Here is a 56,187-nt window from a genome sequence, read left to right as displayed (position 1 = left end):
GGTGCCTGCCACCGCTCTGCCGTCACCGGCGAGTGCCTGGTCAAGCACGAGTGCGGCGTCCTCGAAGGAATGGTCTGGATCGACGGTCACGGTGGGAGCCTAACGGGCGGCGGCAACCGTACCGGAGCGTTCGCCGCCCATCGGGCGTATTGGCCCCTCCCCCAATCGAGTGAACAACGCTAAGGTGCCCGTTGGACCATCGCCATGGAGGCACCCTCATGCGTTTCTCGCGAGCTGTCATCGCCGCTGCCTGCGTATCGCTGTTCAGCCTGTCTGCCTGCAGCTCAGGGCCAGACGACTCCCAGAATTCCGCGTATCAGGGGGCCTACCTCTACGGCACCGACGGCAACATGGCGAACGAGTTCGGCGCGATCTTCAAGGAGCAGCCGGGCCTGCTCAGCGGCATGAAGGGCACGATGCCGCTGACCGAGCTCGACGAGTCGTTCCTGCAGCGGCTGCGGTCGGTCAAGCCGGGCCTGAAGGACCTGCTGTTCGCCGGTGAGGCGTACGACGCGGTCGTGATCAGCGCGCTGGCCGCACAGCAGGCCGGCAGCACCGAGCCCGCCAAGATCGCCAAGTACATCAACGCGGTCACCGTGGGGGGCACCATCTGCCGCACCGTCAAGCAGTGCCTCACCCTCGCCGAGGCCGGCAGGCCGATCTCCTACCGTGGCGTCACCGTGCGGTACGGCTTCGCGGAGGCCGGCGAGCCCGCGACCACCAGCTACGGCACCGTGCACTTCGACTCCGCCAACCAGCTCGACGGCGGCAAGACGGAGTACCTGGGCACCGGCAACGAGCGCGACGTGACCGGCCAGAAGCCGCCGACCCCGGTCAAGGGCGGCACGACCACCAAGCCGCTGACGTTCGGCGGCCTGCTGCCCAAGACCGGCGCGCTGGCGTACACCACGCCGCCGATGGAGGCGGGCGCCCTGCTCGCGGTCGCGGAGGTCAACGCTGCGGGCGGCGTCCTCGGCAAGCCGGTGAAGTGGATCGACGGCGACGACGGCACCTCGCCGGTGAAGGCCAAGGCAACCATCGAGAGCCACCACGCGGCCGGGGTCCAGGTGCTGATCGGCCCGGGCGCGTCCGGTGTCGCGCTGGCCTCGCTGCCTGACTCGATCAGGTACGGCATGGTCATGTTCTCGCCCTGCAACACCTCGCCCGACCTGACCGGCTTCGAGGACAAGGGCCTGTACTTCCGCACCGCCCCGTCGGACGTGCTGCAGGCGCGGGCGCTGGCCGACGTGATGCTGCGCGACGGCCTGCAGAAGATCGCAATCGTCACGCACAGTGACAACTACGGCAAGAAACTCGCCGAGGGTGTCACCAAGGAGCTGGTCAAGGCGGGTATCAGCGAGGTCAGCGTGCAGACCTACGTCTATCAGATCACCGACGGCGGCGAGGTCAAGGACGAGGCCGAGCTGACCCGGATCGCGAGTCAGGTCGTCCCGACGCGGCCGGACGGCGTGCTGGTCATCGGCTACTCCGAGTCCGCCGGGGCGATCAAGGCGCTCGCTGCGGCGGGCGCGAACATCCGGCACTAACGTGTTGCGGTACGACCCCCGATAAGGAGAAGTCATGAGCGAGACCGTGGAGACCCGCGGCGACGACCGCCGCGACCTGATCAAGGGCGACACCGACAACGACGGCCGTACCGATGTGTGGGTGTCCGACACCGACGGTGACGGCAAGGCCGACCTGTTCCAGTTCGACACCGACCACGACGGCAAGGTCGACATCACCCTGGTCGACCTCGACCAGGACGGCACCCCCGAGATCACGGTCGACGGCGACGGCGGCCACGCCCCCAGCTGACCCCCTGCACAACTCTTGAAGAGTCGCGCCCTCCGGAGCTCCCGGAGGGCGCGACTTTTTAAGAGTTGCGGGAAAGGGGGGTGGGTGGGTCAGGCGGCGTTCATGTGGCGGAGGGCTTGCCAGATGAGGAGGAAGAGGGCTACGGCGAAGAGGGCGCCGAGGACCACTACGCGGGGGATGGCGGGGCGCATGGGGGAGACGAGTGCTTCGGGGTGGCCGAGGGCGACCAGGCGCTGGCGCTGGGCGAGCACCTCGTCGCGGCAGTGCACCAGGAGCATGTCGCCGGGGGTGATGTGGTCGACCCGGCTCAGCTCCACCGCGAACCTGGCCTGGGCGGTCTGCAGTCCGCGTACCGCGCGCTCGCCGGCCCGGCCACAGCGGGCTTTGCCGTAGCGGCGGGCGTCGGCCCGCAGGTGGCCGTGGCCCATGATCTGCAGCTCGCCGGGGGTGGCGATCTGCGGATCGTGCAGCCGGGCCAGTTGCGCGACGTAGTAGTGCGCCTCGCGGTGCCGGGCCACCCACAGCAGGGCCAGCACCATCGCCAGCGCGGGCAGGCCCTTGCCGAGCATGCCGAGCAGCACCCCGGCCGCCCCGGAGCCGAGGCCGTCGGCGAACAGGGGCGAGTTCCACACGAAGTGGGTGAGCCAGGCCAGCCCGAGCCCGAGGCCCAGACCGCCGAGCCGCCACCACATCGGCTTGTCGGTGCGCACCACGAACCAGGCGATGCCCGCCCCGGCGAGCGCGGTGAACAGGGTGTGGCTCCACAGCCCGGCGAGGAAGCCGCGCAGGAAGAACGTGGCCACGACCGGGCCGATGCCGTCGCCCTGGCCGCGCAGCGCGACCGCGTTGACGGCGAAGATGATGTCCTCGACCACCTGGTAGCCGAGCCCGATGAGCGCGCCGTAGACCATGCCGTCGAGCACGCTGTTGAGCTGCTTGCGGGCGACCAGCACGATCATCACGACGCCGAGCGCCTTGAGCAGCTCCTCGATGGTCGGTCCGGCGATGGCCGAGCCCCAGGTCGCGGCGAAGGCCGGGGAGATGAGTTTGGCGATCAGGTCGTGCGCGGCCTGGGTGCCGGGGATGGCGGCGGTGGTGGCCACCGCGCCGCCCCAGGCGAACGCGGTCGCCATGAGCAGCGGCGGCTCGCGTTCGAGGAAGTCCATGGAGGCGATGAACAGCCAGAACGGCACGGCGTACAGGGCGAACAGGAGCACTGCCGATGTCGTGGCGACGGGGAACCGGGCCAGGTCGGTGCGCAGGATCTCCAGCAGGCGCACGATCCCGGCCAGCATGATCAGGCCGAGCAGCCAGAACGCGGGCAGCTGCAGCGACTTGAGCGCACGCGCCGCGCGGGGCGTCGGGCGTACGGAGAACCGCCAGCGCCGCCCACCGGAGCGGCCCGCGACCGTCATCGCACACCGCCGTACCGGATGGAGCTGATCGAGTCGTCGATGCCGGCGAGTTCGCGCTGCAGTTCGAGCTGCGCGCCGCTGACGGTGACCTCGATCGACCGGCCGTCGGCCAGGAACACGGCGTAGCGGCCGCACCGCCCCGGCGCGGTGTACCCGCCGGACAGCCCGGCCAGCCCGCTGGCCGTGTCGACGGCTCCCTCGTCGCCGGTGACCTGGTAGCCCTGGGTCGCCTTGATCTTCGTACGGAGCCGGTCGGCGGCCTCGGCGATCGGCCCGGCGAACGGCTGCACCACGATCGCGTAGCGCACGTCGCCGACCAGGAACAGCACGGCGGCCCGATCCTGGCCCGGGCGGGTCTTGCTGGCGTCGACCCGGGCTCCGGGCGGCGGCTGGACGCTGACCCCCGCGCCCACGTCGTAGTGCTGCCCGGCCAGGGAGCGGTCGGTCGGCACGGCCCGGTTGACGGCAGGCAGCCCGAACACGACGAGCAGCAGGGCAGCGAGCACCGCTGCCCCTCCCAGCAGGTTCCGCACCAGCCGATGGGCGACCATGGTCCGACCGTAGCCGGGCATAGAACTTGAATGCTGCTATATCGACCAACCCCGCGATGGCGGCTGGGGCGCTTTGACGGTGCGCGGCGACGCCCTCAGGATGGGTGGATGACCGGACGAGTGATCAACCGGCGGGAACAGCACAAACGGCATACGCGGGTGGCCCTGGAGGACGCGGCGCTGGCACTCTTCGTACGGCAGGGCTACGAGCAGACGACCGCTGAGGACATCGCCGCCGAGGCCGGGGTCTCGGTGCGCACCTTCTTCCGGTACTACTCGTCCAAGCAGCACGTGCTGTTCGGCGACGTCGCCCACGAGCGGGTCGACCGGCTGCGCAGCGCGCTGGCCGCCCGCCCGGCCGAGGAGCCGCCGCTGGAGTCCGTCCGCGTCGTGCTGGACGAGACCGACGTCACCGACGAGGGCGAACTCGCGCAGATCCGCTCCCGGCTGAGCCTGCTCAGCGCGCAGCCGTCGCTGCTCAGCACCTATCTCGTGATCAGTGAGGAACTGCACGCGCTGGTGAGCGGGTTCGTCGCGGCGCGTTGCGGGCTGCCCGCGGCGCACCCCTACCCGCTGCTGGTGGCCGGGGCGGCCCGCGCGGCCTGGGACAGCGCGCTCTGGTCGTGGGCGGGCGGACACAGCCCCGATCTGGCCGGCGTACGCCGCTCGGCATTCGCGCAGCTCACTGTGGGTATTCGCCCACCGGGGTGAAAGGGGCAAACTGCCCCGTTGGTCATCACATTCGGGTAACAGCCGCCACAGTCTGCGAACCAGCACCTGGTCGTCTCAACTCATACAGAAGTTGAAGTGCAAACGATCAGGGAGGCGTCATGCTGGCACGTCGGCGGGCCTATAGCGCCAAAGGCCTGTTGACTGCCGCCGCAGCGGCAGCACTGATCTCGACGACGCTACTGGTGGGGCTGGCAAGCTACAGCGGGGCGGTGATCGAGGCGGGCGCCCGCGCGGCCGTCGCCGCGGCCCCTCCGGACGAGCGCGCCGTGCAGGTACGCCTGCCTTCCCGTACCGGTGGCAGTGGCTGGTCCTCCAGCGGCGCCGAGGTCGACAAGTCATTCTCGGCGGCGTCCTGGGGGGAGACGGACACGAAGCTGCGGCAGGCGTTCGCCACCCGCTTCGGCGACACCGACCTCACGGTGTCCTCCGCCGGGTACGCCAGTGGACTCCGGTTCACCGGTGACACCGGCAGCGCGACGCCCGACAGCTACGGCGTGGTGTACGCCCGCGTCATGTTCCTGGACGAGCTCGCCGAGCACTCCCGGCTGGTCTCCGGTGACTGGCCGGTGGCCGGGTCGCGGCAGGTCGTCGTCGGCGAGGCCGCCGCGCAGGCGCTGGGCCTGACGACGGGCTCCGAGATCCCGCTCGCCAACGGCATCACCAAGAAGAACGAGCGGGTCACCGTCAGCGGCGTCTTCGCCATGAAGGACGAGGACGACCCGTACTGGCTGCTGGTGCCCGAGATGGCCAACGGCGTCGAAACCGGGCGCAGCACGTACGGCCCCCTGGTGCTGCCGCGCGAGGACTTCTTTGCCGGCTGGTCCTACCTCGGCAACAGCGGCTGGGTGGTGACACCCGACCTGTCCCGGGCCGAGGTCTCCCAGCTCACGGCCGCTCGCGCGGCAGTGAGCTCGCTCAACGAGGTGCCCAAGGAACTGGGCTTCGGCGAGGGCGGCCAGGCAGGGACGCACCTGGAGCGGCTGGTCGACCGGATCCAGCAGGCCAGCCTCGTCGGCCGGTCCGACCTGCTCACCCCGCTGCTGCTCATCTCCATCCTCGGCGGGTACGCGCTGCTGCTGCTCGCCGCGCTGCTGACCGAGGGCCGCCGGGCGGAGACCGCGCTGCTGCGCGCCCGTGGCGCGTCCCGCGGCCAGCTCACCGGGCTGGCCGCCCGCGAGGCGCTGCTGATCGCCGCGCCCGGCGCCGTGCTCGCCCCGCTGCTGATCGTCCCGCTGCTCGGCCTGGTCAAGCGGTTGCCCGCGCTGAGCTCGGTCAGCCTGAACCTGGAAGCCGGGATCACCCCGACGACCATCATCGTCGCGGCGGCCGCCGGGCTCGGCTGCGTACTGGCGATGCTGCTGCCCGCCATGCGCGGCGGCGGCACCTACGTGGCGGACCTCGCGGCCCGGTCCCGGCCGAGCCGCGTCGCCGCGGCCCAGCGCACGGGCCTGGACCTGGCCCTGATCGGCTTCGCGGTGCTGGCCTGGTTCCAGCTCCAGCAGTACGACTCGCCGCTGTCCGGCGTCGCCGGGCAGCTCGGCATCGACCCGATGCTGGCGGCGGCCGGGCCGCTCGGCGTGCTCGCCGGCGCGGTGCTCGCGCTGCGCCTGCTGCCGCCGCTGACCCGGCTGCTGGAGCGGCTGGTGGACCGCCGCCCGTGGTTCGCCGCGCAACTCGGCGTCTGGCAGGCCGGACGCCGCCCGCACGCCGGGCCGGTGCTGCTGCTGGCCCTGGCCGTCGCGGTCAGCACGCTGGCGTGGACGCTCGCCGCGACCGCCCGGCAGTCGCAGATCGACCAGGCCGACCACACCGCCGGCGCGGATCTGCGCCTGGTCGAGTCGGCCTGGTCGGTGCCCCCGCTGCGGATGGACCAGGTCGGGGAACTGCCCGGTGTCACCTCGGCCGTGCCGGCGTGGCGCGTCCGGATGGAGACCGGCGAGAAGGCCACGCCCACCACGGCACTGGCCATCGACATGGCAGCCGCCGGCGACGTGCTGCGGCTGCGCTCCGACCTGGGTGACGTGCGGGCCCTGCTGGCCGCCGGGGCCCCGGAGAGCAGCCGCCAGCCGGGCATGGACCTGCCGGCCGGGGCGACGGCACTGCGCGGCTCCGTACGCATCACCAGCCCGTTCGGCGAGTTCATGGAGAGGCCGCGCGAGGCGACGTTCGCCCTGCTCACCGACGTGCACGGTGCGGTGCACCGGCTGTCGCTGGCCGGAGGCACCGGCACCGACCCCTACGCGTTCGAGATCCCGCTGCCCCGCACCGCGGGGATGCGGCTGACCGGTTTCGCCGTGGACGGGCCCGAAATGCCGACCGGCCTACCGATCGTGTGGCAGCTCAAGGGCCTCGCCACGGTCGGCGCGGGCGGCTCGGCCGCGCCGCTGAACCTCGACGCCGGGGGCACCGCCTGGGCGCTGCCCGCGCTGGCGGCCGACGGGACCATGTCCGTCAAGGGCAACACGGCCCGGGTGCAGATGCTGGTCGTCGACAGCTACCGGCACCTGCGCTACTCGTTCACCGCGCGCCCCGACAGCGACCGGGTCGTCGTACCGGTGCTGGCCACCGCGGAGGCCTTGGCCGCGCTGCACACCACGGTCGGCGCGAAGCTGACCATCCCGCTGTGGAGCTCCGCCACCGACGTGCACGTCATCGGGCAGATCGGCGCGCTGCCCGGCGACATGGAGCAGGCGGCGCTGCTGGTGGACATGCCCGCCCTGAGTAAGCACCTCCAGCAGACCGGCTGGCGGCCACCCAACGTCGCCGAATGGTGGGTGCAGACCGACCCGGCCATGCACGCGCAGGCCGCCGCCGGGGCGGCCCCGCTGGAGGGGCTGCAGGTGATCGACCGCAAGGCGCTGGCCGTGCACGCGGCCGACGACCCGTTCGGCGCCGGCGCCCGGATCGCCCTGTTCATCGCCGCGCTCGGCGCGATCCTCCTGGCGCTGGTCGGCGTCGCCGTCGACGTGCGGGCGACCGCCCGCCGGCGGGTCGCGGAACTCGCTGTGCTCAACACGCTCGGCGCGACGCCGAACCTGCTGGCCCGCGCCCTCATGTTCGAACAGGCATTCCTGGCCGGGCTCGGTGTGACGGTCGGCCTGGCGGTCGGCATGCTGGTTGCCCGGACGACCGGCCCGCTGGTGATTCTGACCCCGAGCGCGAGCCGTCCGGTGCCGCCCGCGCTCACCACGACGGACTGGTGGCCCGTACTGGGCACCGCTGCCGCCCTGCTCGCCCTCACCTTGGTGATGGCCGGGCTGGTGGCCACCACCATGCGGCAGCGGCTGGCCGCGGCCCAGCTGCGGATCGGAGCTGACCGGTGAAGGGTTGGATCGCCCGGGTACGGACCACGGCCGGGCCGCTGGCGCTGCTCGGCACGCTGGCACTGCTGGCCGGAATCCTGGTGGTCGGCGCACCCCGGGTCGCCAACCGGCTGACCGACGAGGGCCTGCGCAACGACATCTCCCAGCTGGCCTACACCGCGCGGGACCTGACCTACCGCGGGCCCCGGGACAAGGGCGCCAACTGGCGCCCGGCCGACCGGCTGAAGGCGCAGCAGAAGGTGTTCTACCCGACGCTGAACGAGCGGGTCGAGGCGTCCTGGTGGGCGGCGACCAGCTCGCAGGACGAGTCCTGGGTGACCGGCACCGGGCTGCCCGCCAAGACGACGGACGTGAAGTTCCGCGTCCGGACCGGCAGTGGGCTGCGGGAGCAGGCCGACCTGATCGAGGGCCGCTGGCCGGAGACCCAGCAGCTGGGCAAGGGACCGCTGGAGGTCGTGCTCACCGAGTGGAACGCCGACAAGCTGAGCCAGCACGTCGGCAGCACCTTCAAGTTCCAGGACGAGCTGCCGATGGAGGTCGTCGGCATCATCCGGCCGCACGACGAGAACAGCACCTTCTGGGAGCCGATGCCGCTGGCGCTGCGGGCGTACCTGCCCAACGACGACGGCGACCCGTGGCGCGCGATCGTCTTCACCGACGATCCGGGGCTGGAGCGGCTGCCCGAAATGGCGGGCATCATCTACGAGTTCCGGTACCGGGTCGACATGGACCGGCTAGACATGGGCGTGCTGCCCGGCATGGTCGAGGCGGTCTCCGTCGCCCGGCGGCAGGGGCTGGAAAGCAGCCTGCTGACCAGCCTGGACTCGCAACTGGCGGAGTTCGAGAAGCGCGCCCGCGCCGGTGCGGCGCTGCTGGCCGTCGTCCAGGTCGGCACGCTGCTCACGCTCGCCGGACTGGTGCTGCTCGCGGCCCGGGTCGCGGTGTCGCGGCGGCGTGCGGAGTTCGCCCTGCTGCGGGCGCGCGGCGGAGCCATCGCCACCATCGGCGGATACACCCTGCTGGAATCGCTGCTGGTGGTGCCGGGCGCGGTGATCGGCGCGCTGCTGGGCGCGGCGCTGCCCGGCCGCCCCTCGGTCACCTGGCCGGTGCAGGTGGCGTTCACCCTGCTGGCGGTTCTCGCCGTGCCGGTGATGACGATGCGCGCCGCGCGTGACCCGTCCTTCTCCGGCGAGCGTTCCGACGTGGCCGTCGCCCGGGTGGGCCTCAAGCGGCGCACCGCGGAGCTGAGCCTGCTGGTGCTGGCCGGGCTGGGCGTGTGGCTGCTGCGCCAGCGGGGGCTGAGCGCCGGCGAGGGCGTGGACGTTTACCTGGCCGCGGTGCCGGCGCTGCTGGCGGCCGGTGCGGCGGTGGTCATGGTGCGGCTGGTGCCGCCGGTGGTGGGCCGGTTCAGCAGGCTGGCCGCCCGCGGGCGCGGCGCGGTGGGCTTCCTGGGCCTGTCCCGGTCGGGACGCACCGCCGGCGCGGTCATCGGGCCGGTCGCGGTGCTGGTCGTGGCGGTCAGTACGGCCGTGTTCAGCGTGGCCGTCGCGAGCACCATCGCCGAGGGCCGTGACCGGGCCACCGACCTGCGGATGGCCGCGGACATGAAGGTGGACGGCTACTACTTCGACAAGACCACCGAGGCCGAGCTGGCCGCGGTACCAGGCGTGCGGGCCGTCACCCAGTACATGGTCGACGGGGCGAGCGACCTGGTCGTCGACCAGAAGCGGCTCGGCACGGTGTACTCGCTGGTGCTCGACGGTCAGGCGTACGCGCGGGTGGTGGCCGCCTCGGGCGTCGACTTCACCCCGCCCGCGGTGTTCACCGACGCGGCACCCGGTTTCCCGGTGCCCGCGCTGGTCTCGCCCGGCGTGGCCAAGCAGCTCGGCACCGACCACGGCACCGTCTCGCTGCGCGGCCGCAACTACGATTTCCGGGTCGCGGCGGTGGTCGACGGGTTCCCGCCGATCGCCAACGGCGCGTCGAACTTCATCATCGTGCCGTGGCAGGCCGTGCCCGTGGAGGCGCAGCAGGCGCTCAACCCGAGCGGTTTCCTGATCGCCGGTGACCCCGACCCGGAGAAGGTGCGCGAGGTCGGTGCCGCCGGGCAGGAACGCTGGGCCAACGAGGGCTTCCGGCCGCGGGCGTACGAGGAGGTCACCCAGGTCACGACCTGGGAGCAGGCGCGGGCGAAGCTGGACGACTCGTCCATCAACGCGGTGGTGACCTTCGCGTACGGCATCGGGGCGGGTGCCGGGGTGGTGCTGGCCCTGCTGGCGATCGGGTTCGCGGTGGTCTCCGGCGCGCGGGGCCGGGGCACGGTGCTGTCGCGCCTGCGCACCATGGGCCTGTCCCGGGGTCAGGGCCGCCGCCTGCTGCTGGTGGAGCTGATGCCGGTGGTGACGGTGGCGGTGCTGACCGGCGCGGTCATCGGTATGGCCGTGCCGCACCTGATCGCGCCCGCACTGGGCCTGTCGACGTTCACCGACGGCCTGTCGGTGGGTGTCACGTTCGACCCGCTGGTCGTCGGCGCCTCGCTGGCGCTGGTGCTGGTCGGGATGTTGACCGCGCTTGCGGTGGAGACGCTGTTCAACCGCCGGTTGCGCCTCGGTGAGGTGCTGCGGCTTGGTTCCGATGCGGGAGAGAGCTGATGTCGACTAGTGAGATGACGAGCGCGCCGGATCTGGCCACGCTGCAGGCACGGGCCGCGCAGCGGGCCGCCGACCGGGCGGGCGGCGCGGACCGGCTGCGTGGACACCTGGTGTGTGACGGGCTGGTGCGGATCTACAAGACCGAGGGTGTCGAGGTGGTCGCGCTCCAGGGCCTGGACCTGGTGGTGGACCGCGGTGAGCTGCTGGCGATCGTGGGTGCGTCGGGGTCGGGCAAGTCGACGCTGCTCAACATCCTGTCCGGGCTCGACGTGCCGACGGCGGGTATCGCCCGCGTGGGCGAGTACGACCTGCTCACCATGAAGGCAGGGCGGCGGCTGTCGTACCGGCGGCACATGGTCGGTTTCGTCTGGCAGCAGACCGGCCGCAACCTGCTGCCGTACCTGACCGCGCTGGAGAACGTGATCACGCCGATGCGGCTGGCCGGCACCCGGTCCGGCCGGGCGGCCCGGCAGCGGGCGTACGAGCTGCTGGAGATGGTCGGCGTCGGCTACTGCGCGGACCGGCGGCCGGATCAGATGTCCGGCGGCGAGCAGCAGCGCGTCGCGGTGGCGCTGGCCGTGGCCAACGACCCCGAGGTGCTGTTCGCCGACGAGCCGACCGGTGAGCTGGACGAGTCGACGGCGGCGGACGTGTTCAAGGCGCTGCAGACCATCAACGCCGAGCTGGGTGTGACGGTGGTGGTGGTGACCCACGACCCGAACGTCTCCACGCAGGTGCGGCGTACCGTGGCGATCCGCGACGGGCGGCTGGCCTCGGAGGTGCGCCGCAGTGCGCGGGTCACCGCCGACGGTGGCACGGAGCTGGTCAGCGAGGAGTACGCGGTGCTGGACCGGGCGGGCCGGATGCAGCTGCCGCAGTCGTTCGTGCAGGAACTGGAACTCAAGGACCGGGTGAAGCTGAACCTGGAGTCCGACCATGTGGAGGTGCGCCGTGGCTGACGAGCTGGTCAGGGTGGAGAACATTTGCCGCGACTTCGGCCGAGGCGGCAAGGTCGTGCACGCGGTGCGCGACGTGTCGTTCACCGCCGGGCGCGGCGAGCTGGTCGCGGTGCGCGGGCGTTCCGGGGCGGGCAAGACGACCCTGCTCAACATCATCGGCGGGCTGGACCGGCCGACGTCGGGCAAGGTCTTCATCGCCGGTCAGGAGGTCACCTCCGCGGCCGAGCCGCAGCTTGTGACGCTGCGCCGGGACGTGATCGGGTTCGTGTTCCAGTCGTTCGGCCTCGTGCCGATCCTGTCCGCGGCCGAGAACGTGGGCGTGCCGCTGCGGCTGGCCAAGGTGCCGCCCGCCGAGCGGGAGCAGCGCGTGTCGGTACTGCTGGAGCTGGTCGGGGTCGGCGCGCACGCCAACCAGCGGCCGTACGAGCTGTCCGGTGGCCAGCAGCAGCGCGTCGCGGTGGCCCGCGCACTGGCCAACGATCCGCAGCTGCTCATCGCCGACGAACCCACCGGCCAGCTCGACTCCGAGACCGGCCGCCAGATCATGGACCTGCTCCGCGCCCTGGTCCACGCCCGGGGCATGACCGCCCTGGTCGCCACCCACGACGCCGCGCTGATGGAGATGGCCGACCGGGTCGTCACCCTCCGCGACGGCGCACTGGTCCCCTGATCCGGCAATAGTCAAGGCTCCGTCCCGCTGCGGGGGCAGCGAAGGCGGAGCCTTGACTATTGGGGGGTATGCAGGAAGGCGTCAGCCCTCCGTTGTTGCAGCTCAGTCGCCCTGACGCTGGTGCGGGATCTGACCCTGGAGCAGAGCGCGCACCTCCGACTCACGGTAGCGACGGTGGCCGCCCAGCGTGCGAATCGCACTGAGCTTGCCCGCCTTGGCCCACCGGGTCACCGTCTTCGGGTCGACGCGGAACATCGATGCGACCTCTGCCGGGGTGAGCAGGGGTTCTGGTTCGTGCGTACGCGACGCCATGCGGTCTCCTCCACAAGTACCTATAGACGTAGGCCGGGGTCCCGCCGGCCAACGCGCTACCCATAGTCCGGCTAGTCCCCGATGTCCGACATGGGCCGAACGGGTGAAGGTCCGTGGATGGACGGATGATGAATGAACGACATGTCTGCTTTTAGCGGATGAAGACAGTAATTTCATAGCTTTCGATCACTACACGTGACCTGAAAACTACTCAGTGTCAGTTGCTGCGTTCCATCAGCTGGATCGCCCGCCACCGCTGCACCAGCTGCTCGTACGCCGCCGTGGCCGCGTCGCCGTCCTCGCGCTCCAGCCCGGCCAGACCCGTCGCGACCAGCTCGACGGAGTCGTCGTCACGCAGCGCGTCCTCGGACAGCAGCCCGGTCAGGCCGCCGTAGTCCAGCTCGACGACCGAGCCCGGGTGGAACGACTCCAGCCAGCGGGCGGTCTCCCGCAGCGAGTCGGTGATGGGCACGTCGCCCAGGGTCCGGCGCAGCACGCGCAGCCCCTTGTGGGCCCGCTGGCGGGCCTTGCCGATCTCGGTGCGGTAGCGCAGCACCCGGCGGGTCGGCTCCAGCACCAGGTCGCGCTCCGCCGGCGAGACCAGCACGAACCAGCGCAACGGCACGCCCCAGGTGGCGACCTGCTCGTGCATGCGGTCCTCGGCCCGGGTCTGCTCGACCACGGTCTGTGCCAGGTCCACCAGCACCGGCGGCACGAACGCGTCGGCCAGCACCTGCGGCACCCCGTCACGCGCCTGCAGCGCCGCCTCGGCCACCCGCACCCGCAGGTTCCACGGGCAGACCAGGGTCACGTCGGTCTGGCCGGTCAGCCCCTGCATGACATACGCCTCATCGGGCAGGTCCGGCAGCCGCGACCAGCCCGCGCCGAGCGCCTCGAGCACCGTCGCGCGCTGGCGGCCGGGCCCGTCGGACACCCCGACGGCCCGCCCCTCGTCGACGTATCGACGCCAGAATCGTTCACGTTCCGGCGCGAACGCGGTGAGCGGCTCGTAGACCCTCAGGTACGCGGCGAACTGTGACGGCACCTCGCGATCCTCCCACGATTAGGCTGTCAGCGGGAGCGTCGCTACCGCGGCGTGGCCCGACCCCTCGGCGGATGGCGGGGAGTCGGCCGGCGAGCTGTCACTCGCCGGCGGCGCGCCGTGGTCCGCGAGACCGAGCAGGATGACCTCACAAGGGCCATCGACGTCACCTTGGAGCCAGCAGTGGGCGTATTCACCGACGGCAGTCACGAACAGGTCGTGTTCTGCCAGGACCGGGCCAGCGGCCTGAAAGCGATCATCGGCATCTACTCGACCGCGCTGGGGCCCGCCCTGGGCGGCACGCGCTTCTACCCGTACGCGTCGGAGGAGGAGGCCCTGCACGACGTGCTGGACCTGTCCCGCGGCATGGCGTACAAGAACGCCCTCGCCGGGCTCGACCTGGGCGGCGGCAAGGCCGTCATCTGGGGCGACCCGGACCAGATCAAGTCCGAGCAGCTGCTGCGCGCGTACGGCCGCTTCGTGCAGTCCCTCGGCGGGCGCTACTACACCGCCTGCGACGTCGGCACGTACGTGCAGGACATGGACGTGGTGGCCCGGGAGACGCAGTTCGTCACCGGCCGCAGCGTGGAGTACGGCGGCGCCGGCGACTCCTCCATCCTGACCGCCTGGGGCGTCTTCCAGGGCATGCGCGCCGCGGCCGAGCACCGCTGGGGCACCCCGTCGCTCAAGGGCAGGCGGGTCGGCGTGGCGGGCCTGGGCAAGGTCGGCAAGTACCTGGTCGCGCACCTGGTCGAGGACGGCGCGGAGGTCGTGGCCACCGATGTCAGCCCGAAGGCCCTGGAGTGGGCGCAGGCGACGTACCCGCAGGTGAGCCTGGTGGCCGACGCCACCGCGCTGATCACCAGCGACATCGACGTCTACGCGCCCTGCGCGCTGGGCGGCGCGCTCAACGACGACACCGTGCCCGCGCTGCGGGCCCAGATCGTCGCGGGCGCGGCCAACAACCAGCTCGCCCACACCGGCATCGAGAAGCTGCTGCTCGACCGCGGCATCCTGTACGCACCCGACTACCTGGTCAACTCGGGCGGTGTGATCCAGGTCGCGGACGAGATCGACGGCTTCAACTTCGACCGGGCCAAGCTGCGCGCCACCAAGATCTACGACACGACCAAGCGGATTCTGCAGCTCGCGGACACCGAGGGCATCTCGCCGGCCACCGCCGCCGACCGCCTCGCCGAGCAGCGCATGGCCGAGGTCGGCCGCCTGCGCACCATCCGGATCTAGCGCCACGCCCGGATCTAGATCATTCAAGTTGCCTGGCAATCGTGCGTATCTTGAGCAGTCATTCGCCCGATTGCCAGGCAACTTCCGCGATCAAGGACGCGTTCCGGCGCTGGTCGCGCGGCTGGGGCGTTATTACTGGGGCGCGAATTAGTCCTTACCAGTAATAAAACGGACAGGTTCCGATGTGCTGCCAGACACCCGGTAACCCGAGATGCCGAAGTGGCCTCCTCCCATGTACCGTATGACCCACGAGAGATGTCTGACGTCATCGGGGCCCGCCTTCGGGTAGCCCCGTCATTCATGTGCGAGGGGGTCGGCCATGGGGCGCGGCCGAGCTAAGGCCAAGCAGACTAAGGTGGCCCGGGAGTTGAAGTACCACTCCCCGAACACCGACCTCGCCGCCTTGCAGCGCGAGCTTGCCGGTAGCGAGCTCAGCAGCGGCAGCGGCAGTGCTGTTGTCGAGGAACAGCCGGACGACGACGAGCCGGACCCGTACGACCCGTACGGGAACTATGCCGTCGACGACGACGATGACGACGACGGTAAGGACTGGACTCCCCGCCGCTGACTTCCTGAACGACGGCCGCCTCAGCGTGGCCGGTTGTTCCAGTTGAAGAACGTCGGGATGTTCTCGAAGTGGTTCCAGGCGCAGACAGCACTGCTGTCTGCGCCTGGCACTTCGCTTCGGGCCAGTCGGGCGAGCCGGGCCTCCTCCAGCAGGGGAGCCAGTTCGCCACGCGCGTCGCGGATCCGGTCAGCCACTCGTTCCAGCGAGTCGGACATGGTCGAGCACTCCCTCCAGTAGGTTGATCTTGCTGTTGCGGCAGTGCTCGGTCTCCGTGCCGTCGAACCTTCCGTGCTCGAAGTACCTGTTGGCGGCGTGCCCGCCACCGCAGAAGCCGAAGTACGGGCAGGTGTCGCGGCAGGCCTCGACCCCGCTGAGGAACTCCGGCACCCAGCTGGTGCGCCCCGGCTCGGCCAGCAGCCGCGACAGCGGCGTGCGCAACACGTTGCCGCTGCTGAAGTCGCCGTGCACCGGATCGTGGAACCCGGCCAGCTCCGGCGAGAGCAGCACCACCGCGCCGTCGTGCCCGACGGTCGGAATCGGGTCCAGCTCCCGCGGCAGCAGGTCGCCGGACGTGCCGTCGAGCACCGCGCCGACATAGCGCAGACTCCACTCCAGCTCGCGGACGTGGATCCGCGGATCGGCCCGCCACGCCGCGACCAGCTCGGCCCAGAAGGCCCGCACCGCATCCGGGTCATGGGAGTTGGGACGTTCGTTGACGCCCTCCCGCTCCTCGATGTTGATGCCGAGCGTGTCACAGCCCAGCTCGAGGAAGTACTCGTACAGCCGGGACGCCACGCCCGGCCGCGGATCCCCCACCACACACAGCGCGGCGAAAGGCTGCCCGTGCCGGCGCAGCGCCGCGATCCCCCGCACGATCCGGTCGTACGCGGGCCGCCCCGCCCGCGAGATCCGCTGCCCGTTGAGGTCCCCGGGCCCGTCCACGCTCACGCTCACCCGCACCCGCCGGGCGGCGAAGAACTCGCACCAGGCGTCGTCCAGCAGCGTCGCGTTGGTCTGCACGTGCTGCTCCACGCCAGGGTCGAACGGGGCCATCAGCGCCGCCAGGTGCTCCCTGCCGGCCGCCAGCGGCTCACCTCCGTGCCAGACCACGGAGAAGCGCTCGCGGGCCGCCCAGAGGTTCGCGTCGGCGGCCACCGCCCGCGCCACCTCCACCGGCATCCGGCGGTCCTGGGCGCGCAGGGGCAGGTAGCAGTAGACGCAGTCCAGGTTGCACAGGGTCGTGGGCTGCATCACCACATAAGCCGGCACGCGCGATACCCCGCGCATGCCGTTGACGGTGGTCACCCCACCATTCCAGCAAACCTCCCCGCCCCCTGTCTCCCCTCCCGCGCCCGGTGCGCACCGACACGCCGGGGGAGGTGTCCCGCACACGCAGACGCCCCCCGGGATTCCCGGGGGGCGTCTGTTCGTCACGAGGGCCGTGGCTCAGTCGTCGAGCCAGTCGAGACGGCGGTTGTCGCGGTTGCTGCGGCGGTCGTCGTTGTAACCGCTGCCCTGCTGGCCGTAACCGCCCTGCTGCTGGCCGTACGGGTCCTGCTGGCCGTAGCCGCTCGCCGGAGGCGTGCCGTACGGGTCCTGCTGCTGGCCGTAGCCCGGCTGCTGGCCGTACGGGTCCTGCTGGCCGTAGCCCGGCTGCTGCTGGCCGCCGCTGTATCCGCCACCGGACTGGGGCGCGCCGTACGGGTCCTGCTGGCCGTATGCCGGCTGCTGGCCGTACTGCTCCTGCCCGTATCCCGGCTGCTGCTGCTGCCCGTACCCGCCGGGCTGCTGCTGGCCGTAGGCGCTACCGCCGGACGTCGGGCCCGCGTAGTGCGTGGGCTCGTCGTACTGGCCCTGGTAGCCCTGCTGCTGCTGGCCGTAGCCCGGCTGCTGGCCGTACTGCTCCTGGCCGTACGCCGGCTGCTCCTGGCCGTACGCCGGCTGCTGCTGACCGTAGCCCGCCTGCTGGCCGTAGCCCTGGTCGTAGCTGGGCTGACCGCCGCTGTAGCCAGAGGTCGGGGTCGTCGAGCCGTAGGCGTCGGACGGGGAGCCGTAGCCGCTGGTCGGCGCGGGGTTGCCGTAGCCGGACGTCGGGGCGGGGCTGCCGTAGCCCGACGTCGGGGCCGGGCTGCCGTAGCCGCTGGTGGGCGCCGGGCTGCCGTAGCCGCTGGTCGGTGCGACCGGGGAGCCGCCGTAGCCGCCGCCCGCCTGGGCGTCGTAGCCGCCGTACTGCTGGGTCGGCTGGGCGGGGGAGCCGTAGCCGCCGTACTGCTGCGTCGGCTGGGCCGGGGCACCGTAGGGCTGCTGCGGGCCGCGCTGCGCGGGCACGCCGCCGTACTCGCCGGGACGGTGCATCACCGTCGCGTCCGAGGCACCCGGGCGGGCCACCATCGTCGGGTCGGCGGGGCGGCCGTAGGCGGCGCCACCGCCGTAGGCACCGGCTCCGGCACCCGCGCGAACGGGCTGCTGGGCGGGACGCACCGGACGGCCGCGCACCGGCTCGTCGTCATCGTCGTCGTCATCATCGTCATCGTCGTCGTCATCGCCGCCACGCTTCATCACGAGCAGCACGATCGCGCCGATGCCCAGCGCGACCAGCAGGCCACCCAGGATGATCATGACCCAGGTCATCGTGCCGAGACCCTCGTCCTCCGAGTTGGAGGCCGCATCCGTGGTCACGGTTTCACCGCTGGTGTCGCTGGACTCCTCGGCGAGCGGGCTCTCCTCCGGCGGAGGCGATCCCAGGCTCGGCGAGGCGCTGGCCGCAGTCGGGTCGACCATCGAGACGTTGACGTCAGCTTTGGACTGCCCGTTGTTCAGGGTCACCGACACGGACTTCAGCGTGTACGGGTCCTTGCTGACGGTCACGACGATCAAGCCTGGCCCAATCGGGCCGAGCTTGGCAGGGTCGAACAGGAAGGTGCCGGCTGAGCCCGTCGTCTTGGTCGGGAACTCCTTGCCGTCGCCATCAGACAGTTGCACGATGGCACCGCTGATCGGGTCGCCGGTCTTCTGGTCGCGTACCACGCCGGAGATCTTCCCGGTCGTCTCGGCCTGCTGCACGCGCTCGGCCACGGTGATCTGCATGTTCGCGGTCAGCGAGCCGACCTTGACCGTCGCCGATGACGAACCGATCGCGGCGTTCGAGGCAGCCTTCAACTTGATCGCCCGGGTCACCGAATTGCCCTTGGTGACGCTGAACTGCGCGCTGCAGCCAGAGGAGCAGACAACACCGCTGGGCAGGTTCTCCAGCTTGATGTCGACGTTGTTGAGGTCGACGTCTTCCGCCGCCGTGCCGACCGCGATCGTGACGTTCGCCGCCTTCTCCGCGCCGCCCGCCTCGACGGATACGCCAGCCGCGGAGACCGTGGTCGCCGCCAAAGCAGGAGCGGAGACGCCGACGAGAGTGCCGAGTGACACCATCGCTACCACTCCGACGCGTGCCAACCAGGACCGTCGCTGGGTAGTCACGGCCACCGCCTTCCAAGCTCCTCGATATCCCACAGCGATCGGGGTGTGGGGGGCGCTGCGGGAATACACCGACCGCAACTATGCCTTGCGAAGCAAGGGTTGCGCGACCCAGGGCCGAGACAAAGTGAGTGGAAGTCATCTTGTATCGTCCGCTTATGTCCCCCTCGCCGGAAATCTCCCCCGCCGTGACGGCGGCTCTGGACTGCCTGGCCACCGGCCAGACTCCGGAACGTTTGACGCTCCGCGATGCGGTTAGGGCACTGTTGGCACATCTTGCGGCCACGGCTCCTGGCCGTTCGGTGGAGGTGCGCATTCCCCCTTATGGCGCGATTCAGTGCGTCGCGGGGCCCACGCACACCAGAGGCACGCCCCCGAACCTCGTCGAAACGGACCCGGTGACGTTCCTGCTACTCGCCGCAGGCCGAGTGGAATGGGTCACCGCCGTCGCGGATGGGCGGATTCGGGCCAGCGGTATCAGGTCCGATATCAGTTCACTTTTCCCTATTGTCTAGTGACCATCGACGGGCAGTCGGCATTCCGTCACGTAGCACACACTCCGGCCACCGAGGTGGCCGCCCTGCCGGGTCACGTACACTGAGCTGCGGCGGCGATCGCCGCCGGACGCCGACACACACCACCGATGCCGGCTCACTGAGCAGGGCATCTAGGCAGCTACTGAAGCGACAAGCGCAAGGAGCAACAGGGTGCCCCGAGGCGACGGCCGGTTGAGCCACGAACTCGACCCCCACCGGCCAGGCCCGCAAGACGCATGCGGCGTCTTCGGTGTCTGGGCTCCTGGTGAAGAGGTTGCCAAGCTCACCTACTTCGGCCTGTACGCGCTGCAGCACCGCGGCCAGGAGGCCGCCGGGATCGCGGTGAGCGACGGATCCGGCGTGGTGGTCTACAAGGACGTCGGTCTGGTCGCCCAGGTCTTCGACGAGCCGACGCTGGCCAGCCTGCGCGGGCACCTCGCCATCGGGCATGCGCGCTACTCGACCACCGGCGACTCGACCTGGGAGAACTCTCAGCCCACGCTGCAGTCGACCACCTCGGGCACCACGATCGCACTGGCCCACAACGGCAACCTGGTCAACACCGCCGACCTGGCCCGCCGCGCCGCCGAGCTCGGCATGGACAGCCGCGGCTCCACCAACGACACGACCCTGGTGACGATGCTGCTGGCCGGTCACCCGGACCTGTCCGTCGAGGCCGCCGCGATGAAGGTGCTGCCGACCGTCGAGGGCGCTTTCAGCTTCGTCTTCATGGACGAGAACACCCTCTACGCCGCCCGCGACCACCACGGCGTACGCCCCCTGGTGCTGGGCCGCCTGGAGCGCGGCTGGGTCGTCGCCAGCGAGCAGGCCGCCCTCGACATCGTCGGCGCGTCCGTGGTCCGCGAGGTCGAACCCGGCGAACTGATCGCCATCGACGAGTACGGTCTGCGCTCCTCGCGCTTCGCCGCCCCGGACCCCAAGGGCTGCCTGTTCGAGTACGTCTACCTGGCCCGCCCCGACGCGACCATCAACGGCCGCAACATGTACTCGACCCGGGTGGAGATCGGCCGCCGGCTGGCCGCCGAGCACCCGGTCGACGCCGATCTGGTCATCCCCGTGCCCGAGTCGGGCACGCCGGGCGCGATCGGCTACGCCGAGGCCTCCGGCATCCCGTACGGCCAGGGCTTCATGAAGAACGCCTACGTGGGCCGCACCTTCATCCAGCCGTCGCAGACCATCCGCGCGCTGGGCGTACGCCTCAAATTGAACCCACTGCGCGACAACGTGCGGGGCAAGCGCCTCGTCGTGGTCGACGACTCCATCGTGCGCGGCACCACGCAGCGCGCCATCGTGCGCATGCTGCGCGAGGCGGGCGCGCTGGAGGTGCACGTGCGCATCTCCTCTCCGCCGGTGAAGTGGCCGTGTTTCTACGGCATCGACTTCGCGACCGGCGCCGAACTGCTGGCCAACGGCATGGACATGGAGGGCATCCGCCGCTCCATCGGTGCCGACTCGCTCGGCTACGTGTCGCTCGAAGGCCTCATCTCGGCCACCGAGCAGCCGAAGAACCGCCTGTGCCGGGCCTGTTTCGACGGCGAATACCCGATCAAGCTGCCGGCCAGCAACCTGATCGGAAAACACGTGCTCGAAGGGGTCGGCCGCCGGGTCGGGTCCGAGGAGCTCAGCGGCGACCAGGCCTCAGCTCCGACGACGGAACTGAGCCGGTCCTAGTACCACTCGTCACGGCACCGCGACCCTTCCCAGAGCGGTGCCGCGCACCAAGAGGAGAAATACCGTGACGCACGTGACCGAGCGCCCCGTATCCGGGCAACCGGAGAACGGAGACCGTCAGCTGTGGACGGCGGAGGGCAGCACCAACCGCCGCCGCACCGTCACCTACGCCGACGCGGGCGTGTCCATCCACGCCGGCGACAAGGCCGTGGAGATGCTGAAGGACAAGGTCGCGCGTACGCACCGGCCGGAGGTGCTGGGCGGGCTCGGCGGATTCTCCGGCCTGTTCAAGCTCGACACCTCCAAGTACCGCAGCCCGGTGCTGGCCTCCTCCACCGACGGCGTGGGCACCAAGCTGGCCATCGCGCAGCAGATGAACATCCACGACACGGTCGGCATCGACCTGGTCGCGATGGTCGTCGACGACCTGGTCGCGTGCGGCGCGGAGCCGCTGTTCCTGCTCGACTACATCGCCTGCGGCGAGGTCGTCCCGGACCGGATCGCCGAGATCGGCGCGGGCATCGCCGACGGCTGCCGCTACGCCGGATGCGCGCTGCTGGGCGGCGAGACCGCCGAGCACCCCGGCCTGATGCGCCCGGACGAGTACGACCTGTCGGCCAACGGCGTCGGCGTCGTCGAGGAGGACATGATCCTCGGTGCCGAGCGGGTGCAGCCCGGTGACGTCGTCATCGCCATGCGCTCGTCCGGCCTGCACTCCAACGGCTACTCGCTGGTCCGCCACGTGCTGCTCGGCCAGGCTCGCCTGAAGCTCGACTCGGTCATCGAGGATCTGGGCGACCAGCGCACCCTCGGCGAGGAACTGCTGACGCCCACCAAGATCTACGCCAAGGACTGCCTGAGCCTGATCGCCGAGTGCGAGGTCCACGCCCTGGTCCACGTCACCGGCGGCGGCATCCCCGGCAACCTGGTCCGCGTACTCCCGAAGCACCTCGACGCGACGGTGAACCGGTCGACCTGGGCCCCGCAGCCCATCTTCGACCTGATCCAGCGCAAGGGCCGCATCGACCAGCACGACCTGGAGTCGACCTTCAACATGGGCGTCGGCATGTTCGCCGTCGTCTCGGCCGCCGACGCCGACCGCGCGATGGCCCTGCTCACCGGCCGTGGTGTCGAGTGCTGGCACGTCGGCGACATCATCGAGGGCACCGGCCAGGTCCACATGCTCGGCTCCCACACCCGCGGCTGACAGACCGCAGCACCACTCTCCACCAAGATCGCGACGATCCAGCGCCAGCTGGGGGACGGCCACCGGCCCCGCCAGCCTCCCGCACTGGACGTCGCGATCTTGTTGGGCGGGGATGATCGCCGTTTGCGGTCAGAACCTGCGCTCAGACCTCACTTTTCGTCCGCAAACAGCGATCTCCACCGCTGGCGCCTACCCACCCGGTGGGTCAGGGGAGCCAGGTGGTCAGGGAGGTGCGGAGGGTGGTGGGGTCGAGGCCGTGTTGGCGGGCGTGGTCGGCGGGGGTGCCGTAGGAGTGCAGGTCGCGGCGGGTCACGCCGAGGCTGAGCAGGCGGTGGGGGCGGTCGGCCAGGGCTGCGGAGACCACGTGGGCGGAAGTGCCCGCGAGGTAGGGCTCGATCAGGGCGATGTTCCCCGAGACGGCCAGTTCGCGCAGGCCGGTGGTGTCGAAGGGGCGCGGGGTGTGGGTGTACGCCACCGTGACGTCGAGGCCACGGGTTGCTTCGAGGACCGGGGCGAGCATCGGGCCGACTGCCACGACCAGGGCCTTCGTGCCGTGGCGTACGGGGCGGAGCAGGCCCGCGTCGGCGTACGCGATGTCGTTGGCCTGGGTCGACAGGCGCAGGTAGACGGGGTCGTCGTGGGCGGTGGCCGTGGTGAGGAGCGAGGCGACCTCGCCGGGGTGGCCGGGCACGTGCACGGTCCAGCCGGGCAGGGTGTCGATGAGCTGCACGTCCATCGGTGACATGTGGGTGTAGCCGGCGGACGAGCCGTCGTAGGAGGCGCCCACGCTGACCAGGATCGCGCCGACGCCCTGGTGGGCAAGGTCGAGCTTGATCTGCTCGTACGCCCGGTCGATCAGGAAGGTGGCATAGCTGTGGGCGATGGGGCGCAAGCCGGTCAGCGCCAGCCCGCCCGCGACGCCGATCATCAGCTGCTCGCGGATGCCGACGTTGAGCACCCGGTCGGGGTGCTTGAGCGCCGTCTGCTCGAATGCCGCCGCCGAGATGTCGGCCAGCACCAGCGCGGTGCGCGGGTCCTGTTCGATCAGCGCACTCGCCGTGTCGATGAACGCCTGCCTCATGATCAGCTCCCCTTCGTCTCGACGACCGCCACGACCACGTGCGGCGCGCCTTCTGCTGCCTGCTTCAGCCCGGCCTCGACGGCGTCGTGGTCGCGCCCGTCGACGGTGACCGCGGTCCACCCGTGCACCGCGAACCGGGACGCGATCCCGCCCGGCCAGCCGTGGGACGCGCTCCGGTTGTCGATCACCACGGCCGTGATCGTGTCCAGCCCGGTGGCACCCGCGTAGGCGATGGCTTCGTGGTTGCTGCCCTCGTCGAGTTCGGCGTCACCGAGCAGGACGTACACCCGCGGCTCCAGGCGGCCCTGGGCGCGCAGCCCGAGCGCGGTGCCCACGCCCAGGCCCAGCCCGTGCCCGAGGGAACCCGAGCTGATCTCCACGCCGGGCACCCGCAGCCGGTCGGGGTGGTGCCCGAGCGGGCTGTCCGCCCCGGCCAGGTCGTCGAGCCAGTCGTGCGGCAGGAAGCCCTTGGCCGCCAGCACCGCGTAGTAGGCGGCCGGGCCGTGTCCCTTGGAGAGCAGGAAGCGGTCCCGGTCGGGGTCGTCGGGGCGGTGCGGGTCGACCCGCAGTACCCGGTCGTAGAGGACCCAGAGCACGTCGAGGGTGGAGAACGCGCTGGGCGCGTGCTTCTCGTCCCCCGTCAACCGCGTGAGCAGCGGCATAACCTCAAGCACCGTCATGGGAGTAGCCTGCAAGTTCAAGTGCGCTTGAACTCAAGTCCGGGGGATCGGTGAAAACAGCGACACTCACCATCGGCGAGCTGTCCGCCCGCAGCGGCGTCGCGCCGTCGGCGCTGCGCTTCTACGAGGAGCGCGGGCTGATCCACTCCACCCGTACCAGCGGCAACCAGCGCCGATACGAGCGCGGCGAGCTGCGGCGCGTGTCGTTCATCCGGATCGCCCAGCAGGTCGGCGTGTCCCTGGAACGCATCCGGGACGCGCTGAAGGAACTGCCCGAGGGGCGTACGCCCACCAAGGCCGACTGGACCCGGCTGTCCGCCCGCTGGCGCTCCGATCTCGACGAACGGATCGCGCTGATGCAGCGCCTGCGCGACACCCTCGACGGGTGCATCGGCTGCGGCTGCCTGTCCCTGCAGTCGTGCCGCCTCTACAACCCGGGCGACGACCTCGCCGCCCAGGGCCCCGGCCCGCGCAAACTGCTGGGCTGAGCGCCGTCGGGAGTCGTTTCCGGACGGCGGACAGTCATCGATGCGTTTAACGTATCGGAATGACCCTTGTCGAACTCCCGAAGTCCGCGGCAGCCGCCATGCCACCCTCGTCGCAGCGTGGGCTGCATCGGCTGGTGGCGGCCGTGGTCGCGGTCGTGCTCGTGTCGGGCGTCGGCTTCGGGTTCTCCGAGTACTACTACGCGAGCGTGCCCATCCCCCGGGAGACCGCGGGTGCCACACAGGTCCGGGCAGACAACCTGCGACCCGGCGTCGCCAATGCGATCGTGGCCGCCGTCGACCCGGCCTTCTACGGGTCGTCTGACGAGATCATCTGGCCGTCGTCGCAGCTCACCAAGCGTTACACCGTGGTCGCGACGGGGGCCTCCTGGGAGAACCTGGACGGCTGGCGGGTACGCGTCGGCGCGCACAAGCTCGAAGGCTGGTACACGAAGGCCCAGCTGCTCGACTTCTATCTCAACACCGCGTATTTCGGGGAATCCGCCGTCGGCATCGCCGATGCCGCGATGCTGTACTTCGGCAAGCATCCGCGCGACCTCACGATCCCCGAAGCGGCTGTGCTGGCAGCGCACCTGGACGCGGTCTCCGGAGACGTGCAGGCGGTCGCGAACCGTGTGCTCGACACCATGGTCGAACGCGGCTGGCTGAGTGCCAACGAACGGACCGGGCTGGTGTTGCCGAACACGATCTCGCGGTGAACGTGTGCCGAGACGAAACGGGTGCCGCTTCCGCTGTGGACAGCGGACGCGGCACCCGGATCGGGATGAGCGGTGATCAGCCTTCGGTACGCCGTTCCTCGGCGTCCTCGGCCGACGGCTCCAGCGTCTCCACGACCACGGTCTCGGTGACCTCGACGACCTGCTCGCCTGTCAAGGTCTCGGCGACCGCCACGGTCTCGATCAGGGTCACCGACTCGACGGCCGGTGCGGTGGCCGCGCCCGGCTCGTTCGCGCCGAAGATTCGCGGCAGGGTGCCGGAGAAGGCGTCGCGCAGCTCGCGCTGCGTCACCGTGAAGCGGCCCGCCTCGCCGTGGCCGATGACCGTCAGGTCCGCGCCCTCGTCGTCGACCTGGCCCAGGATGGTGGCCGGCAGCTCGTGCTCGGCGAGCAGCGACTCGAACGCCTGGCGGTGACCGACCGGTACGGCGATCAGCACCCGGCCCGCCGACTCGCTGAACAGCGAGACGAACGGCTCGATGTCGACCGGCAGGGTCACCGTCGCGCCCATGCCCTTGCGCAGGACCGACTCGACCAGCGTCTGCCCCAGGCCGCCGTCGGACAGGTCGTGCGCCGAGCGGACCAGGCCGGTCTCGGCGGCCCGCTGCATGAAGCTGGCGATGGCCTGCTCACGGGCGAAGTCGACCTTCGGCGGGCGGCCGCCGAGGTGCTGGTGCGCGACCCAGGCCCACTCGGAGCCGGACAGCTCCAGGCTGGTCTCGCCGAGCAGGACGAGCACGTCACCGGTGTGGCTGAAGCCCATCGGGATGCGCTGCGCCGTGTTCTCCAGCACGCCGAGCACGCCCACGACCGGGGTCGGGTGGATCGCCACCGCGCCGGTCTGGTTGTAGAAGCTGACGTTGCCGCCGGTCACCGGGATGCCCAGCTCCTGGCAGCCGTCGGCGATGCCGCGTACGGCCTCGGCGAACTGCCACATGACCGACGGGTCCTCCGGCGAGCCGAAGTTGAGGCAGTCGGTCACCGCGACCGGCTCGGCGCCGGTGACGGCGACGTTGCGGTACGCCTCGGCCAGGGCCAGCTTCGCGCCCTCGTACGGGTCGAGGCGGGCGAAGCGGGAGTTGCAGTCCAGCGACAGCGCGACGCCGAGGCCGGTCTCCTCGTCGAGGCGGACGATGCCGGAGTCCTCGGGCTGGGCCAGCACGGTGTTGCCCAGCACGTAGCGGTCGTACTGCTCGGTGACCCAGCTCCGGTCGCACAGGTTCGGCGACGCGGCGAGCTTGAGTAGCGTGTCCTTGAGCTGGAAGTCGTGGTGCGGGCGGGGCAGCGTCTCGGCGCGGTCGGCTTGCAGCAGGATCAGGTCGGCGGGCTCGCGCAGCGGCCGGGCGTACACCGGGCCGTCGTCGGCGAGGCTGCCCGGCGGCACGTCGACCACGGTCTCGCCGTGGAAGGTGATCCGGACCCGGCCGGTGTCGGTGACGACGCCGATCGGGGTCGCGATGACGCCCCACAGCTGGGCGATGCCGAGCACCGCGTCGAGCTTGCCCGGCTCCACGATGAAGAGCATGCGCTCCTGCGACTCGCTGGCCAGGATCTCGTGCGGCTCCATCGAGGCCTCACGCAGGTGGACCTTCTCCAGCTGGATGTCCATGCCGGTGCCCGCCGAGGCGGCGGTCTCGGTCAGCGCGCAGGTCAGGCCCGCGCCGCCGAGGTCCTGCACACCGACGATCAGCTTCGCGGCGTACAGCTCCAGGCAGGATTCGATGAGCAGCTTCTCCATGAACGGGTCGCCGACCTGCACGCTCGGGCGGCGCTGCTGCGACTCGTCGTCGAAGGTAGCGCTGGCCAGCACCGACACGCCGCCGATGCCGTCGCGGCCGGTCTTAGCGCCCATCAGCACGACGATGTTGCCGGGGCCGTCGGCCTCCTTGCGCTGCAGGCCGTCGACCGGGAGCACGCCCAGGCTGAGCGCGTTGACCAGCGGGTTGCCCTGGTAGCACTCGTCGAAGAAGACCTCGCCGCCGACGTTGGGCAGGCCCAGGCAGTTGCCGTAGCCGCCGACGCCCGCGACGACGCCCGGCAGCACCCGCTGGGTGTCCGGGTGGTCGGCCGCGCCGAAGCGCAGCGAGTCCATCACCAGGATCGGGCGGGCGCCCATGGCGAGGATGTCGCGCACGATGCCGCCGACACCGGTCGCCGCGCCCTGGTAGGGCTCGACGAACGACGGGTGGTTGTGCGACTCGACCTTGAAGGTGACCGCGATCTTCTCGTTGATCTGGATGACACCGGCGTTCTCGCCGATGCCTGCCAGCATCCGGTCTGACGGCGGGGCCTTCTCGCCGAACTGGCGCAGGTGCACCTTGCTCGACTTGTACGAGCAGTGCTCGCTCCACATGATCGAGTACATCGCCAGCTCGGACTGGGTCGGCCGGCGGCCCAGGATCTGCCTGATGCGCTGGTACTCGTCGTCCTTGAGGCCCAGCTCCAGGTAGGGCTGCAGCTCGTCCGGCGTCGCCTCGGCGTTCTTCACCGAGTCGATGGTGATGTCGTTCATGCTGCCGCCTTAGCGTCGGCCAGGTGCTTCAGCACCGACGAGAAGAATCCGAGGCCGTCCAGCGACGGGCCGGTCAGCGCCTCGACCGCGTGCTCCGGGTGGGGCATGATGCCCAGCACGTTGCCGGCCTCGTTGCGGATCGCCGCGATGTCGCGGCTCGAACCGTTCGGGTTGCCGCGGATGTAGCGCGCGACGATCTGGCCGCCCGCCTCCAGCTCGTCCAGCGTGCGCCGGTCGGCGACGTAGCAGCCCTCGCCGTTCTTCACCGGGATCAGGATCTCCTGCCCCTCGGTGAAGTGGTTCGTCCACGCCGTCGAGGAGTTCTCCACCCGCAGCCACTGGTCGCGGTTGCGGAAGTGCAGGTGCTGGTTGCGGGTCAGCGCGCCGGGCAGCAGGTGGGCCTCGCAGAGGATCTGGAAGCCGTTGCAGATGCCCAGGACCGGCATGCCCCCGCGGGCCGCGTCGGCGATCGTCTCCATCACCGGCGCGAACCGGGCGATCGCGCCGCAGCGCAGATAGTCACCGTAGGAGAAGCCGCCCGGGAGCACCACGGCGTCGACGCCGTGCAGGTCCGGGTCGGCGTGCCAGAGCCGTACGACCTCGGCTCCGGAGATGCGTGCGGCACGGGCCGCGTCCCCGTCGTCCAGCGAACCGGGGAAGGTCACCACACCGATCTTGCTCATGCTGCTTCGACTACCCGGATCTCGTAGTCCTCGATGACCGGGTTGGCGAGGAGCTTGTCCGCGATCTCGCGAGCCCTCTCCAGGTCGGCATCTCCAGCGAAATCGATCTCCACACGACGACCGATGCGCACTGAGGCGACGTCATTGACGCCAAGGCGGGGCAGCGCGTTCGCGACGGCCTGCCCCTGCGGGTCGAGGATCTCGGGCTTAAGCATGACGTCAACCACGACGCGAGCCACGGGGAAACTCCTGACTTTTTTCTATGTCTGCCTGTCCGCCACGGGCATGCACAGATTACCGGTCGGCTGATTCGCCCCTTGTTCAGGGGAGCGTCAAAAGCATCAGGAGTCGGCTGCTTTCACAGAGCTGAGAGCAAGGTCACGACCGCTAGGACGCTGCAGACCCCCGCGCCGACGTAACGGATGACTGCCAGCTTCACCCGTTTCAACAGCCATCGACCCAGGAGCACCGCGAGTCCGGAAACCGTCGCCAGACCGAGCCAGCCGCCCAGAAAAGTCGGCAGCATCGGCCGCCCGCTGGCCACCAGGCCCGCCAACAGCAGTTGTGACAGATCGCCCCATTCGGCGGTGAACAGCACCGCGAAGCTGGCCGCCGCGGCCCGCCAGCCCCGCTTCGGCTCGACGGCCTTGGCCTCGAACGCGGCCTCCTGCTCCTGCTCCTCGGCGTCGGCCTTCTTCGCGCCCCGGGCCAGGACGAACGCCCCGACCGCGAACAGCAGCGCGGCCACCAGCTGCACCGGACGGGTCGGCAGTCTGGTCAGCAGGGTGCCGAAGGCCACCGCGATCGCGCACTGCACCCCGAACGCCGCGACCACCCCGAGCCACGTCGGCAGCGGCCGGTAGCGGGTGCTCAGCACGAGCGTCGCCACGAACGTCTTGTCCGGCAGCTCGACCGGCACGATCGCGACGTACGCCACCAGCAACGCCGTAAGGAACTCCACCCGCCGATCCTCCCAGCTCACCGGGTGCCGGGGTGGCCTGCCGGGGATGATCGCCGTTTGAGGTCAGAACCCTGCGCCCGACCTCACCTTTCGACCTCAAACAGCGATCTTCGCGGGCACCTCAGGTCAGAGGATGGCGGCGGGGGTGTAGGCGGCGGCGGAGGGGTGCTGGGCGGCGATCTTCTCGACCTGGGTGACGATTGCGGCCACCTGGGCTGATGCGGCGCCGACGAAGGCGGAGCGGTCGGCGACCAGGGCGTCGATCTCGGCGCGGGACAGGTTCAGGCGGGTGTCGGCGGCGAGGCGGTCGAACAGGTCGTTGTCGGCCTGGCCGCGCTCGCGCATCGCCAGCGCGACGCCGACCGCGTGCTCCTTGATCGCCTCGTGTGCGGTCTCCCGGCCGACGCCCTTCTTGACCGCGCCGACCAGGACCTTGGTGGTGGCCAGGAAGGGCAGGTAGCGGTCCAGTTCCCGGTTGATGACGGCCGGGTACGCGCCGAACTCGTCGAGCACCGTCAGGAACGTCTGGAACAGGCCGTCCAGCGCGAAGAAGGCGTCCGGCAGGGCCACCCGGCGCACCACCGAGCAGGACACGTCGCCCTCGTTCCACTGGTCACCGGCCAGCTCACCGGCCATGCTCGCGTACCCGCGCACGATCACGGCCAGGCCGTTGACCCGCTCGCTGGAGCGCGTGTTCATCTTGTGCGGCATCGCCGACGAGCCGACCTGGCCGGGCTTGAAGCCCTCGGTGGCCAGCTCCTGGCCGACCATCAGCCGGATCGTGGTGGCCAGGCTCGACGGCGCGGACGCCGCCTGGGCCAGCGCGGTGAGCACGTCGAAGTCCAGCGAGCGCGGGTACACCTGGCCCACGCTGTCCAGCACCCGCTGGAAGCCGAGGTGACCCGCGACGCGGCGCTCCAGCTCGGCGACCTTCGCGGCGTCGCCGTCGAACAGGTCGAGCTGGTCGGCCGAGGTGCCGACCGGGCCCTTGATGCCGCGCAGGGGGTAGCGGGCGATCAGCTCGTCGAGGCGCTCGTACGCGATGAGCATCTCCTGCGCCGCGCTCGCGAACCGCTTGCCCATGGTGGTGGCCTGCGCCGGGACGTTGTGCGAGCGCCCCGCCATGATCAGATTGTCGTACTCGGCGGCGCGGGCGGCCATCCGGGTCAGCGCGGCGACGATCCGGTCCCGGATCAGCAGCAGCGAGTCGCGGATCTGCAACTGCTCGACGTTCTCGGTGAGGTCGCGCGACGTCATGCCCTTGTGGATCTGCTCGTGCCCGGCCAGCGCGCTGAACTCCTCGATGCGGGCCTTCACGTCGTGCCGGGTCACCCGCTCGCGCTGGGCGATCGAGTCCAGGTCGACGGTGTCGAGCACCCGCTCGTACGCCTCGATGACGCCGTCCGGCAGCGCGATGCCCAGATCACGCTGTGCGCGCAGCACCGCGAGCCAGAGCCGCCGCTCGGCGCGGACCTTCTCCTCGGGTGACCACAGCGTCACCAACTCGGCGGAGGCGTACCGGGTGGCCAGGACATTCGGAACGTGCGGGCGCTTTGTCACGTGCCTCATTCTCGCACGCACCGATCGACGACCCTGGCGAGGCCGTACGGCGACGTGATCAAGCGGGCCACCGGGCAGCCCGCCCGGTGGCCCGCTCCGCCCGGCACCATCCGCTAGGCGAGCACCTTCGCCGCGACCGCGTCCGCGATCGCCTGGAGTTGAGCGACGCTCAGCGGCGTCTCCTCCTGGAACGCGGGTGCCAGCTTGCGGGTGTACGACCGGTTGTGCACCGCCACCACCAGCACCCGGCCGTCGGCCAGCATCACGCTGACCGTGTGGGACAGGTACACCCCACCAGGCGCCGACTCGTCACGCCGCGTCGTCACCGGCACGGGCGGCCCGCCGACCGCATGCGGCGCGACGTACAGCGACAGCGAGCCCTTGCGGCCACCGGACGCGATGCCGCTGCGGCCCGCGAACAGCTGCAACTCCTCCCCGTTCGCGACCGGCTTGTCCACGAACCTCACCACCGGCGGCTTCCCGTCCGGCTGCTGCGGGTCGCCCGGCGCGGAAGGGAAGAACAGCCACTGCCGGTCCGGAGCCGCCGCGAGCACCGCCCGGTCAAGCTCCGCACTGATCCGGCGGGCGCTCTGGGCCGCCTCCTCCGGTGTGGCGTACACCAGCCGGAACCCGTCGGTGACCGCCGGAGTGGCGTCGCTGGTGGCCGGCACCGTGGTCGGGGTCGGCGCACCCGCCAGGCCCTGGCCCAGCACCAGCGCACCGACGGCGAGCAGGGCCAGGCCGCCCGTGGAGGCGAGGCCGAACCGGCGGGCCGCCGCGCCGCGCCGCTCCCGGCGGATGATCCGGTCGACGTCCACGGCCGGTGCCGGAACCTCGCCGATGACCTCGTCGAACAACTGCCGCGTCATGACATGCCCCCCATCGGTACGGCCTGGCGACGCAGCGTCTCCAGGCCTCGTGCGGACTGGCTCTTCACGGTGCCGACCGAGATGCCCAGGATCTCGGCGGTCTCCTCGACCGAGTGGTCGAGGTAGTAGCGCAGCACGACCACCGCGCGCTGCCGGGGCCCGAGCGTGCCCAGCAGGGTGTTCAGGCCGTCGCGGTCGAGGAAGCCGTGCGGCTCGTGTACCGCGCGTTCCGGCAGCTCGGCCGTGGCCCGCTCGCGCCGCCACGGGCGGACGGTCTCGTCGAGCCAGGCCCGGGTCAGGACCCGCTGGGCGTACGCGTCGGGATTGTCGGCGGCCCGGACCCGGCGCCAGTGCCGGTACATCCTGCCGACGGCGACCGAGACCAGGTCGTCGGCCAGGTGCCAGTCCCTGCTGAGCAGGTACGCGGTGCGCCGCCAGCGGTCCATCCGCTCCGCGACGAACACCCGGAACCGCTCCTCTTCAGCCTTCGTCATCCCCTCACCTCCACCCGCCCGACCGCCCCCGCGCGTCGCGAGGTTGCACGTCCGGCAGTTTCGGGGAAACTGCGCCCTCGCACGACGAGAAACCCGCAGTTTCCCCGAAGCTGCGGGAAAACTGCGGGCTGGTGGTGGGTGGGGTCAGCGTTCGAGGACGGCTACGACGCCCTGGCCGCCGGCGGCGCAGATGGAGATGAGGGCGCGGCCGTGGCCCTTCTTGGCCAGGAGTTTGGCGGCGGTGGCGACGATGCGGCCACCGGTGGCGGCGAAGGGGTGGCCCGCGGCGAGGGAGGAGCCGTTGACGTTGAGCTTGGTGCGGTCGATGGCGCCCAGGCCGTTGGCCTCCCAGGCGGCCAGGGTCGCGAGCACCTGCGAGGCGAACGCCTCGTGGATCTCGTAGAAGTCGAAGTCCTGGAGCTTGAGGTCGAGGCGGGACAGCAGCTGGGGGACGGCGTACACGGGGGCCATCAGCAGGCCTTCGGGCTCCGGGTCGCCGTGTACGAAGTCGACGGCGGCGGTCTGCGCGGTGACGAAGTGGGCCAGCACCGGCAGTTTGCGCTCGGCGGCCCACTCGTCGGTGCCGAGCAGCACGACGGCGGCCCCGTCGGTGAGCGGGGTGGAGTTGCCCGCGGTCATGGTGGGGTTCTTGCCACGCAGGCCGTAGACGGGCTTGAGCGCGCCGAGCTTCTCCAGGGAGCTGTCGGGGCGCAGGTTCTGGTCGCGGGTCAGCCCCAGGTAGGGGGTGACCAGGTCGTCGAAGAAGCCCGCCTCGTACGCGGCGGCGAGTTTGCGGTGCGAGTCCAGCGCGAGTTCGTCCTGGTCGGCGCGGGTGACGCCCCAGCGCTCGGCGGTGATCGCGGCGTGCTCGCCCATGGACAGGCCGGTGCGCGGTTCGGCGTTGCGGGGCAGCTCGGGCTTGAACGGCTGGAGCGGGCGAAGCGCCATCGCGGCCTTGATCCGCTCGCCGGTGGTCTTGGCGTTGTTGAGGCGCAGCAGGATGCGGCGGAACTGCTCGTTGAGGGCGAGCGGGGCGTCGGACGTGGTGTCGACGCCGCCGCCGATGCCGGACTCCAGCTGGCCGAGCGCGATCTTGTTGGCGATGTAGGTGATCGCCTGGAGGCCGGTGCCGCAGGCCTGCTGCAGGTCGACGGCGGCGGTGGCCGGGTCGAGGCCGGTGCCGAGCACGGCTTCGCGGGTCAGGTTGAAGTCGCGGGAGTGCTTGAGCACCGCGCCCGCGGCGACCTCGCCGAGGCGCTGCCCGGCCAGGCCGTGCCGGGCGATGAGCCCGTCCAGCGCGGCGGTGAGCATGTCCTGGTTGGAGGCGCGCGCGTAGCGGCTGTTGGAGCGGGCGAACGGGATGCGGTTGCCGCCGATGACAGCGACCTTGCGCACTTCGGCAGTCACAACAGCCTCCTGGTGTCAGACCTTACTCGCGAGTAAGGTCTACCGCATGAGCGACCGTTACACAAGTTTCGCAAGGTCCGGGCCGGGGCGGGCGATAGTCAAGCGGCTCGGGCTGCCCGATCCGCCGCGGCTGCCGCGATACCGGTCGGGCGACGCGCTCATCCCGGGGCCGGTGCTCGTCGGGCCGTCCGACAGCCCGCGCTACGAGGAACTGGCCACGCTGCTCGGCTCGAACGAGGGCGGCGAAAAGCACCACGCGCTGGTCTTCGACGCCACCGGCATCACCACGCCCGGCGGGCTGCGGGCGCTGTACGACTTCTTCCACCCGGTGGCGCGCTCGCTGACCCCGGCGGGGCGGGTGATCGTGCTCGGGCTCCCGCTGAGCAGCGCCACCGACCCCGGCCAGGCCGCGGCGCAACAGGCCCTCGACGGTTTCGTGCGCAGCGTCGGCAAGGAGTTCGGCCGGGGCACCACCGCCCAACTGGTACGCGTACACCCCGAGGCCGACGTCGCCGCGCTGCGTTCGACGCTGGAGTTCCTGATCTCGACGAAGTCGGCGTACGTCAGCGGGCAGACGATCTCCGTGGACGCGACTCCCGCGCCGGAGACCAAGGACCTGAGCGGCAAGGTAGCGCTGGTGACGGGTGCGGCACGGGGCATCGGCGCGGCCATGGCCCGGGTGCTGGCCCGCGACGGGGCGCAGGTGATCTGCCTGGACGTGCCCGCGGCAGGGGACGACCTGGCCAGGATCGCCAACGAGGTGCGCGGTGAGGCGTACCAGCTGGATCTGACCGGGGCCGACGCCGCGCAGCGGCTGGCCGGGCACGTCCGGGAGCGGCACGGGCGGCTCGACGTGCTGGTGCACAACGCGGGCATCACCCGCGACAAGACCCTGGCGAACATGGACACCACCCGCTGGGACAGCGTGCTCGACGTCAACCTGATCGCCCCGGCGCACGTCACCGGGGCGCTGCTCGACGCGGGGCTGATCCCGGCGGGCGGGCGGATCGTCGGCGTCGCCTCGATCGCGGGCATCGCGGGCAACCGGGGGCAGACCAACTACGCCACCAGCAAGGCCGGCGTGATCGGCTGGGTGCACGCGCTCGCGCCCGTGCTCGCCGCGCAGGGCGTCACCGTCAACGCGGTCGCGCCCGGCTTCATCGAGACCGCGATGACCGCGAAGATGCCGATGATGATCCGCGAGGTCGGACGGCGTATGAACAGCCTGTCCCAGGGCGGGCTGCCGGTCGACGTCGCCGAGACGGTCGCCTGGTTCGCCGCGCCCGGTTCGGCCGCGGTGACCGGCAACGTGGTGCGCGTCTGCGGCCAGTCGCTGCTGGGGGCCTGATGCCGAGCATGCTGCGCGCGGCGCTGTCGGTGCTGCCGTTTCCCCGGCCCAGCACGCTGCCCGAGGACACGCTGACCGCCACGGTCACCGCCGACCCCGAGCACCTGGCCCGCTACCAGCGCGTATGCGGGTTCGGCCTGAGCGACCGGCTGCCGATCACGTACCCGCACGTGCTCGGCTTCGGGCTGCAGCTGGACCTGATGACCCGGCGCGACTTCCCGTTCCCGGTCGTCGGCGGGGTGCACGTGGCCAACCGGATCGAGCAGCACCGGCAGCTCACCGCCGCCGACGTGCTCGACCTGACGGTGCACGCCCAGGACCTGCGCGACCACCCGCGCGGCCGCCAGTACGACGTGATCACCACCGCTTCCGTGGGTGGTGAGCCGGTGTGGCGGGATGTGTCGACCTACCTGCGCAAAGGGCCGTCGGGCGAGCCGAAGGGCGAGCGCCCGGTCCGCGAACCGGCCCCGGCGTCCCCGCCGCACGCCACCTGGCGGGTGCCGACCTCGACCGGCACCGCGTACGCCGAGGCCTCCGGCGACCACAACCCGATCCACACCTCGTGGGCGGGCGCGCGCCTGTTCGGCTTCCCGAAACCCATCGCGCACGGCATGTGGAGCAAGGCCCGCTGCCTGGCCGCCCTGGAGGGCCGCCTGCCCTCCGCCTACACCGTCGACGTGGCCTTCAAGCTACCCATCCTGCTCCCCGCCACGGTCGGCTTCACCTTCACCGGCCGCGACTTCACCCTCCGCGACACCCGCACCACCAAACCCCACCTCACCGGCACCATCACCACGTAACCCCGGCTGGTGGGGTCAGGGGCGGGTGAAGAAGGTGCGCAGCAGGGTGGCGGACTCCTCGGCGAGGACGCCGGGGTAGACCTCGGGGCGGTGGTTGAGGCGGCGGTCGCGCAGGACGTCCCAGAGGGAGCCGGCCGCGCCGGTCTTGGGTTCCCAGGCGCCGAAGACCACGGTGCCGATGCGGGCGAGCACGATCGCGCCCGCGCACATCGTGCACGGTTCGAGGGTCACGACCAGGGTGCAGCCCTCCAGCCGCCACTGGCCTAGGCGGGCGGCGGCGGCGCGCAGGGCGAGGATCTCGGCGTGCGCGGTCGGGTCGTGGGCGGCCTCCCGCTCGTTGCGGCCGACCGCCAGCTCGGTGCCGTCGGGGGCGTACACGACCGCGCCGACCGGCACGTCCGCGCTGTCGTCGCAGCCCGCCGCGACGTCGAGGGCGCGGCGCATCCACTGCTCGTGCCGCGTCCGGGGTCTCAAGACTCCCGCAGCTCCTCGACCTCGTCGCCGCAGCCGATCGCCTGGCACACCTCGGCCGTGACGTCGGCGGGCAGCAGGCCGTCGGTGGCGCACAGGGCCAGCAGCTTGTGCGCGGACACGCCCAGGTCGGCCAGCAGGTCGGCGTCGCCGACCGGGTCGGCCGACGGGTCGGCGGCGGGCCGGTCCTCGTCGTCGTCGGCCGCCTCCACCTCGTCGATCTCCACGACCGGGGCCTCGACGTCGACGAGCAGCAGCTTGCCGAGCCGGGACTCGTCGGCGAAGGCCGAGTCGGAGCCGAAGATCCGCAGGTCCTCGCCCTCGTCGAGGCGCAGCACGACCAGGTAGGCGTCGTCGGACTCGACGAACATCAAGGAGACGTCGGCGCCCGGATCGGCGTCGCGCAGCAGGTCGGCTACCTCGTCCACGTCTGCCGCGTCATGCAGGTGCAGTTCGCTGGCGGCCCAGCCGGACCGGCCGCGGACCACCGCGGCGGCGAAGTACGACACGGTCCCCCCAAATGGTGTCGATATGGGCTACGGGCGAGCTCCGCCCGTGAGATCGGCCGTCAGCCGGCGGTCGCCGTACTGAAGACCCTGATCTGACAACGACCCGTCAGCCTGCCAGTCGCCGACGCATCGCGATCAGCTCGCGGAGTTTGTCGGACGCGACGATCTTGCCGGCCCCCCGGACGGCACGCGCGGTCCTCGCGACGGGCAGCAGCCGTTCGCGGCCGGAGCCTCCGGACAGCTCGGCGAGCAGCTCCAGGCGCCGGCGACAACGGTCCGGGTCTGGCTGCTGCGGCGTCCACATACAGCCGAGAGTGCCGCGCCGGTGTGACCCACGTCAAGTCCGGTAATGCGGTTGAATGGTGACGCTTCGTGACCACTGCTTCTCAGCACGGTGCGGCCCGCACGCATGTCGCGGGGGTTTAACACAAGGTCACTCACAGTGGCCAGGCTCCTCGGCGGATCCACTCGGCGATTACGGAGAGTGCCGCCGCGGTCCAGGCGACGCCGGTCGCCGCGGCCACTCCGGCCGCGACCCCGCGGTCGCCGTACCGGATGAGGGCCAGCGCGGCGAGCCAGGCGAGCAGGCCCGCCAGCACGGTCCAGCCGACGTAGCCGCCCAGCGTCACCCCGAACATGCCGAACGACAGCAGCCACACCCCTGCGCCCAGCGCCCCGGCGACCACCGCCCAGGGGCGCACCGGATGGGGTTCACGCAGCGTGGGACGGGTCCGAGACGGGATCACGCCTGCTCCTCGTATCGCTCGTGGACGGCGTGCCCAGAGACTGCGCCAGCCGGTTCGCGCGCTACGCCCGCTCACGCACCTTCAACCGGCAGGAACGCCGTGACGGTACGCCGGTCCGCGGCGACCTCGGTGATCCAGCCACCGGCGCGGCCCAGCCGCAGCAGCGTGTCCACGCGCACCGGCACCTGCTCGGGGCGGCCCGGCGCGGGCGGCCAGGCCTGCCGGGCGGTGTGCCCGTCCTTGGCCCAGTCGCGCACCGCGCGCAGCGGGTCGCGCCCCTCCAGGGCCTTGGCCGCCTCGTCGAGGCGGTCCTGCACGTCGCCGAGCGCGGTCAGCACCGCCGCCGCGTTGCCCCCGCACATCGCGGCGACCAGCTCGGGGCGGCTGCCCGCGACCCGCGTTCCGTCCCGGAACGAGCCCGCGGCCAGGGTCAGCGCCAGCGGGTCGCCCGCGGCCGTGGCCGCCAGCGCCAGGGCCAGCAGGTGCGGCACGTGGCTGATGACCGCCACCGCGCGGTCGTGCTCGGCGCTGGTCGACGGGACCACCCGCGCGCCCAGCGCGGTGACCAGGCCCGCCACCGTCAGCCAGTCGTCCAGGCCGGTCGGGGAGTCCAGGCACAGCACCCAGGCGCAGCCGGTGAACAGGGCCGGATCGGCGGAGGCGAAGCCGGACACGGACTTGCCCGCCATCGGGTGCCCGCCGACGAACCCGGCCAGCGGGTTGGCCGCCCGGCGCAGCCGGGCCGCGACCGCCTCGCGCACCGGGGCCTTCACCGAGGTGACGTCGGTGATCAGCCCGGCGTAGCCGCAGGCCGTCAGCGCGTCGAGCACATCGTCCAGGGCGGGCAGCGGCACCGCCAGCACCACCAGTTCGGCGTCGGCGGCGGCGTCGCGGATCGTCGCGGTGATCTGCCAGCGCTGCGCTGCGGGAACCCGGGCCGCAGCGTTGCGGGCCGTGGCCCGGGTCTCCGGGTCCGCGTCGAACCCGAGCACCCGGTGCCCGGCGGCGGACAGGGCCCGCATGAGTGATCCGCCGATGAGTCCGAGTCCGATCACCGCGATGTTCACACGGGCAGCCTGCCACACCGTGAGCGTGGGAGCGTCGGCCCGGTGGGTGCCTCGTTGGGCATGACGTGCTGAAATGTTCAACATTGCGCAATATGACGGTGACCGCGGCTCTGGCCGTGCTGATCTCACCGCTCGCCTTCACCTCCGTCCTCGCCGCCCCGGTGAACCCGGCCCCGGCACCCTCGGTCACCTTCAACGGGGAGGTGCTCGCCACCACGTACTGGGGCGGCACCATCTACGTCGGCGGTGACTTCACCTCGGCCACCAGCAACGGCAAGTCGATCGGCCGGGCCCGGCTGGCGGCCGTCGACGCCCGGTCCGGCGCCCTGCTGCCCTGGAACCCCGGCGCGGACGCCCGGGTCACCGCGCTGACGGCCGACGGCGGGGGCATCTACGCCGCCGGGTCGTTCCACAAGGTGAACGGCGTCAGCCGCGACAACATCGCCAAGATCAGCTCGTCGGGCGCGGTGCAGAGCACCTTCAAGCACTCCATCTCGGGTACGCCGTACGCGATCGCCGTCGGGCACGGCCGGGTCTACCTGGGCGGCTCCATCACCAGCGTGAACGGGCAGGAGCGGACCCGCGCCGCCGCGTTCGACGCCACCACCGGCGCGCTGGACCCGAACTGGCGCCCGCACGTCAACGACATCGTGCGGGCCGTGCTGGTCGCCCCCGACCGGGTCTACCTCGGCGGGCGCTTCAACGCGGTGAACTGGCTCAGGGGCACCGGCAAGATCGCCGCGGTCGACCCGGCGCGGGGCGAGGTCGACCTCGGGTTCTGGTCGCACGTCACGGCGATGGTGCACGACCTGGCCCTGGACGGCGGCATGCTGTACGCCGGGATCGACGGCGGCGGCGGCCGGGCCACCGCGATGGACCTGGCCGGCAACGCCAAGTGGACGATCACCACCGACGGCGACGTACAGGCCATCGCGGTGCTCGACGGCACCGTCTACCTCGGCGGGCACTTCGACAACGTCTGCAAGAGCGCCAACGTCGGCTACAAGGGCGTCTGCCTCGACGGCTCGAACCGCCGGGTCAAGCTCGCCGCGGTGACCCTATCCGGCGAACTGCTGCCGTGGACCGCGAACGGCAACGGCTCGGTCGGCGTGAACACGCTGAGCGCCAACCGGGACCTGGGCCAGCTCGTGGCCGGAGGCGCGTACACCGCCATCAACGGCAACGCGCAGCGCCGCTTCGCCCTGTTCAACCTGGTCAACCGCCCGGGTTTCCTGGACACCGGCTGGTGATCCGGTCCCGGACGTAGAAAGAGGCCCCAGCCATCCTCCCGGCTGGGGCCTCTTCGCGTTCCGGGCTACTTGATGTTCTGGAGCATGACGGCGATCAGGCCGGCCACCACCGGGGACAGCACCACCAGACCGGCCTTCAGCTCGCCGAACGTGGTCTGGTCCAGCCCGAGCAGCTTCTCCAGCTTCGCCTTGTTCTCGGCCGCCTCGATCAGCTCGCCGGTCGGCACCTGGTCCAGCGAGAAGTGCCGCTCCAGGTAGAGCTGGCCGCGCCGGCGCAGGGTCGCCGCGGTAGGCGCGAACATGGTGCCGACCACGAACGACGCGACCACCCCGGAGTAGAGCACCACGCCCTTGTCGAGCTCGTTGCCCCAGTCGAGGGCCGCCGCGTTGACCGCCATCACGAGCAGCACGAGGATGCCGAGCTGGCTCAGCATCCGTGAGCACATCCGGCGCAGCCGCAGCAGGGCGTCCAGCTGCTGGCCGGGAGTGCCCGGCAGCGGATCGGCGACAACCTGCTTCACCGCGCCGAGCGTCGCCGCACTGGTCAGCCCGCCGACGATGGCCAGTGCCGAAAGCGCGACCCCGCGCCCGGTCAGGCTGTCCACACCGTCGTCACTGCGCACCACGTACGGCGTCGCGTAGACCAGTGCCCCGGCCACCGCGAGCACGGTGCCCACGGAGAACCACACCCGCCGCCGCACGATGGGGTGCAGCCGCCGTACCTCCGCCCACCGCGACAGGCCGAACCCGAAGGCCTCCCCGGCCGCGGCCCCGAGCAGCGCGGCCACGACCACGAACGTCATCGGGTGCTTCGGGCTGCTCCAGGCGATGCCCGCCCCGATGACCGCACCAGCGAGCATGGTCAGCAGGCGGAAGTCGCCGATGGACCAACCGCGCGCCTCATGGGCCTGCGCCTCGTGCGCCGCGGCGACCACACTGCCGTGGGCGGCGGACCGGGCGGGCTCGCCGTAGTCGAACTTGCCGACCAGGCCGCCCGACGGCGGCGGCGAGGGGGCAGGGTGGTGCGGGTCGGGCTGGCGTTGCTCAATCACGCGAAACTCTCCCGTCGGCATCGGCTCCACCGGCATCAGGTCACCGCCCGGCGAACGGCGTCGACCTCGGGCAAGATGCGCAGGCAGGCATCGGCAGCACCTCCAGTGGCTCGGCGAAGCGGCGTGCGGGACCATATCGCGGCCCTCCGGCGGCGACAATCCCCTTCCCCGCCTGGGGTTTACGGGCCTGCGGCTAGCCTGGCGGGATGAGTGGACCAGGTGGGTTGCGGGAACTGCTGCGCGGAGACTGCCACGTGCACACCGACTGGTCCGACGGCGGCGACACCCTGGAGGCGATGGTCGCGGCGGCCGCCGCGCAGGGCCACGACTACGTGGTGCTGACCGACCACTCGCCCCGGCTGACGATCGCGCACGGGCTGTCCCCGCACCGGCTGCGCCGCCAGCTCGACGCCGTCGCGGCGGTCAACGAAGCGCTGGCGGGCACCGGTTTCCGGGTGCTGACCGGCATCGAGGTCGACATCGCGCCCGACGGCAGCCTCGACCAGGAGCCGGACCTGCTGGCACAGCTCGACGTCGTGGTCGGCTCGGTGCACAGCGAGCTGCGGATGGACCGGGCGAAGATGACGCGGCGGCTGCTCACCGCGCTGGCCGATCCGCACCTGGACATCCTGGGCCACTGCACCGGCCGCAAGCTGCCCGTCGTGACCGACGCCCGGCACGCCTCGCGGGGCGGGGCACCGCGACGGCGAGCGCCCAGCAGCTTCGACGTGGACGCGGTCTTCGCCGCGGCGGCCCGCCACGGCAAAGCCATCGAGATCAACTCGCGGCCGGACCGGCTGGACCCGCCGTCGAACCTGCTGCGCAAGGCGGCGAAGGTGGACGGCCTGCGCTTCGCGATCAACTCCGACGCCCACGCGGTCGCCCAGCTCGGCTGGCTCCCCCACGGCTGCGCCCGCGCCGAAGCGGCGGGCATCACCCCCGACCGAATCGTCAACACCCTGCCCGCCGACGACCTGCTCGCCTGGACCCGCACCCGCTGACCGCCGCGCTCGCCCCGCCGCGCCGCCACAGGTAGGCCGTGCCCGCCACGCCGCCTCGGGAAAGCCGTGCCCGCCACGCCGCGCCGCCACGGAAAGGCCGTGCCCGCCACGCCGCGCCGCCACGGGAAGGCCGTGCCCGCCACGGGAAGATCGCCGTTTCGGGTCAAAACCTGGGGTCATGCCCCACTTATTGACCCGAAACGGCGATCTTGGCTGGTCAGCGGCGGGCGGAGGCGGAGGCGGGAGTGGGGGCAGCGGCGGGGCGGGGGTGGCGGCGGGAGAGGGCGCCCTGGGCGACGGCGACGCCGAGCAGGACGATCAGTGCGCCGACCGGCTGGTTCCAGTGCAGGGACTCGCCGAGGACCAGGATGCCGAGCAGAGTCGCGACCACCGGGACCAGGTAGGTGACGTACGCGGCCGTCGACGCGCCCGCGGCGGCGATCACGCGCATGTTCAGCGCGAAGGCGATGCCGCTACCGAACACGCCGAGCGCCAGCACCGAGCCGATGACCGGCCAGGACAGCGAGGTCACCGCGGGCGGCATACCGGAGACCAGCAGGGCGGCGAGCACCGACGCCACGGTCGCGACCGTGGTCTGCGCGAACGCCAGCGACACCCCCGACGGGCGTACGCCGCCGAAGTCCCGGCCGGTCACGAAGCGCTTGAGGTAGGGGATCGACACGCCGTAGCAGGCCGCCGCCGCCCCGCACATGAGCTGCCCGCTGAGCGAGGAGGCCCCGGCGTCGTGCCAGAAGCCGAGCACGATGAGCACCCCGGTGAACCCGATCAGCAGGCCGCCCGCCGAGCGCGCGGTGAACCTCTCGGTGCGGAACACCAGCACCGCGAACGGCAGCACCCACAGTGCCGTTGTCGCGTTCCAGATACCGGCGACGAGGCTGTCGACGCGCTCCTCGCCGTACGCGAAGAGGGTGAACGGCAGCGCCACGCCGACCACGCCCGGCAGCAGCATGTGTGCCCACAGCCGGCGGTCGCCCGGCACCCGCTGCCTGCCGATGAGCAGCAGCGCCAGCAGCGTCAGCGCGCCGATGGCGATCCGCCCGGCGGCCACCCAGGTCGGGTGCAGCTCCCGTACGCCGATCTTGATGAAGATGAAGCTCGATCCCCAGATGACGGCGTTCGCCGCGAACGCGGGCAACCAGGCGGACCTGGTGACGGACGCGGTGGTGTCAGGAGCAATCGTGGTGGTCACCCCTGACACATTGCCAGAGCGGCCAGGTCGGGAGCCAGCGAGTTCCCGACATCGAACAGTCGATTTCCGCCACAACTAAGTCGCCTGCGCCAGGTCGGCGGCGTCGGCTAGGTTTCCTCGCATGGGACGAGTTGATGACCTGGCCGATCGCTATGTCGACGAGTGGGCCGCGCTGAGCCCCACCGGCGCCACCTATGTCGGTATCAGCGGCTACGACGACAAGCTGGACGATCTCTCCACCGACGGCTTCGCCGCCGGTGCCGACCTGGAACGCCGCACGCTGGCACAACTGCGCACGATCGAACCCGAGAACGAGCGGGAGTTCGTCGCCAAGGAGGCGATGGTCGAGCGGATGGAGCTCGGCGTCGCCCGGTTCGACGCGGGCGAGGTGACCAGCGAGCTCAACGTGATCTCCAGCGCGCTGCACGGCCTGCGGGGCACCTTCGACCTGATGCCCACCGAGGGCGACGAGGCGGTCGGCAACATCGCCGCCCGGCTCAACGCCTTCCCGGCTGCGCTCGCGCAATACCAGCAGACCCTGCTCGACGCCGCGCGCTCGGGCAAGGTCAGCGCGCGCCGCCAGATCGAGGAGGTCGCCAAGCAGTGCGACATCTGGACCAGCGCCGAAGGCGACGACTTCTACCTGGGCCTGGCCCGCCGCGTCGAGGCCGGTGGCGCGCTGCGTGCCGAGCTGGACCGCGGTGCGAACGCCGCCAACGAGGCGACCCGCGAGTTCGGGCAGTTCCTGCGCACCGAGCTGGCTCCGCTGGGCCGGGAGAAGGAGGCCGCCGGGCGCGAGCGCTACGAGCTGGCCTCGCAGTACTTCCTCGGCGCGCGGGTCGACCTGGACGAGACGTACGCGTGGGGCTTCGAGGAACTGCACCGGCTGGAGACCGAGATGCGGGCGGTGTCCGCGGTCATCGCCGGTCCCGGCGCGTCCATCGACGAGGCGGTCGCCAAGCTCGACGCCGACCCGAAGTACAAGGTCCGGGGCAAGGAGCAGTTCCGCGACTGGATGCAGCAGCTGGCCGAGAAGGCCATCAGCGACCTGAACGGCACCCACTTCGACATCCCCGAGGCGATCCGGCGCATCGAGTGCTGCCTCGCGCCGACCAGCGACGGCGGCATCTACTACACCGGCCCGAGCGAGGACTTCACCCGCCCCGGCCGCATGTGGTGGGCCGTGCCGCAGGGCGTCGAGGAGTTCTCCACCTGGCGTGAGGTCACCACGGTCTACCACGAGGGCGCTCCGGGCCACCACCTGCAGGTGGCGCAGGCGGCGTACCAGTCGGACAAGCTCAACCGCTGGCAGCGCCTGCTGAGCTGGTCCTCCGGCCACGGCGAGGGCTGGGCGCTGTACAGCGAGCGGCTCATGGACGACCTCGGTTACCTGGCCGACCCCGCCGACAAGCTGGGCATGCTGGACGGGCAGGCGTTCCGGGCCGCCCGGGTCATCGTCGACATCGGCATGCACCTGGAGCTGGAGATCCCGCGCGACAACCCGTTCGGCTTCCACCCCGGCGAGCGGTGGACCCCCGAGCTGGGCTGGGAGTTCCTGCGCGCGCACTGCCGCGTCGGCGACGAGATGCTGCGCTTCGAGCTCAACCGCTACCTCGGCTGGCCGGGACAGGCCCCGTCGTACAAGGTCGGCGAGCGCATCTGGCTGCAGGCCCGCGACGACGCCCAGGCCCGCAAGGGTGCCGCGTTCGACCTGCGCCAGTTCCACTCCGACGCCCTCGACCTCGGCTCCCTCGGCCTGGACCCCCTCCGCAAGGCCCTCGCCCGCATCTGACAACCCGAAGGAAGGGCACCTTCTTATCGCAAGGCGATAAGAAGGTGCCCTTCCTGACATCGACCGCCCACCACACCCGCGGCCCGACCCCACCTGCGCAACTCTTGAAGAGTCGCGGCGTCATGGTGGCTTCGAAGGCGCAACTCCTTAAGAGTTGCGAACCGGGGCGGGCGGGGCGGCCGGGCGGGGGCGGGGCGGCCGGGCGGGCGGGGTGGGGTGGTCAGTTGGTGGTGGTGATGGTGGTGGCGGTGACGGTGGTGTCGGCGGTGGTGCCGACGACGGTGATCTCGGTGCCTGCGGTGAGGTCCTTGAGGGTGATCTTGTCGGTGGTCTGGACCGTGGTGGTGTCGGCGGTCTTGATGGTGAGCAGGCGGCCGTCGGCGGTTTCCAGGTAGACGGTGGTGCCGTCGACCAGCTTGATCTTTCCGGTGATCGGGGCGGCGGCGGGCTGCTGGCCACCGGGCAGGCCGCCCTGCTGGCCCGGGAATGCGCCGTTACCGCCACGGACACCGCTGCCGGGCCGGTTGGCGGCGTTAGCGCCGGTCGGCGCTGTGCCGGACGTGCCGAAGTTCTGCTGGACCTGGACTCCGGCGAGGAAACCTCCACAGGTCAGCACCAGGGCGAGCAGGATGCCGGTGCTGCGGGTCAGCCACGGGCCGCGGCTGGCCTTCGCCAGTCCCGCGACCAGGTCGTCCATCGGCACGGCTGAGGGGGCGTCGGCCGAGATGACGTCGGTGGTCGCCGACTCCCGGGTACGGATCGCGTGCTTCATAGAGGTCCAGACTCCTTACTCGTACCGCAGGGCGTCGATGGGGCGCAGGCCGGCCGCCCGGCTGGCGGGGTAGCTGCCGAAGAACAGGCCGATGGCCACGCAGACGCCCAGCGCCAGCACCACCGAATCGGGCATGATCACCGGTTTGATGCCGACGATCTCGAAGTTCGCGCCGATCAGCGCGGCGGCGACGCCCAATCCGCCGCCGAGCAGGCTGAGCAGCGTCGCCTCGATCAGGAACTGGCTGAGGATGACCCGGCGCGGGGCGCCCAGCGCCTTGCGGATGCCGATCTCGCGGGTCCGCTCGGTCACCGAGACCATCATGATGTTGGTGATGCCGATGCCGCCCACGACCAGCGAGATCCCGGCCACCGCACCGAGCAGCACGGTGAAGGTCTCGGCGGTCGCGGTGCGCGTCTCCAGCAACTGGGAAGCGTCCCGGATCTGGTACGGCGTGCTGCTAGCACCGTCCGCGACGTGCATCTTCGCGTTGAGGATCGCGGTGATCTCGGCCTTCGCCGCGGCCACGGCGTCCGCGTTCACGGCCTCGACGGTGATCGACGAGACCGGGCCGTAGCCGGTCAGCGAGCGCTGCACCGCGGGCAGCGGCGCGATCGCCACGTCGTCGGGGTCGTTGAACCCGGTCGAGCCCTTCCTGGCCAGCACCCCGATCACCGAGTAGATCTGCCCGGCGATGCCGATGCGCTGCCCGACCGGGTCCACGGTGGTGCCGAACAGCTCCTCGGCGGTCGTCGGCCCGAGCACCACCACCCGTGCGGCCTGGTCCACGTCCTCCTCGGTGAACCCCGACCCGCTGGCGATCACGCTGTTGGACGCCGCGAAGTAGCTCGGATACGTGCCGATCACCGCGTTGACGTCGTACGACGCGTCGCCGAAGGTCAGCGTCTGGGCGCTGTTCACCACCGGCGACACGCTCTTGACGTCCGGCGCGGACTCCCGGTCCTGCAGCGCCTTGACGATGTCGAGGGTCAGGTCGGTGCGGTAGCCGGTGTCACCGCCCCGGCCGCCCTGCACGGTGAGGGTGTTGGTGCCGAGCGCGGCGAGGCTGTCCTCGACCTGCTTGGCCGACCCGTTGCCGACCGCGACCAGCAGGATCACCGCCGCGACGCCGATCAGGATGCCGAGCACGGTCAACCCGGAGCGCAGCTTGTTCGCCGACACACCCCGCAACGCGAACCCGAAGATCTCGAAGATGCTCACGCCGACCCCTCCCCGCGGCACGTCCCGCAGTTTCGGGGAAAGTGCGGCAACTGCCGCCTCGGTTGCCGCACTTTCCTCGAAACTGCGGCCGCATGCGGATGCTCGCTCATGCCATGGCTCCCACGGGGGTGATGTCGCGGCGGCGTATGTCGGAGACGATCACGCCGTCGACCAGGCGGATCGTGCGGTGGGCGTGGGCGGCGACCTCGTCCTCGTGCGTGATCAGCACGATGGTGCGGCCCTGCGCGTTCAGCCCGTCGAGGATGCTCAGCACGTCGGAGGTCGAGCGGCTGTCCAGGTTGCCGGTCGGCTCGTCGGCCAGCAGCAGGGCGGGCTGGCTGACCAGCGCGCGGGCGACCGCGACGCGCTGCTGCTGGCCGCCGGAGAGCTGGTTCGGGTCGTGGTCGGCCCGATTGGCCAGACCCACCATGTCCAGCGCGGCCAGCGCCCGCTCGCGGCGCACCGCGGGTTTGATCCCGGCGTACGCCAGCGGCAGCTCGACGTTGGCCAGCGCGCTGGTCCGGGCGATCAGGTTGAACGACTGGAACACGAACCCGATCCTGCGGTTGCGCACCAGTGCGAGCTGCGACTCGTTCAGCTCGCTGACGTCGACCCCGTCCAGCCGGTACGTGCCCGACGTGGGCACGTCGAGGCAGCCGACGATGTTCATCAGCGTGGACTTGCCCGAACCCGAGGAGCCCATGATGGCCACGTAGTCGCCGGGCGCGACGGTCATCGAGACCCCGGCCAGCGCGTGCACCGCCGTCTCGCCCTCGCCGTACGTCTTGACCAGGTCGACGACCTCCAGGACGGGCCGCTGCTCGCGGCCGTACGGGGCGGTCACCGGTTGCCCGGCCGGTTGCCGGTGTTGCCGCCGAACCCGCCGCCGCCGGTGAAGCCGCCACCCGGCCCGCCGCCCGGGAACTGCTGCTGGTTGCCGGTGCCGCTGGTCACGGTGGCCAGCACGACCTGCTCACCGACGCTCACCCCGGAGACGATCACGGTGTACGCGTCGCCCTTGAGCCCGATCTCGACGGACCTGGTCTCCTGCACGCCGTCCTTGACCACGATCACGGTGGTCCGGCCACCTGCCGTACGCACCGCCGCGGCGGGCACGTAGACCGCGTCGGTCACCTCGTCGACCGTCACCGACAGGCTCACCGTCTGCCCGAGCCGGGCACCCTCCGGGATGCTGTCGAGCAGCACCTCGATCGGATACGTGACCGTGTTGCCGCTGGACGCGGTCGGCGAGATCGCCGACACCTTGCCGGTCGCCTTGGCCCCGGTCAGCGCGTTCCAGGTGACCGCCGCGGACTGCCCGACCTTCAGGCGGGTCGCGTCGGCCTCGGCCACACCGGCTGTCACCTGCAGCTTCGTCAGGTCGGCCAGCTGCACGAACCCGGAGCCGCTCGACGACGAGGTCGACGAGGAGTTGTTGCCCCCGCCACCGGACGAGCCGCCCGACGAGCCGCCGACCGCGCCGCTGATCGCCACGACGGTGCCCGCCATCGGGGCCTTGAGCACCGTGCCGTCGACCGAGCGCTGGGCCGCCTCGACGGTGGACTCCGCCTGGTCGACCTGGTTCTCGGCGTTGGCGATGCTGCTGTCGTCGCCGCCGTCCTCCGCGCGGTCCAGCGCGTCGCGGGCCGCGTCGAGGTTGCGTTTCGCGGTGGCCAGGCTCTCCTTGACCTCGGTCGCGTCCACGGTGGCCAGCACCGCGCCCTTGGCGACCTTGGCACCGACCTTCACCTTGATCGCGGTGACGGTGCCGCCGGTGGCGAAGTCGGCCGACATGGTGTTCGCCGACGCGATCGACCCGTCGGCGGTGACCGTCGCGGTCACCGTGCCCTGGGCCGCCGCCACGGTGCGCGTCGTGTTCGCCTGAGCCGGTGCCGCGTCTCCGCTGATCATGAAGTACGCCCAGGTGCCGCCGCCGACCAGCAGCAGCCCGAGAGCGCTGTTGATCAGTGTGGTCCGCCCGAGCGGGATGCCTCGCCGCAATCGCATGGCACGCATCGTCCCGACCCGCCCTCGACGCGACCTCCCACCAACCTCGGAATGAGCTTGGAGCCTGCGAGCTGGGCCGAACCGCACACTCCGCCCGAGGTCGCGGCTGCCGAGGCTTCGCGTCCCCGCCGCAGTACCACGGCCGGGCCAGGGGAGCCGATGCTTCGCGACCCGCCGCAGGATCACGGCCGGGCCAGGGGACGGGGCTGTTCAGTCGTACAGCGGCAGCAGGACACGGAACGTCGAGCCGACGCCGGGTGAGGTGGCCAGTTCGATGCGACCGCCGTGGGCCTTCACGATCGCCGAGGCGATGGCCAGGCCGAGGCCCGCTCCGCCGTGGCTGCGGGCGCGGTGCGGGTCGGCGCGGTAGAGGCGTTCGAAGATGCGGGCCGCGTGCTCGGGCGGCACGCCCGGCCCGGTGTCCTCGACCTCGATCACGGCGACCGGCAGATCCGGGTCCAGCTCCGCGCCGACGGCGGCGACCACCGGGCCGACGACCCGGGCCAGCGGCAGCTCGAACATCTCCTCAGCGGGATCGCCCCCGCGGTGGCTCACCCGCAGCGTGACCCGGGTGTCCGGCAGGGTGTGCTGGAGCGCGTTGGCCACCAGGTTCGTCACCACCTGGCGCAGCCGGTGCTCGTCGCCCTGCACCGTGACCGGCTCGAACCCGGCCAGTTCCACGGTCCGGCCCGGGGTGCGCACGTGCGCGTCGCGGACCGTGTCGGCGGCGACGGACAGCAGGTCCACCCGGGACGGCTGCAGCGGGCGCTCCTCGTCCAGCGCGGCCAGCAGCAGCAGGTCCTCGACCAGCAGGCCCATCCGGGCCGCCTCCTGCTCGATGCGGGACATGGTCTCGTCGAGCTCCGGGCCGGGCGGCGCGCCGCCGCGACGGTACAGCTCGGCGAAGCCACGGATGGAGGTCAGCGGGGTGCGCAGCTCGTGCGACGCGTCTGCGAGGAACTGCCGCAGCCGCTGCTCGGACGCGGCCCGCGCGGTCACCGCCGCCTCGATGCGCGACAGCATGGTGTTCAGCGCCAGGCCGAGGCGGCCCGGTTCGGTGTGCGGGTCGGGGCTGGGCACCCGGGCGGTGAGATCACCACCGGCGATCTGCGCTGCGGCGTGCTCCATGTTGGTCAGCGGCCGCAGCCCGATCCGGACGACGCTGTACGCCGCGAAGCCGAGCCCCAGCAGCACCAGCGCCCCGACGCCCAGCCCCAGCAGCAGCACCAGGTTCGCGGTGTTCTCGACCCGGTCCATCGAGATGGCCGAGACGCGATAGCGGCCGTCCTGCGACCGGCTCACGGTGACCCGGAAGTCCTGACCGGAGGCGGCAGTCGCGGTGAACAGTCTCGTCGGCGGCTCCCGACCCGTCGCCTGCGCGTTCGCCTCGATCTGCGCCAGCGTGAGCTGTGGCCCTTCCGTCGGCGTGATGCCGCTGCTCAGGTAGCAGATCTCCCGGCCCTGCGCGGTGTAATAGATCACGATCGTGTCGCCCTGCCCCGGCGGCAGGCCGCCGAAGCCTGCCGTGTTCTGCCGGCCTTCGCAGGGCGGCTGGTTCGCCGCGGCCGACGGGCCGGTCGGCGCGGTGGCAGTCGGGCTCGGCTGGGCCGTGGCCGTGCGATCCGGTAGCGCGGTGGCCGACGGGCTCGGCTGCGTGCCGGTGCCGGGTTGCGCCGGCGCGGTGGCCGACGGACCGGACCGGCCGGAGCCCGACCCGGGGCGGCTCGCGTCCGGCTGTGGCCGGTTGCCGAAGCCGCCGGGCCACGGGCCGCCGCCGCCGAAGCGGTTGAGCTGGCGCACGTCCTCGTCGAGCTGCTGCGCGAGGAAGTGGCGCAGCGTCGTGGCGGCGACGAAGTCGGTGATCAGCAGGGCCACTCCGGCCAGGGCCACCACCGCGACCACCATCCGGGTACGCAGGGTCCACCGCCGCCACGGTGGGCGGATCATTCCTGGCCACCTCGGGGCAGGCGCAGCGCGTACCCGACGCCGCGGACCGTGTGGATCAGCGGCGGGTCCCACTTGTCGACCTTCTTGCGCAGGTAGTAGACGTACGACTCGACGATGCGGCCGTCGCCGCCGAAGTCGTAGCTCCACACCCGGTCCAGGATCTGCGCCTTGGAGACCACCCGGCCCGCGTTGACGAGCAGGTAGCGCAGCAGGTTGAACTCGGTCGGGGACAGGTCGACGAGCTTGCCGCCCCGGCGCACCTCGTGCGCGTCCTCGTGCAGCTCCAGGTCGGCGTAGCGGAGCACCCCGCTGTCGGCGTGCTCGCCGCCGGGGCGGCTGCGCCGCAGGATCGCCCGGATGCGCAGCACGACCTCCTCCAGGCTGAACGGCTTGGTGACGTAGTCGTCCGCGCCGACGGTCAGCCCGGAGATGCGGTCCTCGACGGAGTGCCGGGCGGTCAGGAACAGCACCGGGACCAGGGCGTTGTCCGGGCCCCGGCCGTCGGCCCGCAGCTGCCGGGCGACCTCGAAGCCGTCCAGGTCGGGCAGCATCACGTCGAGCACGACCAGGTCGGGCTGGAACTCCTCGGCCGCGATGAGCGCGTCCCGGCCGCTGTTCGCGACCCGTACGTCGAACTCCACCAGCCGCAGCGTCGCCGACAGCAGCGCGCAGATGTTGGCCTCGTCATCGACGACGAGCACCTTGGTCCGTGTCCGCTCCTGCTGCGTCACTGCCGGCTCCCTGCCACCTCGGTCCTGCCTGTGAACTGGTTGTATCCGCCCCACCTCGGAGAACCCTGGGAGCCCACTCGGAACCCCGTGAACGCCACCCTCACATGGTCGCGCGGATCGGGGGCTCAGGAGCGGGCGTTGAGGCGCACCTGCTCGTTCTCGGTGAGGCCGGACAGGATCTCCACGTCGCCGTCGCCGCGCAGGCCGATGCCGATCGTGCGGGCGGAGCCGTCCGGCAGTTTCACCTCGCCGGTGCCGTCGCCCGTGACCCGGACGGCGGACTGCGGCAGCAGCAGGCCCTCGGCGCGGGCGAGCACGACCCCGGCGGTGGCGCTCTGGCCGATGAGCAGGCCCTCGGGTGCGCCGTCGAAGGCGAGCAGCACGTGGTAGCGGACCAGGGTGCCGGACGCGGTGCCGGTGGCGGCGACCTGGGCGATGGTGGCGGGCAGCGTCTCGTCGGGACGGTTGGCCAGGGTGACCGTGGCGGGCTGGCCGACGGCCAGGCTCACCGCGTCGGCCTCGGCGAACTCGGCCTCGACCATCATCGTGGCGACGACGCCGAGCGTGATGAAGGTCCCGGTGCCCGCCGCGTCCCCGGCCCGGCCGCCGACGCTGAGCACCTTGGCGGCCACGGGGGCCGTGATCGTCGTACCGGTGAGGTTGCGTTCGGCCTTGGCCAGGTCGGCATCGGCCTTGTTCACGGCGACCTGCGCGGTGTAGATCGCGTCCCCGCCGCGCCCGCCGGCGGCACCGCCGCCGTTGGCCGAGCCTCCGTTCGAGGATCCGCCGGAGGTGCAGCCGCCGGGGCGGGTGCTCGGCGAGGGGGTCCGCGACGGTGCCGCTGAGGGCTTGGGCGACGCGGACGGTTTGCCCGGGGCCGACGGGGACGGCGTCGCCGATGGGCTGCTGGCGGGCGACGGCGTGGTGGCGGCCGTGGCGGTGGCGCTGACCGAGCTGGTGGCGGTCGCGCTGCGAGCTGCGGCCGAGCTGGTGGCGGTGGCGGTGACCGAGTTCGCTGCGGTCGCGGGGCGAGCCGCGGTCGAGCTGGTGGCGGTGGCGGTGACAGCCGGCGTGGTGGCCAGGTCCGGGTTGGCGGGGTGGGTGAGCAGGGCGACCGTGACGGCAGTGACGGTGCCGTCGCCGGTCGTGCCCGATGCCGCGCCGAGGGCGGTGGTGCAGCTCGGGGAGGTGTCGGCCGTGTCGGCGGCGTCCTGGGCGTCGGCCAGGGCCTGCCGGGCCTCGGACAGCGCGTTGGCCGCGTCGTCGCGGGCCTCCCGCGCGTCGGCGTCGTCGATCGTGGCCAGGTCCTGCCCGACGGCCACCTCGTCACCGGGCTTGACCAGCACCGCGGTGAGCGTGCCAGCGACGGAGAAGGCCAGCTCGCGGGTGGCGACCGGGGACACCTTGCCGGACGCGGCCACCGACGAGGTGACCTCGCCCCGCTGCACCGCGACCGTCGCCGGGGCGGCCGGGGCCGGGTCGGCGCCCTGCCATGCGACCACCGTCACCACCGCGACGGCGATGAGCACCGCCGCGCCCGCGGCCACCCATCGGCGTCGTCTTCCGCGCACCACGAACGTCATGGCCGGGAGTCTCGCGGCCGCCGCTCGGTGATCGCTCCAGCCAACCTCGGAGCCACCTCAAAGCCGCCACTCCCAGCCCATTCTGAGGTCCGGTCGAGCGGGCCCCGAGCCGCGGCGCGCAGGCTCGCGCAGGTGAAGACGCCGATGAGTCACCCCCGCGCCGCCCTCACCGCCGCCGTCGCGATCGCCGTGCTCGGCCTCGCCGCGGCCTGCGGTTCCGGCGACGACGCCGCCGACCAGCCCACCCCCGGGCAGACCAACGGGTTCACCGCGTACGCCGCGTGCCTGAAGGAGCAGGGGATCACCCTGCCGGACAACTTCGGGCAGGGTGGAGGCAACCGGCCGTCGGGTGCGCCGACGGCCCGGCCGTCGAACTTCCCGACCGCCCGGCCGACCGTGAGACCCAGTGGGCAGCCCGGTGGTTTCGGCGGCCCCGGTGGGGGTATCCGGGCACCGGACGGCGTGAGCGCCGAGCAGTGGCAGCAGGCACAGCAGGCTTGCGCGGCGGTGCGCCCCAGCGGTGGACCCGGTGGAGGCTTCGGTGGCAACCGGGGCGACAACGGGGCCAACGCGGCGTACCGCAACTGCCTCGCCGAACGCGGTGTGGAGTTCACACCCGGTCGGCAGCTCGCGACCGCCGATCCGAAGGTGGCGGCGGCGATGACGGCCTGTGCCGTGCTTCGCCCCACCACCGCGCCGAGCCCGGCGGCGAGCTGACCGCATCTCCCAGCTCGCCGGGCTGGTAGACCGGAGTCGGTCTCGGCGGTGCTGTCCCCCCGTGCAGCACCGCCGGACCGGCTCCCCATAGACGGAAGGCCCGGACCCCTAGGTGTCCGGGCCTTCCCCATGTGCCGGTTCAGCTGGGCGGACGCCAGGTCACGCCGTGCATGAGCTGGTCCGCGCCGAGCCACACGGCGTTCATGAGCCGGGTCGCCGTACGCCCGGGGTCTTCGTCGGGGTGGTCGGCGAGCCAGTCCGCCAGCGACTCGCTCGCGCCGACCAGCGTCAGCGCCATCGCGGTCAGGTCGTCGGGTTTGACCTGGCGGCCTTCGAGGCGCAGCGCGGCATCGAGGCGATCGGTGATCACCTCGACGACCGTCTCCCGCATCGCGGCGACCACCACGGAGAACGGCTGCTGGGTGCGGGCCTGCCGGTAGAGCACCGACCAGCCGTCGCGGTGCGCGCCGACGAACTCGAAGAAACCTTTGAACCCCTGCCACAGTTGCCGGTCCGGGGGCAGGGTGGGGTCGGCCGCCGAGGTCAGGCCGCTGACCAGGCGCGCGGACTCGCGGCGCAGGCAGGCGATGAAGAGTTCTTCTTTCGTGCCGAGATACGCGTACACCATCGGCTTGGACACGCCGGACAGCTCGGCGATCTCGTCCATGTTGGCGTGATGGAATCCCCGGCGGGAGAACACCAGCACCGCGGCGTCGAGCATCTGCTGCTCGCGCTCCGCTCGCGGCACCCGGCCGCGCGGGGTGTCCCCGGCGCGCGGGGTGACCGGCGCGTCGTCACCTGGAGGGAGTGGGTTGCTCTGCACCTTGCCAGCCTACCTACTCCCTCGTAAGGTTACGCACAAGTAAGTTCCAATGGTTATGGAGGACATCGTGGCCGACCTGTCTGACTTCAGCAACCTCGACCCGGCTGGGTTCGCGGCGCTGGTCAAGAACGCTTCCGACGCGCAGCTGAACGAGCTCCTGGGCGGCGAGCAACGGACCAGGATCCTGGACGAGATCTTCGGCCGCATGCCCGGCCTGTTCCGCCCGGACCGCGCGGGCAACACCGAAGCGGTGATCCACTGGATCATCACCGGTGCGCCCGACGGCGGCTCGGACACGTACGAGCTGGTCATCGCCAACGGCACCTGTGTCCTGTCGGAGAAGCCGGCCAACGAGCCCAAGCTCGCGGTGACCGTGGGCCCGGCCGACTTCCTCAAGGTCGTCTCCGGCAACGGCAACCCCGTCATGATGTTCATGACCGGCAAGCTCAAGGCCAAGGGCGACCTGGCGCTCGCGGCCAACATCGCCAACCTCTTCAACATCCCCAAGGCCTGACCTTTCATGGAGTTCTCGCTCGATCTGAACGAGGAGCAGCGGGATCTGCGGGACTGGGTGCACGGCTTCGCCGAGCAGGTCGTGCGCCCGGCCGCCGCGGAGTGGGACGAGCGGGAGGAGACTCCCTGGCCCGTCATCGCCGAGGCCGCCAAGATCGGCCTCTACGACTTCGAGTTCCTGGCCAACCTCTGGGCCGACCCGAGCGGCCTGTCCATGTGCATCGCCAGCGAGGAGCTGTTCTGGGGTGACGCGGGCATCGGCCTCGCCATCATGGGCACCTCGCTCGCCGTCGCCGGGATCTTCGGCTCCGGCACCCCCGAGCAGATGGCCGAGTGGGTCCCGCAGTGCTTCGGCACCAAGGAGGACCCGAAGGTCGCCGCGTTCTGCTCGACCGAGCCCGAGGCCGGCTCCGACGTGGGCGCGATGCGCACCCGCGCGGTGTACGACCAGGCCACCGACGAGTGGGTGCTGAGCGGGCAGAAGGCGTACGCCACCAACGGCGGCATCGCCGGCGTGCACGTGGTGACCGCCGTCGTCGACCCGGAACTGGGCTCGCGCGGGCAGGCGGCCTTCATCGTGCCGCCCGGCAGCAAGGGCCTGCACACTGCCCGCAAGCTGCGCAAGCTCGGCATCCGCGCCTCGCACACGGCCGACGTGTTCCTGGACGAGGTCCGGGTTCCCGGCAACTGCGTGCTCGGCGGCAAGGACAAGCTCGACGAGCGGCTGGCGCGGGCCCGGTCCGGGCAGCGCTCGTCCGGGCAGGCCTCGATGCGCACGTTCGAGCTGTCCCGGCCCGCGGTCGGCGCGCAGGCGCTCGGCATCGCGCGGGCGGCGTACGAGTACGCGCTGGAGTACGCCAAGACGCGGGTGCAGTTCGGCAAGCCGATCGTGGAGAACCAGGCGATCGCGTTCGCGCTGGCAGACATGCGCCTGGAGATCGACGCCGCGCGCCTGCTGGTGTACCGGGC

Annotated in this window: 54 protein-coding genes and 1 pseudogene (2 of these 55 running past the window's edge); 22 read left to right on the top strand and 33 right to left on the bottom strand. The window is 71.5% G+C overall.

What is annotated here, in order from left to right; translation table 11 throughout:
- Positions 1–90 carry the 5' portion of a hypothetical protein gene (locus HAV40_RS13690; protein WP_166381341.1) on the bottom strand. The gene continues 300 nt to the left of window position 1, outside the view, so only the first 90 of its 390 coding nucleotides appear in the window; the start codon lies at positions 88–90; the stop codon falls past the left edge of the window.
- 128 nt (positions 91–218) lie between these two features.
- Here HAV40_RS13690 and HAV40_RS13685 point away from each other — a divergent pair, with 128 nt between their 5' ends.
- Positions 219–1,547, top strand: coding sequence for an ABC transporter substrate-binding protein (locus HAV40_RS13685; protein WP_166381340.1), 1,329 nt, complete (start codon positions 219–221; stop codon positions 1,545–1,547).
- 34 nt (positions 1,548–1,581) lie between these two features.
- The gene (locus HAV40_RS13680; protein WP_166381339.1) at positions 1,582–1,818 is read left to right on the top strand and encodes a hypothetical protein; all 237 of its coding nucleotides are present in this window, start codon (positions 1,582–1,584) and stop codon (positions 1,816–1,818) included.
- Between the two features lie 89 nt (positions 1,819–1,907).
- On the opposite strand, the gene HAV40_RS13675 is transcribed toward HAV40_RS13680, so the two are convergent.
- Both HAV40_RS13675 and HAV40_RS13670 read right to left on the bottom strand, forming a co-directional pair.
- Positions 1,908–3,233: a PrsW family intramembrane metalloprotease gene (locus HAV40_RS13675; RefSeq protein ID WP_166381338.1), complete on the bottom strand. Its 1,326-nt coding sequence runs from the start codon at positions 3,231–3,233 to the stop codon at positions 1,908–1,910.
- Positions 3,230–3,784, bottom strand: coding sequence for a hypothetical protein (locus HAV40_RS13670; protein ID WP_166381337.1), 555 nt, complete (start codon positions 3,782–3,784; stop codon positions 3,230–3,232). Before HAV40_RS13670 ends, HAV40_RS13675 begins: the two co-directional genes overlap by 4 nt.
- Before the next feature lie 108 nt (positions 3,785–3,892).
- Here HAV40_RS13670 and HAV40_RS13665 point away from each other — a divergent pair, with 108 nt between their 5' ends.
- The 5 genes from HAV40_RS13665 to HAV40_RS13645 all read left to right on the top strand — a co-directional run bounded on the left by HAV40_RS13665 (position 3,893) and on the right by HAV40_RS13645 (position 12,119).
- Complete coding sequence (locus HAV40_RS13665; protein ID WP_166381336.1) at positions 3,893–4,495, top strand: acyl-CoA-like ligand-binding transcription factor; 603 nt, start codon at positions 3,893–3,895, stop codon at positions 4,493–4,495.
- 119 nt (positions 4,496–4,614) lie between these two features.
- Positions 4,615–7,839 (top strand): ABC transporter permease, encoded by a 3,225-nt coding sequence (locus HAV40_RS13660; protein ID WP_166381335.1) that lies wholly within the window; start codon positions 4,615–4,617, stop codon positions 7,837–7,839.
- Positions 7,836–10,490, top strand: a complete 2,655-nt coding sequence (locus tag HAV40_RS13655; protein ID WP_166381334.1) for an FtsX-like permease family protein — start codon at positions 7,836–7,838, stop codon at positions 10,488–10,490. Before HAV40_RS13660 ends, HAV40_RS13655 begins: the two co-directional genes overlap by 4 nt.
- Positions 10,490–11,449: an ABC transporter ATP-binding protein gene (locus tag HAV40_RS13650; protein WP_239086054.1), complete on the top strand. Its 960-nt coding sequence runs from the start codon at positions 10,490–10,492 to the stop codon at positions 11,447–11,449. Before HAV40_RS13655 ends, HAV40_RS13650 begins: the two co-directional genes overlap by 1 nt.
- Positions 11,442–12,119 (top strand): ABC transporter ATP-binding protein, encoded by a 678-nt coding sequence (locus tag HAV40_RS13645; RefSeq protein WP_240935355.1) that lies wholly within the window; start codon positions 11,442–11,444, stop codon positions 12,117–12,119. The genes HAV40_RS13650 and HAV40_RS13645 overlap by 8 nt, the downstream gene beginning before the upstream one ends.
- Positions 12,120–12,221: 102 nt before the next feature.
- Here HAV40_RS13645 and HAV40_RS13640 read toward each other — a convergent pair whose 3' ends face one another.
- Both HAV40_RS13640 and HAV40_RS13635 read right to left on the bottom strand, forming a co-directional pair.
- Positions 12,222–12,431, bottom strand: coding sequence for a BldC family transcriptional regulator (locus tag HAV40_RS13640; protein ID WP_020522548.1), 210 nt, complete (start codon positions 12,429–12,431; stop codon positions 12,222–12,224).
- A gap of 217 nt (positions 12,432–12,648) precedes the next feature.
- Positions 12,649–13,476 (bottom strand): DUF8083 family protein, encoded by an 828-nt coding sequence (locus tag HAV40_RS13635; RefSeq protein WP_166381332.1) that lies wholly within the window; start codon positions 13,474–13,476, stop codon positions 12,649–12,651.
- Positions 13,477–13,656: 180 nt separating this feature from the next.
- Between HAV40_RS13635 and HAV40_RS13630 the strand changes: the two genes are divergently transcribed.
- Both HAV40_RS13630 and HAV40_RS13625 read left to right on the top strand, forming a co-directional pair.
- Positions 13,657–14,718, top strand: a complete 1,062-nt coding sequence (locus tag HAV40_RS13630; RefSeq protein WP_166381331.1) for a Glu/Leu/Phe/Val family dehydrogenase — start codon at positions 13,657–13,659, stop codon at positions 14,716–14,718.
- Positions 14,719–15,037: 319 nt separating this feature from the next.
- Positions 15,038–15,286, top strand: a complete 249-nt coding sequence (locus HAV40_RS13625) for a DUF3073 domain-containing protein (RefSeq protein ID WP_166381330.1) — start codon at positions 15,038–15,040, stop codon at positions 15,284–15,286.
- A gap of 20 nt (positions 15,287–15,306) precedes the next feature.
- On the opposite strand, the gene amcA is transcribed toward HAV40_RS13625, so the two are convergent.
- From amcA to HAV40_RS13610, 3 genes are all read right to left on the bottom strand, one after another.
- On the bottom strand, positions 15,307–15,501 hold the full coding sequence (gene amcA / locus HAV40_RS13620; RefSeq protein WP_166381329.1) for a multiple cyclophane-containing RiPP AmcA: 195 nt from the start codon (positions 15,499–15,501) through the stop codon (positions 15,307–15,309).
- On the bottom strand, positions 15,473–16,573 hold the full coding sequence (gene amcB, locus HAV40_RS13615) for a cyclophane-forming radical SAM peptide maturase AmcB (RefSeq protein WP_166381491.1): 1,101 nt from the start codon (positions 16,571–16,573) through the stop codon (positions 15,473–15,475). Before amcB ends, amcA begins: the two co-directional genes overlap by 29 nt.
- Positions 16,574–16,732: 159 nt before the next feature.
- Positions 16,733–18,709 carry a carboxypeptidase-like regulatory domain-containing protein gene (locus HAV40_RS13610; protein WP_166381328.1) on the bottom strand — a complete coding sequence of 659 codons (1,977 nt, stop codon included), beginning with the start codon at positions 18,707–18,709 and terminating at the stop codon, positions 16,733–16,735.
- Positions 18,710–18,912: 203 nt separating this feature from the next.
- Here HAV40_RS13610 and HAV40_RS13605 point away from each other — a divergent pair, with 203 nt between their 5' ends.
- The 3 genes from HAV40_RS13605 (at position 18,913) to purM (ending at position 22,189) form a co-directional block, all read left to right on the top strand.
- On the top strand, positions 18,913–19,269 hold the full coding sequence (locus tag HAV40_RS13605; RefSeq protein WP_166381327.1) for a sterol carrier family protein: 357 nt from the start codon (positions 18,913–18,915) through the stop codon (positions 19,267–19,269).
- Positions 19,270–19,461: 192 nt separating this feature from the next.
- On the top strand, positions 19,462–20,982 hold the full coding sequence (gene purF / locus HAV40_RS13600) for an amidophosphoribosyltransferase (protein ID WP_166381326.1): 1,521 nt from the start codon (positions 19,462–19,464) through the stop codon (positions 20,980–20,982).
- 64 nt (positions 20,983–21,046) lie between these two features.
- On the top strand, positions 21,047–22,189 hold the full coding sequence (gene purM, locus HAV40_RS13595) for a phosphoribosylformylglycinamidine cyclo-ligase (RefSeq protein WP_166381325.1): 1,143 nt from the start codon (positions 21,047–21,049) through the stop codon (positions 22,187–22,189).
- A 205-nt stretch (positions 22,190–22,394) separates the two neighbouring features.
- Here the strand turns inward: purM and HAV40_RS13590 are convergent, their stop codons facing one another.
- Both HAV40_RS13590 and HAV40_RS13585 read right to left on the bottom strand, forming a co-directional pair.
- Complete coding sequence (locus HAV40_RS13590) at positions 22,395–23,270, bottom strand: transketolase family protein (protein ID WP_166381324.1); 876 nt, start codon at positions 23,268–23,270, stop codon at positions 22,395–22,397.
- Positions 23,271–23,272: 2 nt separating this feature from the next.
- Positions 23,273–23,950, bottom strand: a complete 678-nt coding sequence (locus HAV40_RS13585) for a transketolase (RefSeq protein ID WP_166381323.1) — start codon at positions 23,948–23,950, stop codon at positions 23,273–23,275.
- Positions 23,951–24,000: 50 nt separating this feature from the next.
- Here HAV40_RS13585 and soxR point away from each other — a divergent pair, with 50 nt between their 5' ends.
- Both soxR and HAV40_RS13575 read left to right on the top strand, forming a co-directional pair.
- Complete coding sequence (soxR, locus tag HAV40_RS13580; protein ID WP_166381322.1) at positions 24,001–24,438, top strand: redox-sensitive transcriptional activator SoxR; 438 nt, start codon at positions 24,001–24,003, stop codon at positions 24,436–24,438.
- Between the two features lie 59 nt (positions 24,439–24,497).
- Positions 24,498–25,154 (top strand): transglycosylase domain-containing protein, encoded by a 657-nt coding sequence (locus tag HAV40_RS13575; RefSeq protein WP_166381321.1) that lies wholly within the window; start codon positions 24,498–24,500, stop codon positions 25,152–25,154.
- Between the two features lie 76 nt (positions 25,155–25,230).
- Here the strand turns inward: HAV40_RS13575 and purL are convergent, their stop codons facing one another.
- From purL to HAV40_RS13535, 8 genes are all read right to left on the bottom strand, one after another.
- Positions 25,231–27,684 (bottom strand): phosphoribosylformylglycinamidine synthase subunit PurL, encoded by a 2,454-nt coding sequence (purL, locus tag HAV40_RS13570; RefSeq protein ID WP_166381320.1) that lies wholly within the window; start codon positions 27,682–27,684, stop codon positions 25,231–25,233.
- Entirely contained in the window at positions 27,681–28,367 is a 687-nt protein-coding gene (gene purQ / locus HAV40_RS13565; protein WP_166381319.1) for a phosphoribosylformylglycinamidine synthase subunit PurQ, read from the bottom strand. The genes purL and purQ overlap by 4 nt, the downstream gene beginning before the upstream one ends.
- On the bottom strand, positions 28,364–28,606 hold the full coding sequence (gene purS, locus HAV40_RS13560) for a phosphoribosylformylglycinamidine synthase subunit PurS (protein WP_120317757.1): 243 nt from the start codon (positions 28,604–28,606) through the stop codon (positions 28,364–28,366). The genes purQ and purS overlap by 4 nt, the downstream gene beginning before the upstream one ends.
- A gap of 119 nt (positions 28,607–28,725) precedes the next feature.
- Positions 28,726–29,328, bottom strand: coding sequence for a TMEM165/GDT1 family protein (locus HAV40_RS13555; protein WP_166381318.1), 603 nt, complete (start codon positions 29,326–29,328; stop codon positions 28,726–28,728).
- Between the two features lie 126 nt (positions 29,329–29,454).
- Positions 29,455–30,897: an adenylosuccinate lyase gene (gene purB / locus HAV40_RS13550; protein WP_166381317.1), complete on the bottom strand. Its 1,443-nt coding sequence runs from the start codon at positions 30,895–30,897 to the stop codon at positions 29,455–29,457.
- A 104-nt stretch (positions 30,898–31,001) separates the two neighbouring features.
- Complete coding sequence (locus tag HAV40_RS13545; RefSeq protein ID WP_166381316.1) at positions 31,002–31,757, bottom strand: hypothetical protein; 756 nt, start codon at positions 31,755–31,757, stop codon at positions 31,002–31,004.
- Entirely contained in the window at positions 31,754–32,251 is a 498-nt protein-coding gene (locus HAV40_RS13540; RefSeq protein ID WP_166381315.1) for a SigE family RNA polymerase sigma factor, read from the bottom strand. Before HAV40_RS13540 ends, HAV40_RS13545 begins: the two co-directional genes overlap by 4 nt.
- A 144-nt stretch (positions 32,252–32,395) precedes the next feature.
- The gene (locus HAV40_RS13535) at positions 32,396–33,658 is read right to left on the bottom strand and encodes an acetyl-CoA C-acetyltransferase (protein ID WP_166381314.1); all 1,263 of its coding nucleotides are present in this window, start codon (positions 33,656–33,658) and stop codon (positions 32,396–32,398) included.
- A gap of 46 nt (positions 33,659–33,704) precedes the next feature.
- Here HAV40_RS13535 and HAV40_RS13530 point away from each other — a divergent pair, with 46 nt between their 5' ends.
- Positions 33,705–35,006 carry a 3-oxoacyl-ACP reductase gene (locus HAV40_RS13530; protein ID WP_166381313.1) on the top strand — a complete coding sequence of 434 codons (1,302 nt, stop codon included), beginning with the start codon at positions 33,705–33,707 and terminating at the stop codon, positions 35,004–35,006.
- Entirely contained in the window at positions 35,006–35,806 is an 801-nt protein-coding gene (locus tag HAV40_RS13525) for a MaoC/PaaZ C-terminal domain-containing protein (RefSeq protein WP_166381312.1), read from the top strand. Before HAV40_RS13530 ends, HAV40_RS13525 begins: the two co-directional genes overlap by 1 nt.
- Before the next feature lie 15 nt (positions 35,807–35,821).
- On the opposite strand, the gene tadA is transcribed toward HAV40_RS13525, so the two are convergent.
- The 5 genes from tadA to HAV40_RS13500 all read right to left on the bottom strand — a co-directional run bounded on the left by tadA (position 35,822) and on the right by HAV40_RS13500 (position 38,683).
- Positions 35,822–36,328 (bottom strand): tRNA adenosine(34) deaminase TadA, encoded by a 507-nt coding sequence (gene tadA, locus HAV40_RS13520; RefSeq protein ID WP_409364951.1) that lies wholly within the window; start codon positions 36,326–36,328, stop codon positions 35,822–35,824.
- Complete coding sequence (locus HAV40_RS13515) at positions 36,277–36,786, bottom strand: tRNA adenosine deaminase-associated protein (protein WP_166381311.1); 510 nt, start codon at positions 36,784–36,786, stop codon at positions 36,277–36,279. The genes tadA and HAV40_RS13515 overlap by 52 nt, the downstream gene beginning before the upstream one ends.
- A gap of 106 nt (positions 36,787–36,892) precedes the next feature.
- Entirely contained in the window at positions 36,893–37,090 is a 198-nt protein-coding gene (locus HAV40_RS13510; RefSeq protein ID WP_166381310.1) for a hypothetical protein, read from the bottom strand.
- A gap of 133 nt (positions 37,091–37,223) precedes the next feature.
- Positions 37,224–37,532 carry a hypothetical protein gene (locus HAV40_RS13505; protein WP_239086055.1) on the bottom strand — a complete coding sequence of 103 codons (309 nt, stop codon included), beginning with the start codon at positions 37,530–37,532 and terminating at the stop codon, positions 37,224–37,226.
- 71 nt (positions 37,533–37,603) lie between these two features.
- Complete coding sequence (locus tag HAV40_RS13500; RefSeq protein ID WP_409364952.1) at positions 37,604–38,683, bottom strand: prephenate dehydrogenase/arogenate dehydrogenase family protein; 1,080 nt, start codon at positions 38,681–38,683, stop codon at positions 37,604–37,606.
- A gap of 8 nt (positions 38,684–38,691) precedes the next feature.
- On the opposite strand from HAV40_RS13500, the gene HAV40_RS13495 reads away from it, so the two are divergent.
- Entirely contained in the window at positions 38,692–39,849 is a 1,158-nt protein-coding gene (locus HAV40_RS13495) for a PQQ-binding-like beta-propeller repeat protein (protein WP_166381308.1), read from the top strand.
- Between the two features lie 65 nt (positions 39,850–39,914).
- Here HAV40_RS13495 and HAV40_RS13490 read toward each other — a convergent pair whose 3' ends face one another.
- Positions 39,915–40,901: a hypothetical protein gene (locus HAV40_RS13490; RefSeq protein ID WP_166381307.1), complete on the bottom strand. Its 987-nt coding sequence runs from the start codon at positions 40,899–40,901 to the stop codon at positions 39,915–39,917.
- Positions 40,902–41,125: 224 nt separating this feature from the next.
- Between HAV40_RS13490 and HAV40_RS13485 the strand changes: the two are divergent.
- Positions 41,126–41,902 (top strand): annotated as a pseudogene (locus tag HAV40_RS13485) (PHP domain-containing protein); the annotation flags it as partial.
- A gap of 217 nt (positions 41,903–42,119) precedes the next feature.
- On the opposite strand, the gene HAV40_RS13480 reads toward HAV40_RS13485, so the two are convergent.
- A complete protein-coding gene (locus tag HAV40_RS13480) occupies positions 42,120–43,112 on the bottom strand; it encodes a DMT family transporter (protein WP_239086056.1) in 993 nt (330 codons plus the stop codon).
- A gap of 121 nt (positions 43,113–43,233) precedes the next feature.
- Between HAV40_RS13480 and HAV40_RS13475 the strand changes: the two genes are divergently transcribed.
- Positions 43,234–44,904, top strand: coding sequence for a DUF885 domain-containing protein (locus HAV40_RS13475; protein WP_166381304.1), 1,671 nt, complete (start codon positions 43,234–43,236; stop codon positions 44,902–44,904).
- A gap of 220 nt (positions 44,905–45,124) precedes the next feature.
- Here the strand turns inward: HAV40_RS13475 and HAV40_RS13470 are convergent, their stop codons facing one another.
- The 7 genes from HAV40_RS13470 to HAV40_RS13440 all read right to left on the bottom strand — a co-directional run bounded on the left by HAV40_RS13470 (position 45,125) and on the right by HAV40_RS13440 (position 53,165).
- Entirely contained in the window at positions 45,125–45,676 is a 552-nt protein-coding gene (locus tag HAV40_RS13470; protein WP_239086058.1) for a hypothetical protein, read from the bottom strand.
- Between the two features lie 15 nt (positions 45,677–45,691).
- Positions 45,692–46,897, bottom strand: a complete 1,206-nt coding sequence (locus HAV40_RS13465; RefSeq protein ID WP_166381303.1) for an ABC transporter permease — start codon at positions 46,895–46,897, stop codon at positions 45,692–45,694.
- 106 nt (positions 46,898–47,003) lie between these two features.
- Positions 47,004–47,741, bottom strand: coding sequence for an ABC transporter ATP-binding protein (locus HAV40_RS13460; RefSeq protein ID WP_166381302.1), 738 nt, complete (start codon positions 47,739–47,741; stop codon positions 47,004–47,006).
- Entirely contained in the window at positions 47,738–48,904 is a 1,167-nt protein-coding gene (locus tag HAV40_RS13455) for an efflux RND transporter periplasmic adaptor subunit (RefSeq protein WP_166381301.1), read from the bottom strand. The genes HAV40_RS13460 and HAV40_RS13455 overlap by 4 nt, the downstream gene beginning before the upstream one ends.
- A gap of 210 nt (positions 48,905–49,114) precedes the next feature.
- Complete coding sequence (locus HAV40_RS13450) at positions 49,115–50,851, bottom strand: sensor histidine kinase (protein ID WP_239086060.1); 1,737 nt, start codon at positions 50,849–50,851, stop codon at positions 49,115–49,117.
- Positions 50,848–51,582 (bottom strand): response regulator transcription factor, encoded by a 735-nt coding sequence (locus tag HAV40_RS13445; RefSeq protein WP_166381300.1) that lies wholly within the window; start codon positions 51,580–51,582, stop codon positions 50,848–50,850. The genes HAV40_RS13450 and HAV40_RS13445 overlap by 4 nt, the downstream gene beginning before the upstream one ends.
- 125 nt (positions 51,583–51,707) lie before the next feature.
- Positions 51,708–53,165: an HlyD family efflux transporter periplasmic adaptor subunit gene (locus HAV40_RS13440; protein WP_166381299.1), complete on the bottom strand. Its 1,458-nt coding sequence runs from the start codon at positions 53,163–53,165 to the stop codon at positions 51,708–51,710.
- Positions 53,166–53,309: 144 nt separating this feature from the next.
- Between HAV40_RS13440 and HAV40_RS13435 the strand changes: the two genes are divergently transcribed.
- Positions 53,310–53,882 carry a hypothetical protein gene (locus tag HAV40_RS13435; protein WP_166381298.1) on the top strand — a complete coding sequence of 191 codons (573 nt, stop codon included), beginning with the start codon at positions 53,310–53,312 and terminating at the stop codon, positions 53,880–53,882.
- A gap of 139 nt (positions 53,883–54,021) precedes the next feature.
- Here HAV40_RS13435 and HAV40_RS13430 read toward each other — a convergent pair whose 3' ends face one another.
- Complete coding sequence (locus HAV40_RS13430) at positions 54,022–54,603, bottom strand: TetR/AcrR family transcriptional regulator (RefSeq protein WP_166381486.1); 582 nt, start codon at positions 54,601–54,603, stop codon at positions 54,022–54,024.
- A 169-nt stretch (positions 54,604–54,772) separates the two neighbouring features.
- On the opposite strand from HAV40_RS13430, the gene HAV40_RS13425 reads away from it, so the two are divergent.
- The gene (locus HAV40_RS13425; protein WP_409364953.1) at positions 54,773–55,219 is read left to right on the top strand and encodes an SCP2 sterol-binding domain-containing protein; all 447 of its coding nucleotides are present in this window, start codon (positions 54,773–54,775) and stop codon (positions 55,217–55,219) included.
- Between the two features lie 6 nt (positions 55,220–55,225).
- On the top strand, positions 55,226–56,187 hold the 5' portion of the coding sequence (locus tag HAV40_RS13420; protein WP_166381296.1) for an acyl-CoA dehydrogenase family protein. The gene runs 250 nt beyond the window's last position; only the first 962 of its 1,212 coding nucleotides appear in the window; its start codon is at positions 55,226–55,228; the stop codon falls past the right edge of the window.

Origin of the sequence: Catellatospora methionotrophica, from assembly GCF_011297335.1 — a bacterium.
GTDB classification, from domain to species: domain Bacteria; phylum Actinomycetota; class Actinomycetes; order Mycobacteriales; family Micromonosporaceae; genus Catellatospora; species Catellatospora methionotrophica.
The sequence above is the reverse complement of the archived record's forward strand: the minus strand, read 5'-3'. Positions and strand labels throughout refer to the sequence as shown.

Bases quoted from the DNA above. Each gene is read 5' to 3' on its own strand.
- HAV40_RS13470 (WP_239086058.1), bottom strand. From the start codon at position 45,676: ATGAAGCACGCGATCCGTACCCGGGAGTCGGCGACCACCGACGTCATC.
- HAV40_RS13495 (WP_166381308.1), top strand. From the start codon at position 38,692: ATGACGGTGACCGCGGCTCTGGCCGTGCTGATCTCACCGCTCGCCTTC.
- HAV40_RS13680 (WP_166381339.1), top strand. From the start codon at position 1,582: ATGAGCGAGACCGTGGAGACCCGCGGCGACGACCGCCGCGACCTGATC.
- HAV40_RS13585 (WP_166381323.1), bottom strand. From the start codon at position 23,950: ATGACGGTGCTTGAGGTTATGCCGCTGCTCACGCGGTTGACGGGGGAC.
- HAV40_RS13605 (WP_166381327.1), top strand. From the start codon at position 18,913: ATGTCCCCCTCGCCGGAAATCTCCCCCGCCGTGACGGCGGCTCTGGAC.
- HAV40_RS13675 (WP_166381338.1), bottom strand. From the start codon at position 3,233: ATGACGGTCGCGGGCCGCTCCGGTGGGCGGCGCTGGCGGTTCTCCGTA.
- HAV40_RS13660 (WP_166381335.1), top strand. From the start codon at position 4,615: ATGCTGGCACGTCGGCGGGCCTATAGCGCCAAAGGCCTGTTGACTGCC.
- HAV40_RS13455 (WP_166381301.1), bottom strand. From the start codon at position 48,904: ATGCGATTGCGGCGAGGCATCCCGCTCGGGCGGACCACACTGATCAAC.
- HAV40_RS13640 (WP_020522548.1), bottom strand. From the start codon at position 12,431: ATGGCGTCGCGTACGCACGAACCAGAACCCCTGCTCACCCCGGCAGAG.
- HAV40_RS13545 (WP_166381316.1), bottom strand. From the start codon at position 31,757: ATGACGCGGCAGTTGTTCGACGAGGTCATCGGCGAGGTTCCGGCACCG.
- HAV40_RS13610 (WP_166381328.1), bottom strand. From the start codon at position 18,709: ATGGTGTCACTCGGCACTCTCGTCGGCGTCTCCGCTCCTGCTTTGGCG.
- purB (WP_166381317.1), bottom strand. From the start codon at position 30,897: ATGAGGCACGTGACAAAGCGCCCGCACGTTCCGAATGTCCTGGCCACC.
- HAV40_RS13450 (WP_239086060.1), bottom strand. From the start codon at position 50,851: ATGATCCGCCCACCGTGGCGGCGGTGGACCCTGCGTACCCGGATGGTG.
- HAV40_RS13435 (WP_166381298.1), top strand. From the start codon at position 53,310: ATGAGTCACCCCCGCGCCGCCCTCACCGCCGCCGTCGCGATCGCCGTG.
- HAV40_RS13540 (WP_166381315.1), bottom strand. From the start codon at position 32,251: ATGACGAAGGCTGAAGAGGAGCGGTTCCGGGTGTTCGTCGCGGAGCGG.
- HAV40_RS13665 (WP_166381336.1), top strand. From the start codon at position 3,893: ATGACCGGACGAGTGATCAACCGGCGGGAACAGCACAAACGGCATACG.
- HAV40_RS13650 (WP_239086054.1), top strand. From the start codon at position 10,490: ATGTCGACTAGTGAGATGACGAGCGCGCCGGATCTGGCCACGCTGCAG.
- amcB (WP_166381491.1), bottom strand. From the start codon at position 16,573: ATGCGCGGGGTATCGCGCGTGCCGGCTTATGTGGTGATGCAGCCCACG.
- HAV40_RS13500 (WP_409364952.1), bottom strand. From the start codon at position 38,683: ATGTTGAACATTTCAGCACGTCATGCCCAACGAGGCACCCACCGGGCC.
- HAV40_RS13685 (WP_166381340.1), top strand. From the start codon at position 219: ATGCGTTTCTCGCGAGCTGTCATCGCCGCTGCCTGCGTATCGCTGTTC.
- HAV40_RS13575 (WP_166381321.1), top strand. From the start codon at position 24,498: ATGACCCTTGTCGAACTCCCGAAGTCCGCGGCAGCCGCCATGCCACCC.
- HAV40_RS13430 (WP_166381486.1), bottom strand. From the start codon at position 54,603: ATGCTCGACGCCGCGGTGCTGGTGTTCTCCCGCCGGGGATTCCATCAC.
- HAV40_RS13510 (WP_166381310.1), bottom strand. From the start codon at position 37,090: ATGTGGACGCCGCAGCAGCCAGACCCGGACCGTTGTCGCCGGCGCCTG.
- HAV40_RS13590 (WP_166381324.1), bottom strand. From the start codon at position 23,270: ATGAGGCAGGCGTTCATCGACACGGCGAGTGCGCTGATCGAACAGGAC.
- HAV40_RS13475 (WP_166381304.1), top strand. From the start codon at position 43,234: ATGGGACGAGTTGATGACCTGGCCGATCGCTATGTCGACGAGTGGGCC.
- HAV40_RS13440 (WP_166381299.1), bottom strand. From the start codon at position 53,165: ATGACGTTCGTGGTGCGCGGAAGACGACGCCGATGGGTGGCCGCGGGC.
- HAV40_RS13625 (WP_166381330.1), top strand. From the start codon at position 15,038: ATGGGGCGCGGCCGAGCTAAGGCCAAGCAGACTAAGGTGGCCCGGGAG.
- purQ (WP_166381319.1), bottom strand. From the start codon at position 28,367: ATGAGCAAGATCGGTGTGGTGACCTTCCCCGGTTCGCTGGACGACGGG.
- purL (WP_166381320.1), bottom strand. From the start codon at position 27,684: ATGAACGACATCACCATCGACTCGGTGAAGAACGCCGAGGCGACGCCG.
- amcA (WP_166381329.1), bottom strand. From the start codon at position 15,501: ATGTCCGACTCGCTGGAACGAGTGGCTGACCGGATCCGCGACGCGCGT.
- HAV40_RS13670 (WP_166381337.1), bottom strand. From the start codon at position 3,784: ATGGTCGCCCATCGGCTGGTGCGGAACCTGCTGGGAGGGGCAGCGGTG.
- HAV40_RS13525 (WP_166381312.1), top strand. From the start codon at position 35,006: ATGCCGAGCATGCTGCGCGCGGCGCTGTCGGTGCTGCCGTTTCCCCGG.
- HAV40_RS13530 (WP_166381313.1), top strand. From the start codon at position 33,705: ATGAGCGACCGTTACACAAGTTTCGCAAGGTCCGGGCCGGGGCGGGCG.